Below are 55938 nucleotides of genomic sequence, written 5' to 3'. Positions count from 1 at the left end.
AGGATGACGCTGCCGTTCTGAAGGTTGTTCGCGGCCGCGACGATCTGGGCGGTGCTGGCTCCGTTCCAGTCCTGCGAGTCGACGCTCCACAGGACCTCGGTGAGGCCGTGCTGCGCCGCGACGGACTTGAGGGTGGCGTTGGTGGCGCCGTAGGGCGGGCGGAAGAGGACCGGGGTGCCGCCGCCGGCCCGCTGGATCGCCTGCTGGGTGCTGGAGAGCTCCTGGGCCATCTGGGAGGAGGACATCCGGGTCATGTCGGCGTGGGTGTAGGAGTGGTTGGCGACCCACATGCCGGCGCTGACCTGGGCGGCGACGAGCGAGGGGTTGGCGGCGGCGCGCTGGCCGGTGTTGAACATGGTGGCGCGCAGGCCGTTCGCGGTGAGCGCGTTGAGCAGGCTCGTGGTGGTGCCGGGGTTGGGGCCGTCGTCGAAGGTGAGGCCGACGTAGCCGTTGCAGGTCTGCGCCTGCGCGGGGCTCGCGGTGGCGAGGAGCGCGACGGCGGTCGCGGCGGCGACGGCGAGTGCGGACAGGGTGGCGATGAGCGGTCGGATGCGGCGGCGGATGCCGGGCATGCTGCCCTCCTTGGGATGCGTTGCGGCGCATCAGTCTGCGTCGACGGGTCCCGGGGTGAGGGCCGCGGTCGTCATGAGGGGGACGATCGAGCGATGCAATAGACATTGAGAATTATCGATTTAAGAGTGGTCGGGGGCAAGACGCCTGCGCCGGACGGCGGACCCGGTGCGCCGAACGTGCGGCGAGCGGTCGCCCTGCGGTCAGTCCGCGAGCGCGGCGGCCTTGCGGTGGAGGTAGCGCTGCTCGGGGGTGCTGGTGGCGAGGCGCGCGGCCTCGCGGAACGCCGCGCGCGCCTCGGTGGCGCGGCCGGCCTGCTCCAGCAGGTGCGCCCGCACGGCCTGGAGCCGGTGGCCGCGCACCGGCTCGCGCAGGAGCGGGTCGAGCATGGCGAGCGCGGCCTCGGGGCCGTCGGTCATCGCGACGGCGACGGCGCGGTTCATGGTGACCACGCGGCTCGGGGCGATCGCGTCGAGCATCCGGTACAGCTCGGCGATCTGGGGCCAGTCGGTGTCGGCGTACGCGGCGGCCTCGCCGTGGACGGCGGCGATCGCGGCCTGGAGTTGGAAGGGCCCCACCGGACCCGCGGGGAGCGCGGCCTCGACCAGGCGTACGCCTTCGGCGATGAGCGGGCGGTCCCAGCGGCCGCGGTCCTGGTCGGCGAGCGGCACGAGGTCGCCGCGGTCGTCGGCGCGGGCGGCGCGGCGGGCCTCGGTCAGGAGCATGAGCGCGAGGAGGCCCGCGGTCTCGGTGTCGCTGGGGAGGCGCCGGTGCAGCTCGCGGGTCAGGCGGATGGCTTCGGCGGTGAGCGGGACGTCGAGGAGGTCGGAGCCGCCGGTGGCCGCGTAGCCCTCGTTGAAGACGAGGTAGAGCACCTGCCGCGCCGACTCGACGCGGGCGGGCAGGTCGGCGCGGGTGACGTCGCCGAGGCGGGCGCCGGCGGCCTGGAGCCGGGCCTTGGCGCGGCTGATGCGCTGGCCCATGGTGGCGACGGGGACGAGGAACGCGGCGGCGATCTGCTCGGTGGTGAGGCCGCCGACGGCCCGGAGGGTCAGGGCCACTTGGGAGGCGGGGGTCAGGGACGGGTGGCAGCACAGGAGGAGGACGTGCAGGGAGTCGTCACTGTCGGTGGCTGGTGCTTCACTTGGGGCGAGGCGGTTCGCGGTGGTCTCGCGGTCGAGCCGGGCGCGGTCGGAGCGCAGGGCGTCGACGAGCCGGCGGGAGGCGGCGCGCACCAGCCAGCCGCGGGGGTTGGCCGGGAGGCCCTCGCGGGGCCAGTGGAGCGCGGCGGAGAGGAGGGCTTCCTGGACGGCGTCCTCGCAGGCGTCGAAGTGGCCGTAGCGGCGCACGAGCGCCCCGAGGACGTGCGGCGACTCGCGCCGCCACACGTCCTCGAGCCGGGTGTCCATCAGTGCTCCTCGCCGCCGGGCCACATCGCCGGGCGCAGTTCGACGGTCTCGCCGGGGCCGGAGAAGGCGGTCGCGATCTCCTGGGCGCGTTCGGGTCCGGAGACGTCGATGAGGAAGAACCCGGCGAGGTGCTCCTTGGACTCGGAGTACGGGCCGTCGGTCGCGAGCGGCTCGCCGCCGCTCCAGCGGTAGAGCGTCGCGGTGCTGGGGTCGGCGAGGGCCTCGGCGGCGACGAGTTCGCCGTTCGCGCTCATCTCGGTGAGCAGGCGCTCGAACTCGGCGTTCAGGCGCTCGCGCTGCGCGGCGGGCAGCGCCTGGTGCTCCGCGATGTAGTCGCCGGTCGGGTGGCCCCACGGCTGCGGGTTGGAGTGGATGAGGATGACGTACTTCACGGTGACCTCCTGGTCGCGGGTCCGGCTGCTCCGGATCTTCGCCTGGGACGACGGGGCCGGGCCGCCGTTTTCGACATCCGCCGCGAAAGTGGCTCGAAGTTTTTCTACGCCGGGAGGCGGGCCGGTTCGGGGGCCGCCTCGGGGAGGGGGTTGAGCAGGTCGAGGAGGTGCGCGGCGGGCGAGTCGGCCTGGTCCCACGCGGTGGAGACGACCGAGACGGTCCACTGCGGCACGTCCGCGTCGGCGATCGGCAGCACGCGCAGCGCGGCGGCCTGCGGCTTCGCGGCCACGTGCCGGGGGACGACGGCGATGCCGAGGCCGCGGCAGACGAGGTCGAGGAGGGTGTGGACGTCGTTGACGGTGCAGCGCACGCGCCGCCGGGCGCCGCGCGCGGCGAACACCGACTCGTTCAGGGACCGCACGCCCCAGGCCGCGCCGAAGTCGACGAAGTCCTGGTCGTCGAGGGCCGCCCACGGCACGGACGAGAGCGCGGCGAGCGGGTGGTCGGGCGGGGTGACGACCACGAGCGGCTCGCGGCCGAGCTCGCGGTGCGGCAGGCCGCTCAGGTGCCGGTCGGTGGCGACGAACGCGACGTCGAGCTCGCCGGCCCGGAGCATCCCGATGAGGTCGTGCGAGCCGCACTGCGTGAACATGGTCTCGACCTGCGGGTGGCGGCGGTGGAAGCGGTCGAGCAGGGGGCTGACCTCGATGAGCCCGAGGCACTGCTCGGCGCCGATCGACAGCGACCCGGAGACGGCGCGGCTGGCCTTGACGACGGCGTCGCGGGCGCCCGCGGCCTGTTCGAGCATCATGCGCGCGTACGGCAGCAGCGCGAACCCGGCCTCGGTCGGCTCGACCCGGCGCGTGGTCCGCGTGAACAGGGCGGTGCCGAGCTCGTCCTCGAGGCTGCGGATCGCCGCCGACAGCCCGGACTGCGAGATCCCGGTCAGCTCCGCCGCCCGTGTGAAGTGCCTCTCATCGGCGAGGGCGACCAGGTACTCCATCTGGCGCAGGTCCATGAATCATTCCCCCGGGTTCTCAATACCAGAAACGCGAGTTGTTGGACTTCTAGATCGACCAAACCTAGCATCTACCTGGTCATCCGCCAGTCGGCGGGCGCGCGCCGCCGCGTCCCGCCCAGCCGTAGGGAGTGCACGAATGCAGCAGCGCACCATCGGGGACCGGCAGGTCTCGGCGATCGGGCTCGGCGGGATGCCGATGTCGATCGAGGGCCGCCCGGACGAGGCGCGGTCGGTCGCGACGATCCACGCGGCGCTCGACGCCGGTGTGACCCTCATCGACACCGCCGACGCCTACCACCGCGACGCGAACGAGGTCGGCCACAACGAGTCCCTGATCGCCAAGGCGCTCAAGGAGTACGGGCCGGGGGCCGACGAGGTCCTGGTCGCCACCAAGGGCGGGCACCTGCGGCCCGGCGACGGCTCCTGGACCCAGGACGGGCGCCCCGAGTACCTCAAGGCGGCCGCGAAGGCCTCCGCGCAGCGCCTCGGCGTCGAGGCCATCGGCCTCTACCAGTTCCACCGCCCCGACCCGCGGGTCCCGTACGCCGACTCGGTCGGCGCGATCCGCGACCTCCTCGACGAGGGCGTCATCCGGCTCGCGGGCATCTCGAACGCGAGCGTCGCCCAGATCGACGAAGCGAACGACATCCTCGGCGGCCGGCTCGCGTCGGTGCAGAACCAGTTCTCGCCGCGGTTCCGCTCCAGCGAGGGCGAGCTCGAGCACTGCGCGAAGCTCGGCGTCGCGTTCCTGCCGTGGAGCCCGCTCGGCGGCATCGCGAGCGCCCCCGAGCTCGGCACCCGCCACGCCGCGTTCGACGAGGTCGCCGCCGAGGTCGGGGCCAGCGTCTACCAGGTGGTGCTGGCCTGGCAGCTCGCGCTCGCGCCCGTCGTCGTCCCGATCCCGGGCGCCTCGCGCCCCGAGAGCATCCGCGACTCGGCCGGCGCGGCCGGGCTCGAGCTCACCGCCGACCAGATCGCCCGGCTCTCCGCCGCATAGCTCCGAAGAGGACACCGATGAAGACCTTCACCATGCCCGGCACCGACATCACCGCTCCGAACGTGGTGCTCGGCCTCATGCGCATCCAGGAGAAGACCGACGAGGAGGTACGCGCGATCGTCGGCGCGGCCCTCGACGCCGGGATCACCTTCGTGGACCACGCCGACCTGTACGGCAGCGGCCGGCACGGCTGCGAGCGCCGCTTCGCCGAGGCCATGCGCCTCACGCCGTCCGAGCGCGAGCGCCTGGTCATCCAGACCAAGACCGGGATCATGCACCCCGGCCCGTACTTCGACTTCTCGTACGAGCACATCGTCGAGTCCGTGGACGAGTCCCTGGCGGCGCTGGAGAGCGACTACATCGACATCCTGCTGCTCCACCGGCCCGACGCGCTCGTGGAGCCCGAGGAGGTCGCCCGCGCCTTCGACGACCTGTCCGCGGCCGGGAAGGTCCGCGCGTTCGGCGTCTCGAACCACACCGCGGGCCAGATGGAGCTGCTGCGCAAGTACGTGAACCAGCCGATCGTCGCGAACCAGGTGCAGCTGTCGATCACGCACGCGCCGCTCATCGCGCAGGGCATCGCCGCGAACATGCAGGACCTCGACCAGTCGATCGCCCGCGACGACGGCATCGTCGACTACTGCCGCCTCCACGACATCACCGTCCAGGCGTGGTCGCCGTTCCAGGCCGGGTTCTTCACCGGCCCGTTCCTCGGCTCGGACCGCTACCCCGAGCTGAACGCCGTGGTCGACCGGCTCGCGAAGAAGTACGACGTGCCGCCGATCGCGATCGCCGTCGCCTGGATCACCCGCCACCCGGCGCGGATGCAGGTCGTCATCGGCACCACCGACATCGAGCGGATCACCGGCTCCGCGCAGGGCTCGGACGTGCCGCTCACGCGCCCGGAGTGGTACGAGCTGCTCCGCACCGCCGGATACACCGTCCCTTAAGGACGCCTGGTCTCGATTCTGTAGAGGGGGCGGCGGTTTCCCGGGTCGGCGGACCCGGGAAGCCGCCGCTGCGGCGTTTCGCGCCCGGCACGTCCGCGCGCCGCCGAGCCGGCCGCCTCGCGGCGGGTTCGCGGCGCGGAGCGTGATCACCGCGCCGACCGAAGCCGGCCGCCTCGCGGCGCGGAGCGTGATCACTCCAGCCCGGAGGCGGCGAGGACGAGGGCCCGGCCGTCGCCGGTGTGGACGGCGACGAGGTCGCCGCCGACCGCCACGTGGTTCGGGAGTTCGGCGCCGGTGGACTGGACCGGGGTGCGGTGGCCGGTGGCGACGTCGAGGACGAACACCTCCCAGTCGGTGGCGCCGATGCTGACGCCGACCTGCTGGACGACGGCGCGGCCGCTGCGGATCGCGCCGATCGAGTCGTACCGCTCACCGCTGTCCTTCCCTTCGAAGTCCACGACGCGGGCGTCGTCGACGGTGTCGAACGTCTGGCTGCCGTGGACGATGCCGGTGGCGGTGGCGTACCACTGCTCGTCGTCGGACCAGTCGTTCGACGGCAGCGCCCACGCCTGCTGCCCGGTCTGGGTGTCGACGGCGACGGTCTCGTACTTCTCGGCCGTGGTGTTCTCGACCGCGGCGCAGACGAGGTGCTGCCCGCAGGGCTTCACCTGGACGATCGCGTCGCCGGCGGCGAACTCGAGGCGCCAGGCCTCGCCGAGGTCGTCGAGGGAGTACCCGGCGAGCACGGCGCGGCCCGGGGAGGCCTCGTCGCTGACCTTGCCGACGGCCAGGCCGTCGAACGCGGTCCACTGGTAGGAGTCGATGGGCAGGTCGCCGGAGGTGATCGAGCCGCCGTCGGCGGCGTCGCGGACGACGGCGGTGCCCTCGTACGGGTCGAGGTCCACGATGCGGTTCGCGACGGCGAGGTCGTCGTAGAGCGAGTACGCGTTCGGCGGGGCGGTGCCGGGGTGCTCCGCGCCGTCGTTCCAGACGCGCTCGGCGCGGATGCGGTACTCGTCGATGATGAAGAGGTCGTCGGGCCCGCCCTTCTTCCACACCTGCTCGCCGGTGGTGAGGTCGATGCGGATGACGGCGTTGTCGTCGAAGCCGGTGCGCTGCTCGACTACGACGTCGGTCCCGTAGAACGCGACGTCGTTGCGGTCGATCCACGGCTGCTTCCACAGGAGCTCGCCGGTGTCGAGGGCCGCGGCGGCGCGCATGTTCTGGCCTTCGTCGCTGGCCGAGCCGAGGGCGTCGATGACGAGGACGCTCCCGACGACCATGAGGTGGGTCTCGGTGGGCTCCAGGTCGTACTGCTGCGTCCACAGTGTCGTGCCGGCCGCGTCGTAGGCGGTGGCGACGGTCTGACCGTCGACGATGTCGGCGACGACGGCGATCCCGTCGCCGACCGCGACGGCGCCCGCGCCGGCGGCCGTGAGCGCCTGCTCGTGGACCAGTTCGAGGCCGGTGCCCTCGGTGGCGGTGTTCCCGGTGAGCCCGTCGACGAGGTCCCCGCTGGTGAGGTCCTCGAACAGGCCGGTGAGGTTCCCGCGGCTCATCGCGACGACGAGGACGATCACGACGGCGGTGACGATGGTGGAGAACATCGAGGCGGCGACCCAGCGCCGGGTCGACTTCCCGGCCGCGCCCCCGGTCGGCAATGGTCCTGTGTGGACATTCGGCTGGAACGGGGCCTGGTGCGGGGTCTGCGCCGGCGGCGGGTATGGCCCGGCCGGGGTCGGCTGCGAGGGCCCGAGCGGCGGGGCCTGCGGGCTCGGCGGTCCCGTGACCGGTTGCGGCGGCGGGCTTCCCGCGGGGCTCTGGACCGGGTAGGGCGCGTAGGTGACGTGCGCGATCGGGGTGGTGGGGGGCGCAGTGGTCGGGGGCGGGGCGGTTTCGCGTCCGGCCGCGGCGTGCTTCAGGGCGCCGAAGGCGACGGGGAGTTCGGGCTGCTCGGGCACGGACGGGGCGACGCCGAGGCGGGCGTGGAGGCGGGTCGCGACCAGGGGCATGCGGCTGGAGCCGCCGACGAGCAGGAGCGCGCTGAGCGCGGCGGGGTCGACCCCGGCGCGCTCGACGGTGCGGCGGGTCTCGTCCACGGCGCGGGCGACGAGCGGGTCGGCGAGGCTGGTGAGCTCGTCGCGGGTGAGGTGCAGGCCCATCGGGTCGCTGCCGGGCAGGCCGACGGGCGCAGTGGAGGTGCGCGAGAGCATCTCCTTGGCGGCGCGCACCTCGCCCCAGAACGCGAGGCGGTCGCGCAGGTCGGCGGGCGTCTCGGGTTCGCTCAGGCGCTTCCACAGGGCCGGGTCGCGGCCGGCGACGACGCGGCCGAGGTGGGCGGCGAGCGCCATGTCGATGTCGAGGCCGCCGAGGTCGTCGAGGCCGCCGAACGCGAGCGTGCGCAGGCCCTCGGGGTCGCGGCGGACGACGGCGGTGTCGAAGGTGCCGCCGCCGAAGTCGAAGATGGCGACGGTGCCGCCGACCGGGATCTCCTGGCCGAGGACCTCGGCGCAGTAGGCGGCGGCCGCGATCGGCTCGGGCAGGAGCCGCACCGGGCCCATCCCGGCGAGGTCCGCGGCGGCCTCCAGCCGGGCGCGGCGCACCGGGCCCCAGTCGGCGGGGCAGGTGAGGACGGTGTCGGTGGGGCGCATGCCGGAGGCGGCGGCCTCTTCGGCGACGCGGCGCAGGCCGGTGGCGAGGAGCTCCTCGACGGGCGTCTCGCGGTCGCCGAGGAGGACGGTGCCGTCGTCGATGCGGCGCTTGGGATGCGGTTCGAACCGGCCGGGGTCGGCGGCGGCGAGGCGCTGGGCGTCGCGGCCGGTGTGGAGCCCGCCCTCGGCGTCGAGGAACACGCCGGAGGCGAGGAGGGGGGAGCCGTCGAAGAGGAGCGACCGGGGTTCCTGCCCGCCGCGGCCGATGACGGCGACGGTGTGGGTGGTGCCGAGGTCGACGGCGAGCCAGACGGGAGCGTGCACGGGTCCTACTCACTGGAGGGGTGGTGTCCACGATGGGGCGCGGCGGGGGTGCCGGACTCCCGCGAGGATACCCGGGAGCCCTGACAGGGCCCGCCCTGCGGCGGTGCGGTGGCACTGGTCGGGACGCAGGGAACGGGCGTTTCCGCCCGTACCGGACCCGTCTTCGCGGCGGGTCCGGCACGGGCGGGCGGTCAGGGGGCGACCGCGGTCAGGATGACCACTTCGGACTCGTCGTGGGGCAGGTACCGCACCCGCACGACCATGCCGGGCTGGACCTGGGGGACGGCGCTCGCGTCCATCGGCTTGCGCTGCTTGAGGTCGAACACGGAGCCGTCGGCGCGGGTGATGCGCAGGTCGAGGTCCATGACGGCCCGGTCGCCCTGGATCTCGCCGGTCGGGGCGAGCGCGAGGACGACGGCGCGGCCGTCGACGCCCTGCTCGGCGATCTGGAGCTGCCGGGGCGTGACCAGGCCCTTCGCGAGGCGGACCCGGTCGAACGCGGCCTGCATCTCGGCCTGCGGGGCGTCCACGGCGATGACGACGCGGCCGTCGGTGCTGCCGGGCCGGTAGCGGACCGGGAGCATCGCGCCGGGGACGACGGCGGCGAGCTCGGTGAGGTCGACGAGGTTGCGGGCGACGGCCCGGAACGACTGGCCGTCGGGGGTGTCGACGTCGAAGAGGATCTCCAGCTGCGGCTGGTCGTTGACGGTGAGGCCGGTGCGGGAGACCTGGACGACGGTGCCGATCGCGAGCGGCGCGCCCTCGAAGCCCTTGGCGACCATGCCCTTCAGCTCCCGGAGGGGGCCGTCGGCGAGGCGGCTCATCATGCCGAGGAACGGCAGGACGGACACGAGGACGATCGGGCCGGCCATCCAGCCGTTCACCCACGCGGTCGGGTCGTCGCCGGAGAGTCCGGTGAGGACGAACATGGCCGTGGCGGCGAGGCCGGCGACGAGGACGGTGATGTTGATGAGCTTGAACATGGCGGTGTTCCTTTCGGGGGTCGGGTTCTGCTTGAGTCTCGGGGCGGACCGGCGGCTACCGGTCACAGGTTTCGGGCGGCGGCCGCGGTCGCGGTCGCGGGACGGTTGCGGCGCGGTTCGGTCGCGGCCGCGGCGGTGCGGCTCAGTCGAGGTCGGGCTCGCCGAGGAGGTCGAGGCCGCCGAAGACGGCGCGGTCGATCGAGCCGTCGGGGGCGACGATGACGAGGTCGCTGTGGAAGACCCCGTCCTCCGGGGCGGCGATGACGACGGTGTGGCCGCTCGGCGCGGTCATGCTGCGGCCCAAGTGGTCCGCGGTGGTGAGCGACGCGGTGGCCTGCCCCGTGGCGAGGTCGACGACGGTGAGCGCGACGTCCTCGGCGCCGGGCTCGGTGCGGTGCTCGATGAGCGCGTGCCCGGTCGCGGCGCCCGCGGCGGTCCCGCCGGGGAAGGCGAGGTCGACGGCGGCGGTCGGGTCCTCGAGGACGCCTTCGATGAGCTCCTCGACGTCGATCTCCCAGGTCGTGGCGCCCGCGCTCTGGTCGAGGACGATCCCGGCCCCGTAGTAGACGCGGGTGCCGAGCGCGCGCCGGTCGCCGCCGGCTTCGAGGACGAGGCTCCCGCCGAGCGCGTCCTCGGCGGTCGGCTCGATCCGCAGGGTGCCTTCCTCGCCGATCGCCGCCTCGGTCGAGGTGGTGCCGCCGAGCTGAGGGGACGCGCCTTCGGCGACGAGGCGGCCCGTCCACGCCTCGGCGACGGCCGGATCGGCGGGGGCCGCGGTGAGCGCGTCGAGGGCGATCGTGTGGAGGCCGCCGTCGGCGTCGAGCGCGACGACGCCCGCGGCGGGATCGAATCCGTATGCGGCCGTGCCGGTTCCGGCTCCTTCGAGGCCCGGCACGGCGCCGCTCGCGGTGACGAGCGAGCCGTCGTCGAGGTCGCGGATCTGGAGCCCGTCCTCGGTGGCGACATAGGAGTACTCCTCGCCCGCGGCGACGGCGGCCGCGTCCCATTCGAGCTCGCCGGCGAGCTGCACGTCCCAGCGCGTCTCGCCCGAGGCGAGGTCGACGGCGGCGAGGCGGGCGGCGTGCGCGTCGCCCACGGCCTCGGCGATGAGGCCGCCGGGGCCGTTGCGGTCGTAGGGAACGAGCACGAGCCCGTCCGCGGAGAACGCGATGCCGGTGCGGAGCATGACGTCCGGCGCGGGCGCGGTGAGGTGCTCGCCGATGATCGCGGTGGCGCCGATGCCCACGGACATGAGGAGCATGCCGGGGAGGAGGCCGAGGCCGCCGCGGCGCGGCTTCGGCGTGAGCGGGCGGTCCGGCGTGCCGTACGGGGACCGGACCGGCGCGGTGTGCGCCGGGAGCGGGCCCGCCGGGCGGAAGTCGTGGAACACCGGGGCCTCCTTCCTGGGGTGGTCGACGCCCTCAGCGTCGCCCCGCGCGGGCCCCTACCGATCACAGGTTTCCCCGCGGTTCGACCGGCCCGACTAGAATTCGCGGCATGGTCCATGGCCTCGCGGCCTCGGCGGCCGTCCCGCGGGGCCTGCTCGTCGCCGACGCCTGGTCCCAGCTCGGCGACGCCGTGGCGCCCTTGAGCAACGCTTCCGGGCGGCCGCTCGCGCGCACCGTGAAGCTCCTGCTCGACCCGCTCGTGCTGCGCCCGGCCCAGAACCCGCGCTTCTCCGGCGGCGTCGTCGCGATCGAGCACGTCGACGCGCTGCGCCGGGCGATCCTCGACGCCGGCCCGGCCCTCGCCGCGACGGCCGCGTGGTTCCAGCTCGTCAAGCGGGCCCGCCGCCGCGCCGGGATCACCGAGGGCCACCCGCAGGACCTGTACTTCCAGCGCTGCTTCGAACTCGCGCACCTGCACGGCGACCCGGGCGCGCTCCCCGACGCGGCCGCGATCGCGGCCGCGACCGTGGCCGACGTCCACGCCGAACGCGGCGAGGTCTCCGTGGAAGGCCTGCGGCGCTTCCTGACCGATCCCGAGCGGACCGCCGAACTCGCCGGGCTGCTGCGCGAGGCGTGGGCGGACCGGCCCGAGGCGCCCGCCGCCGGACCGGACCCCGGGCTCGCCGCGTTCCTCGCCGACTGCGCGGCCGCCCCCGACCCGCGCCTGTGGAAGGCGCTGGCGGACACGGCGGTCGGGACCGCCGAGGCCGCCGAACTCGACCGCGTCGGCGTCGCCGCCGGCTACGGCCTCACCGCCCGCGACCGGCCCGCGGCTCCCGAACTCGGCGACCGCGCCTCGAAGCGCGACCTGCCCAGGCCCTTCGACCGGTCCATCATGGAGCGACTGTTCGCGGCGTTCACCACCTGGTTCCAGCGCGAGGCGATGGCCGACATCCCGTCGCTGGTGACCGGCGAGATCCGCCGCTCGGCCGCGCCCTGGCAGCTCGCCGAGGAGCCGAGCCGCGTCGCGATGGCCCTGGGCCGCGACGCCAGCGCCGGGCTCGGCGCCGACGCGGCCGAGCCCGCCTCGGACGCCAACGCCCGCCTGCTCAGCCGCTGGCGACGCGAGTCCTATGTGCACCGCGTCATGCGCCTCCCGCGCGAGGACGGCGACGAGGTGCGCGGCACCCGCCGCGCCTACCTGCGGCGCCTGTGGGCGCGCCTCCACGGCCGCGAGCTGCGCGGCGAGCCGACCGCGGCCGACGAGGTGTGGGACCTCCTCGACGGGTCGCTGCGCTCGGTCGTCATGGACCAGCGCGACCGCCTCCGGCGCCGCCTCGAACGCGCGGGAGCCCCCGAATGACCGAGCTCCCCGTCACCCGCGAACCCGGCCGCATCCTGGTGGGCGCCTTGCCGTCCGCCCCGGAGCAGACGGCCCTGGTGGAGGCCCGCGGGGCGCTGCTCGCCTGGGACCAGCTCGACCGCCGCGCCCACCCGGCCGCGGACGTGTGGGACCCGGCGCTCGCCGCCGACTGGCTGTGGGAGGTGTACGGCCCCGACGCCGCAGCCGCGATCCTCGACGGCGCCGACACCGCCGCGGCCGAATGGGACTCGCCCGTCCTCGCGGCGGCCCGCGACCTCGCCCACCTCCACTGGGCCGCCGCCTGGTGGCCCGCGTCCCACGCGGCGGCCGTCCCGGCCCTCCCGCAGGGGCTCCTGCGGGCCGAGACCGCTTGGCGCACCGCCGCACTCGACCATCTCCTGGACGACGAGGAGGCCGTCGAGCGCGCGCTCGCGGGCGTCGACCTCGGCGCGCTGCCGACCGGCGGGGACCTCGCCGCGCCGGTGGCCGCGCTCCGGGAGCGGCTCGCCGACCTCGCCGAGACCTACGGCGTCGCACTCCGGAACGCCTTCTCCCCCAAGCGGGAGGACTGGGCCCTCGCCGCGGGCGGCACCGCGGCGGAGCCGCCGCTCGCGAGCGGCGCCGGCCCGATCGACTGGGCCGCGGTGCCGCCCGGCCTCCTCGACGCCGCGGGTGAGGCGACCTGGCGGCTCACGCAGCGCGAGGGCGCCTGGATCGTCACGGTGACCGCCCCGGCCGCGCCCGAGGCCAGGCCCGCCGACCTGACCGCCCGCTTCGGCGCCGTCGAGATCCCGCTGCGCCTCGACGCGGGCTCGGGCGCGTTCACCGGTGAGGCGACCGCCGGACCCGACGTCGCGCTGCACCTCGACGGCGGCGTCCAGGTGTCCGCGCCGTGGTTCGCGCTCCCGACCGCGGACGCCGGCGAGGCCGAGCGGCGTGCCGCGCTCATCGCGTTCGCCCGCGGCCGCCTCACCGCCGAGGACGCGACGCTCACCGAACGGGCGGCGGCATGAACCGCGACACGCTCGGCGTCTACGGCAAGGAGTCCAGCGGCCCCCGGTGGGCCGCGATGCGGGAGCTGAACAACGCCGCCGCGAAACTCGTCCTCCAGGGCCGCAGCGGTGAAGCCGCCGCGAAGCTCCACGAGGCGATCGCGCTGACCCGCGTCGCGGACGTGGACGCCGCGGGCCTCGACGGCCGCGCCAGGGCCCTCGGCAACCTCGCGGCCCTCGCCGAGAGCCAGGGCGAGCCCGGCCGCGTCCTGGAGCTCACCGAGGAGGCGCTCGCCGCCTGCGACGCCGCCCAGGCGGAGGCCGGCGACCGGTACGGCACGGTCGCGGTCCGGGCCTCGCTGCTGGTGAACCGGTCGCAGACGTTCCAGCTCCTCGGCCGCCACGACGAGGCCCTCGCCGACCTCGACGCCGCCGCGGCGATCACCGGCGGCGACAGCGCCGACGAGGCGTACCTGCGGGTCTCGATCGCCAACTCCCGCAGCGTCGTCCTCATCGACCTCGAACGCTGGGAGGAGGCCGAGGCCGCCGTCCACCGCGCCCTCGAACTCGCCGCCGCCCACGACCCGCGCCTGACCGGGCACCCGCACTCCAACCTCGCGCTGATCTACCAGGTGCGCAACGAACTCGACGCCGCGATGGCCCACCTGCGCCTGGCTGAGCAGATCCACACCGCGGCCGGCGACGCGCCCGCGGCCGCACTCGCGATCGCGAACCAGGGGCGCGTCGCCATGCGCGCGGGCGACCTCGAGGAGGGCGGCCGCCTCCTCGCCGCCGCCGAACGGGCCCTCGACGGGATCGAGCAGCCGCTGCGCGCCGCCGAACTGCGCTTCGCCCGCGCCACCGCCGCGCACGAGGCCGGCGACACCGCGCTCGCGCGCGAGCTCCTCCCCCGGGCCGTCGCCGCCCTGCGCGAGGCGGGCCACGCCGCGATGCTCGCCGAAGCCCTGGCGCTGCAAGGCGACATGCTCGCCGGCGACGGCGACTTCGACGCCGCCGAGGAGGCGCACCTGGAGGCGTGGCGCGTGTACGAGGCGGCCGGGGCGGTCTACCACCTCACCCGCATCGACCAGCGCCGCGCCTTCGCCGCCACGCACCGCGCCCAGCTCGCCACCGACCCCGACGAGCAGGCCCGGTACCTCGGCTTCGCCTTCGACCTCGCCGTCCCGGCCGCCCTCGCCGCCGACGCGATCCGCCACGGCTTCGCCCCCGGCCGCGCCCGCGAGCAGTGGGCGGCCACGGTCGCGGTCCCGGCCATGGCGCACGCGCTGAGCCTCGCCACGGCCCTCGGCATCGGCGCGCTCGTGTCGGAGCTCCTCGAGCACATGAGCGCCACCGTCGCCCTGCACGCCGCGGCCCCGGTCGACGTCGCGGCGGTCCCGGAGCCGCCGGAGCCGCCCCCGCCGGCGCCGAGCGAGGGCGAGGTCCTGTCGTTCACGGCCTCGGCACTGGTCACCGGCGCCTCGGGCGACTTCCCGGCGGTGCGCTTCGCGCTGCCGCCGCGGCTGCGCGTGAACCCCTGGCGCGCATCGCAACTGGAGCCGTGGATCCAGGAGACCGAGCGGCGCTACGGGTTCCGCATCCGCTCCGACGAGGTGATCGACACGTGGTAGACCGGCCGACCGTGCAGCTCAAGCTCGTCGACGCCGACGGGCTCTACTACTCGTGGCGCTGGGAGCACGACCTCGGCGCGATCCAGAACATCATGGTCGAGGCCGGCCGCGTGCTGCCCGCCCTCGAAGCGCTCGCCCAGGCCCTGCCGACGCCGCTGCCGGGCGAGACCGTCGAGCAGGCCCTGGAACGCGCCCTGCGCGGGCCCCTGGTCGACCGCGAACGCGAAGCGGGGCTCGCGACGGCGCTCGCGAGCGCGCTCATCCCCCACCGGCTCGCGCAGGAGCTGAACGCGCACCTGGAGGCGGGCCGCCACCCGCACGTCCGCATCCAGCCGTCCCTCTCGACCGCCCAAGTGCCTTGGGAGGCATTGCGGGTGGACGAGGGCGAGCGCTTCGTGACGAGCGCCGACCTCTCGGTCCTGCCCCCGGCGACGGTCCGCAACGCGCCCGAGCGGCGCCGGTCCGCGTGGCGCCCGGACGGCCCGGTGGTCGCGGTCCTGGACCCGCGGGTCCCGGGCGCGGGCCGGGACCTCGGCTCGGTCCTCGGCGAGGTCCCGGCCGACTCTCCACTGCGGACGATGGTCGACGGGCTCGGCCCCCGCCTCGCTCCTCCCGGGCCGCCGTTCCGCCGCGCCGACATCGACCGCGACCGGCTCGAACCGCTCCTCGCGGACGCCTCGCGCCTCCTGTACGTCGGCCACGTGACGACCGCGAAGCACGGCCTGGACGCCCGCCTCCACCTGAGCTGCGGACCCGGGACGACCGGCCGGGCCGCCGTGGTGCACGGCCACCGGCCGCTCACGGCCGCCGACGTCCTCCTCGGCCACCGCCCGGACGCGCCGGCCGCGTGGACGATGCCGAACCGGGTGGCGCTCATCGCCTGCGAGAGCGGCGGCGAGGTGCGCTTCGCCGAACCGGTCGGCCTGGTCGCGGCCGCCCTCCACACCGGCGCCCGCTACGTCACCGCCACCCGCTGGACCCTGCCCACCGACGAGGGCCTGCGCCGCTTCGCCGCCGCGCCGACGCCCCCGCTCCTGCCCGAGGCGGTCGCCGCGGTGAACGCCGCCCACGACGCCCCCGACCCCGTCGCCGCCCTGAACGCCTGGCAGCGGGCCAAGGCCGCGGCCTGGGAGGCCGAGGGCCGCCCCGAGGACGGCCCCGTGATCTGGGCCGCCTTCGCGACCGCCTTCGGCTGAGCCTCTAGGCGAGGTCGCCCAGGAGCGCCTTCCGGTCCTCGGAGAGCGCGAGGGTGTCGAGGACGGTGAGGAGCTGGCGCTCCTCGTAGCCGAAGTGGGTCTCCATGACCGCGCCGATGCCGTCGAGGTGGCGGTGGAGGGCGTCGGCGTCGGCGCCGGCGTCGATGGCGGCGGCGAAGTCGCCGAGGAGGTGCTCGAGCATGTTGTGGTCGCGCACGAGGTTGGCGATGACGGGCGCGAGCTGGGGATGGGCGGCGGTGATCTCGGGGAAGAGGCCCCGGTCCTCGCTGCGGTGGTGGCCGCTCAGGGCGGCGCAGAAGCCGCGGCAGTAGACGAGGAGGTCGCGCCCCGCCTCCTCGAACTCGCCGTCGACGGAGCGGCGGGCGAGGTCGAGGGCTTGTCGGAGGCGCTGGTGGACGGTGCGGAGCTGGGTGCTGAACGCGACCAGGCGGTCGGTCTCGGAACTGATGTCTGACTCCTTCGGGGACACGGCGTCCCGCCCGCGGGGGCGGGGGCGGGGGCGCCGACCGGCATCCTACCGGCCCCGGCGCGGGGGTCCTATGATCCCGATCATGACCGAACTCCTCGCGTTTCACCGCACGGCCATGGCGACCGCCGTGGACCTCGTCGACCGGGTCGAGCGCTTCGACCTCGCCACCCCGTGCGCGGGGTGGGACCTCGGGCGGCTGCTCGCCCACATGACCGCGCAGAACCTCGGGTTCGCCGCGGCCGCGCGCGGGGAGGCGTTCGACCCGGGCCGGTGGGCCGAGGTGCCGTCGACCCCGCGGGCGTTCGCGGACTCGGCCGCGGAGGTCGTGGCGGCGTTCGCCGCCGAGGGCGCCGCCGAGCGGGAGTGGCCGCTCCTGGCCGGGGCCGACCAGGAGGTGCGGGTGCCCGGCGGGACCGCGATCGGGTTCCACTTCATCGACTACGTCGTCCACTCGTGGGACGTCGGCGTGTCCATCGGGCGGCCGCCCGTCTTCGAGGACGCGCTGCTGCAAGCCGTGCTGCCCTTGGCGTTCGAGGTGCCGCTGACGGGCCCGGCCCGCACCGGGCCGTACGCGCCGTTCGCCCCCGCCGTCATGCAGGTCCCTGACTCCGGGCCCATGGAGCAGGTGCTGGCGGTGCTCGGCCGCGACCCGAACTGGAAGGCCCCCTCGCCCGAGGGCGACGGGGCCTAGCGGAGCGGAGCGGGCCGGACCCCGGCGGGGACCCGGCCCGGGCGGCTAGCCCTTCGCCGCCTCGGCGTCCTCCGCGTGCTCCACGTGCGGGTGGCGCCGTTCGAGCGCCGCGCCCTCCACGTCGACGTCGGGGAGGACGCGGTCGAGCCACTTCGGCAGCCACCACGCCTTGTCGCCCACGAGGTGCATGAGCGCCGGGATGATGAGCATCCGCACCAGGAACGCGTCCACGAGCACGCCGAACGCGAGCGCGAACCCGATGGGCCGGATCATCGTCGAGTGGGAGAACACGAACCCGCCGAAGACCGCCGTCATGATGATCGCGGCGGCGGTGACCACCGAGCGGCCGGCGCGCACGCCGAGGACGACCGACTGTCGGGCCGGCGCGCCGTGCGCGTACGCCTCGCGCATCCCCGAGCCGATGAACAGCATGTAGTCCATGGCGAGCCCGAACAGGATGCCGACCAGGAGCGTCGGCAGGAAGTTCAGGATCGGGCCGGGCGTGTCGACGCCGAAGACGTCGGCGAGCCAGCCCCACTGGTAGATCGCGACGACGCCGCCGAGGGCCGCGAAGTAGCTGAGGATGAAGCCCAGTGTCGCGAGGACCGGCACGAGGATCGAGCGGAACACCAGGATCAGGATGATCAGCGACAGGCCCACGACGACCGCGAGGTAGACCGGGAGCGCGTCGGCGAGGATCTCGGAGATGTCGATGTTGCCGCTGGCGGAGCCGGCGACGCCGATGTCCGCGACGCCGTCGACGGTGAGGCCGCGCAGGTCGTGCACGAGCTCCTGCGTGGACTCGCTGGTGGGCCCTTCGGCCGGGATCACCTGGAACGCCATGGTCGTGCCGTCCTCGGAGGCGCCGATGGGCGCGACGGCGACCACGTCGTCCTCGCCCGCGACGGCCTCCGCGACGGCGACCTGCGCGGCGAGCGAGGCGGCCTCGTCGGGGGCCTCGTCGAGGTCGGCGACCACGAGCAGGGACCCGTTCTGGCCCTCGCCGAAGCGCTCGGCGATCGTCGCGTACGCCTGGTACTGCGTGGTGTCGTGCTGCTCGGAGGAGCCGTCGGGAAGGTTGAGCCGCAGGTCCATCGCGGGGAGCGCGACGGCCACGAGCGCGCCGAGGCCCACGAGGACGCGCAGGACGGCGCGGCCGGTGTGCATCGGCCGCGGGTCGGGCCGGCGCTCGCGGGACTCGTGCGACTCGCGGGCGGCGCGCTCGCGCCGGCTGAGGATCCTGAGCCCGGTGAGGCGCAGCAGGGCCGGGATGAGCGTGATGGCGACGAGGACGGCGACCGCGATGCAGAACGCGCCGATCGAGCCCATGAGGCCGAGGAACGGGATGCCGGTGATGTTCAAGGCCACCAGGGCGATCAGCACGGTCGCGCCGGCGAAGACGACGGCGTTGCCGGAGGTGCCGGTGGCGAGCGCGATGGACTCGTCGACGTCGTAGCCGTCCTTGAGCTGGCGGCGGTGGCGGTTGACGATGAACAGCGAGTAGTCGATGCCGACCGCGAGGCCGAGCATGAGCCCGAGGATCGGGGTCACGGAGGTCATCTCGACCGCGCCGGACAGGGACATGCTGGCGAGGGCGCCGATGCCGACGGCGACCAGGGCGGTCACGAGCGGCAGGACGGCGCCGACGACGGTGCCGAGCATGAGGACGAGGACGACGCCGGCGACGACGAGGCCGATGACCTCGCTGACGCCCGCGATCTGCGGCACGGAGTCCTGCATCTCGGAGGAGTAGTCGACCTCCACGCCGTCCACGGGGGCGTCCTCGAAGACCTCGCGCACGTCGGCCTTGGTCTCGGGCGTGACCTCCATCTGGGTCTCCTCGAAGGAGACGGTGACGATGGCGGCGGAGCCGTCGGCGGAGACGACGCCGGCGTCGGCGGCGAGCTCCAGGAGGGTCGCGCCCTGCTCCAAGGCGAGGGCCTGGGCGTCGAGCTCGGCGGCGCCGGCGTCGAGTGCGGCCTGCTGCGCGTCGAGTTCGGCGAGGCCGGCGTCGATCTGCGCCTGCTGGGCGTCGAGCTCGGCGGAGTCGCCGAACTGCTCGCGGGCGGCGTCGAGCTCGGCCCGGGACGCCTCCAGGTCGGCGCGGGCGGCCTCGATCTGGGCGCGGCCCTCCTCGGCCTGGGCGATCCCGGCCTCGATCTCGCTGCGGCCCTGGTCGATCTGGGCCTGCTGCTCGTCGCGCTGCGCCTCGGTGGCGAAGGGGTCGACCACGGCGGCGACGCCGTCGACGTCGCCCGCGTCGGCGATGAGGGCCGAGATCGCGGCCTGCTGCTCGGCGGTGAACGGCTCGCCGTCCTCGGTGGCGAGGACGATGCTGCCGGTGCCGCCGGAGGCTTCGGGGAGCGCCTCGGCGAGGTGGTCGGTGACCTCCTCGGTCGGGGTGCCGGGGATCGAGAGCGTGGTGGCGAACGCGCCTCCGAAGAGGACGAACGCGGCCGCGGCGGCCGCGAGGACGAGCGCCCAGGCGGCGATGACGGTCGTGGCGCAGCGGGCGCACCAGCGCCCGACGCGGTAGAGGAACTCGGCCAAGGTGGTCTCCTGATCAGACGGTGTGCGGGTGTTCGGTGCTCAGGCGCCGCCGGGCTCGCGCAGGACGGCGGCGACGCGGCCGACGAAGCCGTCCCAGGCGCGCCGGGACGCGGGGGTGTCGGCGGCGGCGGTCTCCTCGATCCACAGGTGGACGAAGCCGAGGAGGCCGCCGCAGAAGGCGGCGACGAGGAGGCGCACCGCGAGGGCGTCGGCGTCGGGGTGGCGGCCGGCCATGGCCGCGGTCATGCGCTCGGTGAAGAGGTTGAAGGCGCGCTGCATGAGGAACGCCTCGCGGTCGCCGGACTCGGCGTCGCGGCCGCCGAGGATCTCGAAGAGCTCGACGACGACGGGGACGAGGCGGTCGCCGGAGGCGGTGGCGACGAGGTCGGCGAGGACGCCGCCGGGCACGCGCGCGGCGCTGGCGGCCTCGGCGGACATGCGGTCGACGACGTCCACGAGCATGTGGCCGGCGACCTCGGTGACGACGTCCTCGAGGGAGGCGAAGTGGTTGAAGACGGTGCGCCGGGAGACGTCGGCGGCCGCGGCGAGCTCGTCCACGGAGAACCCGGTGCCGCGGCGCTCGTGCATGAGGGCCGCGGCGGCGTCGAGGATCGCGCGGCGGCTCTTGGCCTTGAGGGCGGCGCGGCGGTCGACGGGTGCGGTGGCTTCGGCCATGCCGCCTACACTAGATGCAACGATGCACTGAGTGCATCCTTCTGTGGAGACCGCCACAGGGCTGGGGGACCGCCGCTCGGTGGGCGGGGCCGGCATCGGTGCGCGGAAGGCATCCATGGCGGCCACGGTGCGACGCGGAGGGCGTCGGTTGACGAAGGGCCTGACCGGGCCCGCGCTGCGGACGACGTGCCCGAGCGCCGCCGGGCCGGACGACGGCGAGGCCTTCCAGGCGGACGAGGGACCGGACTAGCACTACAAACCGTCCAGTCGGTATGCTGAGCGCACGGTCCGCCGCGCGCCTCGGCGACGGCGGCCGGACCTGCAACGACGAGGAGGTCGGCCGTGGAGATCACCGGAGCGGTGCTGGAGCGCTGCGGCGCGCCCGCGCCCTATGCCGAGTCCGCGCCGATCACCTTGGGCCCCTTGGAACTCGATGATCCCGGGCCGGGCGAGCTGCTGGTCCGGATCGAGGCCGCGGGCCTGTGCCACTCCGACCTGTCGGTGGTCGACGGCAGCCGGGCGCGCCCGGTGCCGATGCTCCTGGGCCACGAGGCCGCCGGGATCGTGGAGGCCGCCGGGCCCGGCGCCGCGACCGCGATCGGGCGCCGGGTCGTCATGACGTTCCTGCCCCGCTGCGGGCGCTGCGCGGGATGCGGCACGGGCGGGCGGCTGCCGTGCGCGGTCGGCGGCGCCGCGAACGCCGCCGGGACCCTCGTCGGCGGCGCGGTCCGCCTCAGCCGCAGCGGGGAGCCCGTCGCCCACCACCTCGGCGTCAGCGCCTTCGCCACGCACGCGGTGGTCGCCGAGGCGTCGGTGGTGCCCGTGGAGGACGACGTGCCGCCCGGCATCGCCGCGCTCCTCGGCTGCGCGGTGCTCACCGGCGGCGGCGCGGTCGTCAACGCGGGCCGGCCCCGCGAGGGCGAGCCGGTCGCGATCGTCGGCCTCGGCGGCGTCGGCATGGCCGCGCTCCTCGTCGCGACCGCCTTGGGCCACCCCGTGATCGGCGTCGACACCGTGCCCGCGAAGCTCGACCTCGCGCGCTCGCTCGGCGCCGAGGCCCGCACCCCCGGGGACGCCGCGGACCTGCGCGCCCCGGTCGTGGTCGAGGCCGCCGGATCGGCCCGGGCCTTCGAGACCGCGTTCGCGCTCACCGCGCCCGGCGGCACCACCGTCACCGTCGGCCTCCCGCACCCGGACGCGCGCGCGTCGATCGCGCCGCTGCGCCTGACCGCCGAGGCCCGCACCGTCGTCGGCTCCTACCTCGGCTCGGCCGTCCCGGGCCACGACGTCCCCCGCTACGCCGACCTGTGGCGCGCCGGGCGGCTCCCGCTCGACCGGCTCGTCTCCGACCGCATCGCCCTCGACGGCCTCCCGCAGGCCCTGGACCGCCTCGCCGCCGGCGAGGCCCTGCGCCAGCTCATCGTGTTCTGAACCGAAGGGACCCAACCAATGACCGCAAGGACCGCCATCGTCACCGGCGCCGCGCGCGGCATCGGGGCCGCCACGGCCCGCCGCCTCGCCGCCGACGGGCACGCCGTCGCCGTCCTCGACCTCGTCGAGGAGCAGGCCCGCGCGACCGCCGACGCGATCACCGCCGCGGGCGGCCGGGCCGTGGCCGTCGCCGCCGACGTCGCCGACGAGGACGCCGCCGCGGCCGCGGTCGAACGCGTCGCCGCCGAGCTCGGCCCGCCGCAGATCCTCGTCAACAACGCCGGCATCCTCCGCGACAACCTGCTGTTCAAGATGACCGCCGCCGACTGGGACGCCGTCCTCGGCGTCCACCTGCGCGGCGCGTTCCTCATGAGCCGCGCCGTCCAGGCGTCCATGGTGGAGTCCGGTTGGGGCCGGATCGTCAACCTCTCCAGCACCTCCGCGCTCGGCAACCGCGGCCAGGCGAACTACGCCGCCGCCAAGGCCGGCATGCAGGGCCTCACCAAGACCCTCGCGATCGAGCTGGGCCGCTTCGGGATCACCGCGAACGCCGTCGCGCCCGGGTTCATCGAGACCGAGATGACCCGGGCCACCGCCGAGCGCATCGGCGTCCCCTTCGAGGACTTCCTCGCCCACGCCGCCGCGGAGGCCCCGGTCGGGCGCGTCGGCCGGCCCGAGGACGTCGCCGCCGCCGTCGCGTTCTTCTGCTCCGAGGACGCCGGGTTCATCTCGGGCCAGGTCCTGTACGTGGCGGGAGGGCCGAAGGCGTGAGCGACCGCATCGAGGCCGCCTCCCCGCAGGCCCTGGCCGACCTCGTCGGCGCCGAGGCGACCGGCGACTGGCTCCTGATCGACCAGGCCCGCGTCGACGCGTTCGCCGACGCCACCGGCGACCACCAGTGGATCCACACCGACCCCGAGCGCGCCGCCGCCGGGCCCTTCGGCGCCCCGATCGCCCACGGCTACCTCACCCTGTCGCTCCTGCCCGGACTCCTCAAGGACCTCATCGCGATCGGCGGCCTCGCGATGTCCGTCAACTACGGCCTGGACCGGCTGCGGTTCCTCCAGCCCGTGCCCGTCGGCTCCCGCGTCCGCGCGGCCGTCCGCCTCGCCTCCGCCGACGCGACCCCGCGCGGCGTGCGCGCCGGCTACGCCGTGACCGTCGAGATCGAGGGCGCCGCGAAGCCCGCGCTCGTCGCGGAGACGATCACGCTCTACGTGCCCGCCTAGCCGAAGCGGCGCGGGCCTCGTGGGCCCGCGCCGCTTTCCGGTGCGGTGGAGCTTCAGACGAACGCCTGGCGGCCGGTGATCGCGCGCCCGACGATCAGGGTGTTCATGTCGTAGGTGCCCTCGTAGGAGTAGACGGCCTCGGCGTCGGCGAAGAACCGGGCCACGCCGTGGTCGAGCTGGATGCCGTTGCCGCCCAGCACCGCCCGGGCCCGCGCCACGACGTCCCTCATGCGGGCGGTGCAGAACGCCTTCGCCATCGCCGCGTGCTCGTCGCGGCGCGTCCCGGCGTCCTCCAGCTGCGAGACGCGCACGCACACCGCGAGGCCGGCCGTGACGTCGGCGAGGTTCTCGGCGAGCTTCTGCTGCACCAGCTGGAACGAGCCGATCGGCCGCCCGAACTGCTCGCGCTCCCGGGCGTACCGCACGGCCGCCTCGTGCGCGCCGAGCGCGATCCCCACGGCCTCCCAGGCGACCCCGATCCGGGTCGGGCCGAGGACGCCCGCGAGGTCCTTGAACGAGTCGACCCGCTGGAGCCGGTCCCGTTCGGGCACTTCGACGCCGGTGAGCGTGATGTCGGCGTTCTGGACGCCGCGCAGCGACTGCTTCCGCTCGATCTTCACCGCCGCGAACCCGGGCGCGCCCTGCGGCACGATGAAGCCCTTGACGCGCCCGTCGTCGACGTCCTTGGCCCAGATCAGGGTGATGTCGGCGAACGTGGCGTTCCCGATCCAGCGCTTCGCGCCGTCGAGGACCCACGTGCCCCCGCGGCGGGTCGCGGTGGTGCGCAGGCCGCGCGCGGTGTCGGAGCCGGCGAGCGGCTCGGTGAGCCCGAACGCGCCGATCACCTCGCCGCGGCCCATCGGCGGCAGCCAGCGCTCGCGCTGCTCAGCCGAGCCGCCGACCGCGATGGCGCCCATGGCGAGTCCGGAGGTGACGCCGACGAACGTGGCGAAGGAGGCGTCGACGCGGGCGATCTCGAGCGCGGCCCAGCCGCGGAACAGGGCGCGGTTGGGGAAGCGGCGCGACTCGGGCCAGGCGGCGCCGAGGACGCCGGTGGCGGCGATCCCGGGGACGAGCCGGTGCGGGAACTCGGCGCGCTCCCAGCAGTCGTCGGCGATGGGGCGGACCTCGCGCTCCATGAAGTCGCGCAGGCGCAGGGCCGCGTCGCGCTCGACCGGGGTGAGGAGGTCTTGGAAGGAGTAGAAGTCGGCGTCGAGTCCGGTGGACGCGGTGGCGGGCATCGTGCCTCCTGTAGGGTCGGACCGGGCCGTTGAAACCGACCGGTCGTTATGTTGCAGAGTCCGCGGTCCCGTGGACCGCCCGAAGGAGCCGCCGTGACCTACCGCCACCCGTTCCCGCTGCGCTGGAACGACGACGACCAGTACGGCCATATGAACAACGCCGTGTACTACGAGGCGATGGACACGGCCGTGAACGCGTGGATGATGCGCCGCGCGGGCCGCGACCCGCGCGGGGACGTGCTGGCGTTCGCGCGGGCCTCCTCCTGCGAGTTCCTGGAGTCGGCGGCGTTCCCGCAGGTCCTGGAGGTCGACGTCGCGGTGGCCCGCCTCGGGACCACCTCGATCACGTGGGACCTCGCGATCCTGCGCGAGGGCGCCCCGGACCGGGGCGCCCCGCTCGCGCTGGGGCGGTTCACGCACGTGTTCGTCGACCGCGCCTCGCGCCGCCCGGTGCCGGTGCCCGCGGCGGTCCGCGCCGCGGTCGAGGCCGAGCTGCCGGTCGGCGGCTAGACCGCGAACCGCCGCACGAGTTCGCGTTTGATGACCTTCCCGCTCGGTCCGAGCGGGAGCTCCTCGACCACGTGCACCACCCGCGGGTACTTGAAGGCCGCGACCTTCTCCTTCATGTAGGCCACGACCTCCGCGGCGTCGACCGCGGCGCCCTCGACGGGGACGACGGCGGCGTGGACCTCCTGCCCGTGCGTCTCGTGCGGGACGCCGAAGACGGCCCCGATCGAGACGTGCGGGTGGCGGGCGAGCACGGCCTCGACCTCGGTCGGGTACACGTTGTAGCCGTTGCGGATGATCATGTCCTTCTTGCGGTCCACGATGCGCACGACGCCGTCGGCGTCGACGGTGCCGAGGTCGCCGGTGCGGAACCAGCCGTCCTGGACGGCGGCGGCGGTCGCGTCGGGCCGGTTGAGGTAGCCCTTCATGAGGTTGTGGCCGCGGACCACGATCTCCCCCATGGCGTCCGGGCCGAGGAGGGCGATCCGGTCCTCGGTCTCGGCGTCGGCGACGGCGACGTCCACGCCCCACAGGCTGGTGCCGACCGTCCCGGGCCGGATCGGGGCGCCGACGTTGTTGAAGGTCGCGGTCGGGGAGGTCTCGGTGAGGCCGTAGCCCTCGTGGACGGGGGCGCCGAAGACGCGCTCGAACTCCTCCAGGAGCGCGGTCGGCAGGGCGGCGCCGCCGGAGACCGCGTACCGCAGCGGCGGCCGGCGGGGCGAGCGGTGCGCGGCGGCGACGAGCTGCGCGAAGTTCGTCGGCACGGCGGTGAACACGGTCGCGCGGTGGCGCACCAGGAGTTCGAGGGCTTCGTCGGGGTCGAACTTGGGGAGCAGGATGATCGCGGCGCCGCGCCGGAAGCCGATGTTCATGACGGCCATCTGCCCGAAGGAGTGGAAGAACGGGAGCCCGCCGTAGAGGACGTCGTCGGGGCGGACGTCGAAGGAGTCGATGAGCGCGCAGTGGACCTGCTCGATCATCGCCAGGTGGGAGCCGACCGCGCCCTTCGGGGTGCCGGTGGTGCCGGAGGTGTACAGGACGGTGGCGGCGTCGAGCGGGTTCACGGACCGGTACCGCTCGATCGGTTCGGCTCGGGCCGCTTCGGCTTCGAGCCGCGGCACGGCCTGGCCGCCGATCTCCAGGCCCTCGGGGGCGAGCACGGTGGTGAGCGGCACGCCGGCGCGGGCGGCGGCCGGGGCGGCCTCGGCGAGGAGCGGGGCGGCGGCCACGAGCAGGTCGGCCTCGGCGTCCTGGAGGACGAACGCGATCTCGTCGGCCTTGAACAGCAGGTGGATCGGGACGGTGACCGCGCCGAGGGCGAGGGCCGCGTAGTAGACGCGCGGGAAGTCGGGGACGTTCGGGACGATCATCGCGACGCGCGATCCGGGTCCGATGCCGCGGGCGGCGAGCGCCCCGGCGTAGGCGCGGGTCTGGTCCCACAGGTCGCGGTAGGTGACGGTGGCGCCCGCGAAGTGGAGGGCGGGGGCGTCGGGTCGGCGGCGGGCGGTCTCGGCGAGGATCGCCGCGATCGAGAGGGTCCCCTGGCCGGGGCCGTCGACGGCGGGGTCGGGTCGGTGCGTCATTGCACAACTCCTTCCATTGTGGATGAGGGTAGCGCCAGTTCGGCCCTGCCCAGGGCGGCGACATGGACTTCGTCGGGGCCGTCGGCGAGGCGCAGGGCGCGGGCGGCGGCGAACATCTCGGCGAGCGGGTGGTCGTCGGTGAGTCCCGCGGCGCCGAAGAGCTGGATCGCGCGGTCGAGGATTCGCTGGACGGCGCGGGGGACGGCGACCTTGATGGCCTGGATCTCCTTCATGGCGGCGCGGTTCCCGGCGGTGTCCATGAGCCAGGCGGTCTTGAGGACGAGGAGGCGCAGGGCCTCGATCTCGACGCGGGCGTCGGCGGCCCAGGAGCGGACGACGCCCTGCCGGGCGAGCGGGCCGCCGAAGGCGGTGCGCGCGTTCGCCCTGGCGCGCACCAGGTCGAGGGCGCGCTCGGCCATGCCGAGGGCGCGCATGCAGTGGTGGACGCGGCCGGGCCCGAGGCGGGCCTGGGCGATCGCGAAGCCCTCGCCGACGCCGCCGAGGAGGTTCGCGGCGGGGACGCGGACGTCGTCGAAGCGGATCTCGGCGTGGCCGCCGTGGTCGCGGTCGTCGTAGCCGAGCACGGTGAGGGGCCGCACGATCGTGACGCCGGGGGTGTCGCGCGGGACGAGGACCATGGACTGCTGCCGGTGGCGGGGCCCGCTGGGGTCCGTCTTCCCCATGACGACGAGGAGGGCGCAGTCGGGGTTCATCGCGCCGGTGGCGAACCACTTGCGGCCGTTGACGACCCATTCGCTCCCGTCCCGGTGGACCCGGGTGGCGATCTGGGAGGCGTCGGAGGAGGCGGTGGCGGGCTCGGTCATGCAGAACGCGGAGCGGATGCGGGCCTCCAGGAGCGGTTCGAGCCAGGTCTCCTGCTGCTCGGGCGTGCCGAAGTGGGTGAGGAGCTCCATGTTGCCGGTGTCGGGGGCGGCGCAGTTCATGGCCGCGGGCGCGAGGCGGGGGCTGTGCCCGGTGAGTTCGGCGACGGGCGCGTAGCGGAGGTTGGAGAGCCCGCCGCCGAGGCCGTGCGGGCCGGGCGGCAGGAACAGGTTCCACAGGCCGCGGTCGCGAGCGGTCTCCTGGAGGTCGCGCACGACGGGCCGCACGGTCCAGTCGCCGGGCGTGTCGGCGATCTGCTTGGCGAGCACGGGTTCGGCGGGGAGCACGTGCTCGTCCAGGAAGGCGCGGGCCTCGTCGGCGAAGGCGCGGGTCATCTCGTCGGGTCGGAAATCCACAGGCCCTCCTCGGCCAGGGGCGCGACGAGCGCGCCGATCGCTTCGAATCCCTCGCCGACGGTCTGCCCCCTGGTGTACCGGTAGTGGACGCCTTCGAGGATGACGGCGAGCTTGTAGCAGGCGAAGGCCCGGTACCAGCGCAGGTCCGGGACCGGGGTGCGGGCGCGGGCGGCGTACGCGTCGGCGACCTCGTCGAAGCGGGGGTAGCCGGCGCCGGGGACGATCGGCCCGGCGGCGTGCTCGCCGCCGGGCAGCTCCCTGATGTGCCAGTACATGGCGAGCATGCCGAGATCCACGAGCGGGTCGCCGAGGGTGGCCATCTCCCAGTCGAGGACGGCGGCGATGCGGGGCGACGCGGGCGGGCCGGCGACGAGCATGTTGTCGAGGCGGTAGTCGCCGTGGACGATGCCCGCCCGGCCGGAGGCGGGGACGGCGGCGGCGAGCCGGTCGCCGAGCGCGTCGAGGGCGGGGGTCCCGCGCGACCGCGAGGCGTCCAGCTGCCTTCGCCACGTGCGCATCTGGCGGTCCAGGTACCCCTCGGGCCGGCCGAAGCCGCCGAGCCCGAGCGCCTCGGGCTCGGCGGCGTGGAGGTCGGCGAGGGTCTCGGCGGCCTCGATGCCGAGGCGGTGGAGCCCGGCCGGGGTCCATTCGGCGTTGCGGTCGGGGTGGTCGAGGACGTGCCCGTCGACGTGCTCCATGACGAAGAAGACGGTCCCGGTGACCTCGCCGCGCCCCGTGTCGTCCACGACGTCCACTGTGGCCGGAACGGGGACGGTGCCGCGGAGCGCGGTGATCACCCGGTGCTCGCGGCGCATGTCGTGCGCGGTCGGCAGGGCGTGGCCCAGCGGCGGGCGGCGGAGCACGAGCGGCGTCTTCGCGCCGTCGACCCGGTAGGTCAGGTTCGAGCGGCCGCCGCCGATGAGCGCGGCCCGCAGCGGACCGTCCCCGGCCAGCCCGGGGTGCTCGCGGGCGAGCCAGCGGGCGAGCCCGGCGGTGTCCAGTCCCGGCACGTCCTCGACGTCGGTCATCGGTCTCCTTCTCTCCGTGGGCTACTCGCCCGGGATGCCCTCGTTCTCGAGCGGGACGGGGCTGGGTTCGATCGCGGTCACCCGGCCGGCGGACACCTCGTAGGTGGCGCCGACGTAGTCCTGGACGCCCTCGTTCACGACCGTGACGCCGACGGCCCGGTAGGCGGCGTGGTCATCGCCGCTGTAGGAGAGCGGCACGATGCCGTTGCCGACGAGGTCGCCCGATTCGACTGCGGCCACGAGGGACTCGCGGGTGGGGTCGTCCCCGGCGGCGGCGAGCGCCTCGCAGAACAGGTAGCCGACGCTCATGCCGAACACGGTGTTCCCGGTGAACGGCGCGCCGTCGTTGTACTCGGCGTTGATCTCCTCGAACAGGGACACCCATTCGCCGCCGGGGCTGAACGGCAGGTAGTTGACGCTGACCATGCCCTGGAGCAGGACCGGGGCCAGGTCCTCGCCGAGGTAGCCGGCGAGGGTCGGGTAGTCGGCGCCGGAGGACGAGACGTACCAGCGCGGGAACCACTCCATCTGGGCGGCGGTGCCCACGGCCATCGCGGTGAAGCCGTTGATGGTGCCGAGGACGTTGACCTCGCACCCGGCCGCCATCATCGCGCCGAGCTGCGCGGTGAGGTCCTCGCTGGAGACCGAGTACGTCTGGACCTCGGCGATCTCGTTGGAGCCCACGACGGTCTCGACGCCCTCGATGACGCCCTCCCCGTAGTCGTCGTCCTGGCCGAGCACGCAGACGACGGCGCCGGGGTCCTGCTCGACGGCGTACTGGGCGAGGGCCGCACCCTCGGTCACGTAGTCGGCGTTGAACGCGAACGTGTTGTCGTAGACGTCGGGCTGGTTCCAGGTGAGCGACCCGGAGGAGACGAACAGGTCGGGGACGCCCTGCTGGTCGAGGTAGTCGAGGACGGCGGAGTGCGTGGGGGTGCCGAGGCCGTTCACGATCGCGAAGACCTCCTCCTCGGTGACGAGCTCGCGCACCGCGGTCTGGGTGGCGGCCGGGTCGTAGGCGTCGTCCTTGACGAGGTACTCGATCTCGCGGCCGTTGATGCCGCCGTTGGCGTTCACGTACGCGAAGTACGCGGCGGTCGCGGCCGAGATCGTGGAGTACCCGGCCGCGGCCGGGCCGGTGAGGGGCTGGTGGGTGCCGATGGTGACGGTGTCGTCGGTGACGCCGGGGACGGACTCGTCTCCGCCGGGGGTGCTGCACGCGGCCAGCGCGAGCGCCGCCGCGGCGAGTGCGGCCGCGGCCTTGGATGTGGGGGTTCGCATTCCGATCACCTCTCTGTGGTCGTGGAAGGGGTTGCGAGGCGGAGGGGCCGGGCGGCGCGGAGCCGGTCGAGCAGTCGGGCGGCGCCGCCCGGCCAGGCGGTGGTGAGGGCGATGAGGCCGGCGCCGAACAGGAGCACGGCGAGGTTGCCGTCGAGGCGCCGCCCGAGTCCGTCCGGGGCGAGGGCCGCGAGTTCGTCCAGGCCCCAGGGGAGGACGGTGACGAGGACGGCGCCGATCGCGGCCCCGCCGATGGATCCGAGGCCGCCGGCGACGGCCGCGACGACGAGGAGGAGCGAGAAGCCGAGGCCGTAGCCGCCGGGGGTGACCTGCTGGGTGGCGATGGCGAGGGCGGCGCCGCCGAGGCCAGCGGGGACGGCGCTGGCGGCGAACGCGCCGGCCTTCACCGGTCCCGGGTCCACTCCGGACAGTCTGGAGGCGGTTTCGTCGTCGAGGACAGCGCGCATCCGCAGGCCGGCGCGGCCGTTGCGGAGCATCACGAGCGGGGTCACGGCGACGGCGGCGGTGGCGATCGCGAGCCAGGCGTGCCACTGCTCGACGGCGATGAGCGCGGCGAGCGGTTCGGGCACGGGCAGGAAGGGGGCGCGGACGCCCTGGTCGCCGCCGAGCGGGAGCGTGTTCGCGGCGGCGGGGAGGGCGATGACGAGCGCGAGGGTGAGCCCGGCAAGGTAGGGGCCGCGCAGGCGCGCGGCGGCGGCGCCGAGGAGGAGGCCGAGGGCCCCGGAGGCGGCCGCGGCGGCGACGAGGCCGGCCAGGAGCGCCACCGGCCAGGGGCCGTCCACCGCCGATGCCGCGGAGGCGAATCCGTAGCCGCCGGCGGCCATGAGGACGGCGTGGCCGAGGGAGAGCTGCCCGGTGAGGCCGACGAGGACGGTGAGGCCGGCGACGGCCGCGAAGCACGCGGCGGCGGTGGCGAGCTGGTAGTTGCGGAACGGGTCGAGGCCGAAGGTCCCGCCGATCGCGAGGACGGTGAGGAGCAGGGCGCGCAGCGGGGTGCTCATGCGGTGCGGGCCTCCTTCGGGGCGAGCAGGCCGCCGGGGCGGACGAGCAGGACGAGGGTCATGAGGGCGAGGACGGCGAGCGGCGCGGCGGACGCGGAGACGTACCCGGTGACGAGGCTGACGAGCAGGCCGGTGCCGATGCCGGCGAGGAGCGCCCCGGCGGGCGAGTCGAGGCCGCCGATGACGGCGACGGCGAACGCGTTCACGAACAGCAGGTCGACCGCGTGCGGGTTGAGGCCGAGTTCGGTGGGCACCAGCAGGAGTGCGGCGAGGGAGGCGGCGGCGACCGAGAGCGCCCAGCCGAGCGTGGCCATGCGCGGCACCCGGACGCCGAGGAGGCGGGCCGTCTCGGGCGCGAACGCGGCGGCCCGCAGCTGGAGGCCGAGCGGGGTGCGGTTGAACAGGAGCGCGAGCGCGGCCATGACCGCGGCGGCGGCCGCGAGCGTGAACAGGTCGTAGGGGGACAGGACCGGGACGCCGCCGATGAGGAAGGGCCGCTGGGAGAACGGCGGGTGCATGGGCCGGTGCTCGGGGCCGAACGCGATGGCGAGGCCGGCCTGGAGGACCATGACGAGGCCGATCGCGACGATGATGCCGGGCAGGGGCGCGTGCGCGGGGAGGCGGCGCATGAGGCCGCGCTCGGCGCCGGCGCCGAGGAGCGCTCCGGCGGCGAGGCCGGTGGCGAGCCCGGCCCAGTAGGAGCCGGTGGCGGCGGTGACCGCGAACGCGGCGTACACGGCGGCCGCGGCCATGGCGGCCTGGGCGAAGTTCACGGCCCTGGCGGTGCGCCAGACGATGACGAGGGAGAGCGCGAAGAGCGCGAGGACGGCGCCGCGGGCGAGCCCGGCGGCGGCGAGGAACACGAAGCGGTCCATCAGAACCCCAGGTAGGCGTGGCGGAGGGCGGGGTCGGCGGCGAGGTCGGCCGCGGGCCGGTCAGCGGCGACCGCGCCGAGCGACAGGACGACGCCGCGGTCGGCGACCGAGAGCGCGCCGGTGACGTTCTGCTCGGCGAGGAGGACGGTCAGGCCGGTGCGGGCCGCGGTCGCGCGCAGGACGCCGAGGAGCTGGGCGGTCGCCTTGGGCGCCAGGCCGAGCGACGGCTCGTCGAGGAGGAGCACCCGGGGGCGGGCGAGGAGCGCGCGGGCCAGCGCGAGCATCTGGCGCTCCCCGCCCGAGAGGGTGTGGCCCGGAGCGCGGCGGCGCCGGTCGAGCGCCGGGAACAGGGCGTACATGTCCTCGGCGGCGGCGTCGAGGGCCTTGCGGCGGTGGCGCCACAGGCCGCCGAGGCGGAGGTTCTCGTCGACGGTGAGTTCGACGACGACGCTGCGGCCTTCGGGCACGAGGGCGAGCCCGCTCCTGACGCGGTCCTCGGTGGACTCGGCGGTGAGGTCGCGGCCGTGGAGGGCGATGCGGCCGGTACGGAGCGGGACGAGGCCGGTGAGGGCGCGCAGGAGCGTGGTCTTGCCGGCGCCGTTGGCGCCGAGGAGGGCCACGACGGCGCCTTCGGCGATGTCGAGGTCGAGGGCGTCGATGACGGGCGCGCCGCCGTAGCCGACGGTCAGGCCTTCGCAGGCGAGGGCGCTCATGCGGCGGCCTCCAGCCCGAGGTAGGCGGCCTCGACGGCCGGATCGCCCTGCACCGCTTCGGGGGCGCCCGCGGCGATGACGCGGCCGAAGTCGAGGACGACGACGCGGTCGGCGACGCGCATGACGAAGTCGACGTGGTGCTCGACGACGAGGACGGCGCAGTCGAGGCGCTCGATCGTCTCGGCGAGGGCGTCGATGTCGGCGGGGCCGAGGCCGCCGGCGGGCTCGTCGAGGAGGAGGAGCCGGGGGCCGGTGGCGAGGGCGCGGGCGAGGGCGGTGCGCTTGCGCTCGGGGTAGGGCAGGGTCCCGGCGGGGCGGTCGGCGTGCGCGGTGAGGCCGAGGTCGTCGAGTGCGGTGCGGGCCTTGGCATCCGCGTCGGGGTCGCGGAGGCTCGTGAGCGGGACGAGGACGTTCTCGAGGACGGTGAGGTGCTCGAAGAGGCCGAGTCCCTGGAGGGTGCGGGCGACGCCGGCCTTGAGGAGGCCGGTGGGCCTGGCGGGGGCGGGGCGCCCGGCGATGCGCACGGTTCCGTTGCGGGGCTTGACGAGTCCGCAGACGGCGTTGAAGGCGGTGGTCTTGCCGGCGCCGTTGGGGCCGATGAGGGCGACGGTCTCGCCGTCGTGCACGTCGAAGTCGACGCCGTCGAGCGCGGTGAGGCCGCCGAAGGCGACGCGGAGTCCGCGGACGGAGAGCCGGGGAGGGGTGGTCATGCTCGCTCCTCTTCGGGTCGGGACGGTTTCACGCTACCGCAGATACCGACCGGACGGTATGTGCTGTGGACAGTGAATCCATTTCGATATGTTCCAGGTCTCGGCGCGGGTCGCGCGGCCGGTCAGGAGTGGGGGATGGCGGTGGTCATGCCGCCGTCGACGACGATCTCGGTGCCGGTGAGGTACGCGGAGGCGTCCCCGGCGAGGAAGACCACGGCCCCGGCGGGGTCGGCGGGCGCGCCGGGCCGCCCGAGCGGGATCCGGAGTCGGTCGGGGTCGATGCGGGCGGTCATGCCGGTCCGCACGAACCCGGGGTGGACGGAGTTGACGCGGACGCCGTCGGGCCCGAGCTCGACGGCGAGGGACTTCGTGAGGCCCCGGACGCCGAACTTCGAGGCGGTGTAGCCGTGGAGGCGCGCGCTGCCGCGCATTCCCTCCACAGAGGACATGTTGACGATGGAGCCGCGCCCGGCGGCCTTCATGGCCGGGACGACGGCGCGGCAGCCGAGGAAGGTCCCGGTGAGGTTCACCGCGATGACGGCGTTCCACTTCGCGAGCGTGAAGTGCTCGATCGGGGCGGCGTTCGCGATCCCGGCGTTGTTGACGAGCACGTCGACCGCCCCGTGCGCGTCGAGCACCTCGGCGACCGCGCGGTCCCACGCGGCCTCGTCGGTGACGTCGAGTCGGCAGAACCGCGCCCCGAGTTCGCCGGCGAGCGCCTTCCCCTCGGCCTCGAGCACGTCGGCGACGACGACGCGGGCGCCCTCGGCGTGGAGGGCGCGCACGCAGGACTCGCCGATCCCGCGGGCGCCGCCGGTCACGATCGCGACCCGTCCGTCGAGGCCGTTCACTCCCCCACCACCACGACGATGCGGCCGGTGGTCTCGCCGTCGGCGAGCCGCTGCACCGCGTCCGCGGCGTCCTCGAACGGCACGGTCTCGGCGACGGCGGGGCGGATCACGCCCTCGTCGGCGAGGCGGGTGAGCGCGGTGTGCGCCTCCGCCACGAGCTCGGGCCGCTTGCGCTGGTACAGGGCCCAGTGCAGGCCGAGCACGCTGTAGTTCTTGACGAGGGCGTGGTCGGCGCGCACCGGCGGGACCTCGCCGGAGGCGAAGCCGACCACCACGATCCGGCCCTCGAAGTTGACCGCCTTCGCGGCCCCGGCGAACGAGGGGCCGCCGACCGGGTCGAAGACGACGTCGGCGCCCCCGGCGGCCTTGACGGCCGCGACCCAGTCCTCACCGCGCAGCAGCACCCGGTCGGCGCCGGCCGCCTCGGCCGCGGGCGCCTTGGCCGAGGAGCCGACGATCCCGATCACGGTGGCGCCGGCGGCGGCCCCGAGCTGGCACGCGGCCGTGCCGACCCCGCCCGCGGCGGCGTTCACGAGGAGCGTCTCGCCGCTTTGCAGCGCGGCCCGCTGGTGGAGGCCGAACCAGGCGGTCTGGTACGCGATGAGGAACGCCGAGGCGGCCGCGTCGTCCAGCGAGTCGGGAGCACTGTGGACGGACCAGGCGGGCACGGCGGCGTACTCGGCCATGACCCCGATCGCGGTGGCGACCACCCGCTGCCCCACGGCGACCGAGTCGACGCCGTCGCCGAGCGCGGCCACCTCGCCGCACAGCTCGATGCCGGGCGTGAACGGGATCGGCGGGCGCTCCTGGTACATGCCGCGCGCGAGCAGCACGTCCGGGAAGTTCACGGCCACGGCGCGGGTCCGGATGAGGACCTCCCCCGGGGCCGGCTCCGGGACCGGGACGGGGGCGAGCGCCATCACGACCGAGGGCTCCCCGTGCGAGAAGACCCGCCACGCGCGCATCGACTCAGCCATCGGTCCTCCGCAGGCTCCGCAGGAACAGTTCGGTGATCTGGGCGGCGAGCTCGGCCTCGTTCTCGGGGCCCTCGTGCGAGTACCAGTGCGGCAGGTAGTGGATGTCGGAGAAGAAGTGCGCGATGAGCACCGGCACGGGCACGTCGTCGCGGAACCGCTTCTCCTCCTGGCCTCGCACGATGAGCTCGGCGAATTTGTCGTGGTACTCGCGGCGGCGGCGCTTGACCTCGGCCTGCCGCTCGGGGGTGAGCATGTGCTGGCTGCGGAAGAACACCGTGCCCTCGGGCAGGAAGTCGATCGAGGTGACGACGACGTCCTCGCACACGGCCCGCAGGACCGCCTCGGTCTCCCCGCCCGCGGCGGTGATCTCGTCGAGGCGGCGCTTCTGGAGCGAGAGCATCCGCTCGTAGATCGCGAAGAGCAGGTCGTCCTTCGAGGTGAAGTAGTGGTACATGGCGCCCTTGGTGACGCCGGCGGCCTGCACGATCTGCTGGACGCTGGTGTTGGCGTACCCCTGCTCGGCGAAGAGCGCCAGGGCCGCGCGGAGCACCTCGTCGGCGACGTTCTTGGTCTTCATGGCTCCATCCTTCACCAGGACAGGCGCGCGCTCGCGCCGCCGTCGACCAGGAGCGTCTGCCCGGTGACCCAGGCGGCGTCCTGCGAGAGCAGGAACGCGGCCGGGCCGGCCACGTCCTCGGGCGCCCCCAGCCGCGCCAGCGGGTACGCGGCGGCGGCCTCCGCCTCGCGGCCCGCGTAGAGCGCCTTCGAGAAGCGGGACTTGACGACCGCGGGCGCGAGCGCGTTCACGCGGACCCGCGGCGCGAGCTCCTCGGCGAGCTGCGAGGTGAGGTTGATCAAGGCGGCCTTGGAGATCCCGTAGAAGCCGATGCCGGGGCTGGCGGCGGTCCCGGCGATCGAGGCCATGTTCACGACCGACCGCAGGCCGCCCGCGGCGGCGGCCTCGCGCGTCCACGCGAGGGCGGCGATCACGTTGACCTCCAGGATCTTGCGGGCCGCGTCGGGGTCGATGCCGGTGAGGGGCCCATAGGCGGGGTTGATCCCGGCGTTGTTGACGAGGTGGTTGAGCCCGCCGAAGCGCTCGACGGCGTGCGCGACGGCCGCGGCCTGGTGGCCGGCGTCGTCGGCCCTCCCGGCGACGCCGGAGGCCCGCTCCCCGAGCTCGCCCACGGCGCGCTCCAGCGCCGCCTCGTCGCGGCCGGTGACGACGACCGACCCGCCCTCGGCGGTGATCCGCCGGGCGATCGCGAAGCCGATGCCCCTGCTCGCCCCGGTGATCAGGGCGACGCTGCCCTCGAACCTCTGCATCCACAGCTCCAAACCGTCTGGTCGGTATGTAACGCAGACTACCATGCGCGAACGGCCCGCGCATCGCTCCGCCCGAAACCATCAGCAGAGGCGCATGCTCGTATACATGCAAACGACGATTCGCATCGATGCCGCGGTCCGCGACCGCCTGGAGACCCTGAAGCAGGAGGGCGAGTCGCTCGGCGACGTCGTCGAACGCCTCGCGGAGGCGTACAACCCGTTCGCCGGCCTCGGCGATTTCCTGTCCCGGCCCGATGTCGCCGCGGCGATGGACGCCGACTACCGGGCCTCCCTCAAGACCATTCCCGGAGAGCTGCCTCAGTGAAGCCGACCCGCGGCGCCGTCGTACGACGCGGCGACACCGGCAGCTACGGCCTGGTCATCGCGAACGACATGCTGCACCAGGTCTCCGACATCGTCATCCTCTGCACCGTCCTCCGCTCGGAGACCATGGCCGGGCACTCCCCGCATGCCATCCCGATCGAGGCCGCCGACCAGCACCTGTACGCCATTCCGGTCCTGGTCCACACCGCGCCCGCCTCAGCTGTGGCCGAAGTCGTCGGCACCGCCGACGCCGACCAGCTCCGCTCGGTGACCCGCACCCTCAACGCCGCCACCAGCCCGTGAGCCAGCGCGCTCACCGGCGGGCGCCGCCGAGGAGGGCGAGGACATCGCGGTCGTGGAACTGCCGTTCGCCGAGGCGCTTGCGATGGTCTGCACCGGGGAGATCGCCGACGCCGAGCCCGTGACGCCGGTGCAGTGGGCGGCCCTGGACGGCCCGTTCGGCGGGGAGCGCCGCCCGCAGCGGGATCGGGCTTCGGGCCGCCGGGCGGTTCGCGGCGGGCCGGGGAGCGGGGCCGGCATTCGACGCGCGTCCGCTGCGCGCGCCGGCTCGGACCTGAGCGGTGGCGGGCGGCGGTCCTGGGGCCGCCGCCCGGCGCGTTCAGGACCGCACGCCGCGGCAGGGCGCGTCCTCCCGGCGCAGGAACGCCAGCTGCGCCCGCTTCTCCTCCAGCTGGATCTCCGGACCCAGCGTGAACCCGGTGCGCCGCAAGCGGGCCGCGGCCTGCGCGTTCCGCGCGTCCGGCTCGACCACGATCCGCTGGTGCGCCGGGTCCGAGAACAGGTACCGCGCGAGCACGCCCATGAGCTCCCCGGTGAAGCCCGGCCGGACCTCCCGCGCGCCCGCGACCAGGAGGTGCGCGCCGATGTCGCCGGGCTCGACCTCGTAGCACTCCCCCACCGGGTCGGCCGCCGGCTCGTACGTCTGGAACAGCGCGATCGGCTCGCCGTCCCGCGTCACCAGGAACGCGTGGTGCGTCTCGAGGGAGTCGAGGTACTCGTAGATCTCCAGCACATGGTCCTTCGAGTGCCCGGTCATGCCCCAGAACCGGGCCCGCTCCTCGGTGACCCATCCGTAGACGAGGTCGAGGTCCTCGGCGGGCCTGACGGGGACGATCGCGACGCGGCCGAAGCCGCCGACCTCGTCCTCGAACACGGCGGGACGGTCGATCATGCGGTACTCCTCTTGCAGCTCTTGCCAATCGGTGACGACCGGGGCGAGGTCGCCCCGCTTCCAGAGGGGGAACTGGTCGCGCTGGTGCGGACCCGGCTCCCCCGACGCTCCGAAGGGGACGATCCAGCGGCTGCGCTCCCGGTCCCCGAGGTCCCACACCCACCGGGCGGCCGGCCCGCGCAGGAAGTCCTCGCTCAGGCCGGGCGCGCCGGAGGTGGAGAGCACGCACTCGGCGTCCCCGGCCATGCCGTCGAGCGGGCCGACCGGGTCCTGCCCGGGGGCCGGGTCGTGCCAGGCGGTGAGCCGGTGGACCTCGCCCCAGGCGACCGGTTCCCGCTGGGCCGCTTCCTCGACGGCGGCGGCCAGCGCGGCGTCGCGCTCCGCCTCGGTCACCAGGCCGCTGTCGAGGACGTGCCGGAGCGCGAAGCCGATGCGGGTCGTGAGCGCGAACCAGGGAGCGAAGAACGGCGGGTGCCCCGTCGGCTCGGCGAGCGGCGCGAACACCGGGAGCGCGGCGAGGGCGCGCGTGAACGCGCTCCTGACGGCGGCGAAGGCGGCGGCCTCGGCGCTGCCGGCGTCCATGTGCCGGTCCCAGTCGAGGAGGCGCTTGCGGAGCGCGGCGGCGTCGGGGCCGAGGTCGAGGGCGGGGAGCAGGTCGAGGAGGACGTCGGCCGTGGGGAGCCGGGTGTCGGTGTGGATGCGGCGCATCTCGTCGGCGTTCCAGTCGGCGCGCGCTTCGAGGAGGTCGCGGATGCGGTCGGCGCGGTCGGGCGGGCAGAACTCGACGCCGAGGCCGGCGGCGATCCCGCGGTCGTTGGCCATGGTCGCGATCTGCTCGACCGGCTTGCGGGGCATGGGCTTCCAGCCGCGCCAGGCGTACCGCTCGTCCCAGGCGAACACCGGGTAGCGCGAGTTCTCGGCGTCCCGGTCGGGGACCCTGCCCGCGGCGCGGTGGAGGAGCCCGCCCTGCGTGTCGGCGGCCATCACGATGTTGACCGGGAGGACCCAGTCGTCGAGGGCGGCGTCCACGTCGGCGACGGTGCGGGCCCGCAGGAGCTTCGGCAGGGCGGTGAAGCCGAGGTCGGGGGCGGCGTCGACGGGGCCGCGGAGGCTGAGCGCGCCGCCGGGGCCGTCGGCGACGACCGGGCCGCGGGCGGTCTCGAGGACCTCGACGGCCTGCGTCCCGCCTCCGGCGACCGCGAACGTCTCGGTGCGGGCCGCGACGGGCTCCCAGCCGCCGGGGCCGAACGCCTCGACCGTCCCGTCCGGGTGGCGGCGCAGCTGCTCCCGGAACAGGTCCTGGGTGTCGGCCATGGCGTTGGTGATGCCCCACGCCACGCCGCCGGTGTGTCCGAAGTGGGCGATGCCGGGGATGCCGGGCATGGCGAGCCCGACGACGTCGAACTCGTCGCAGGCGAGCCGGATCTGCTGGTAGGAGCCGGGCAGCTGGATGAACCGGTGCGGGTCGCCGGCGACGATCGGCGCCCCGGAGGCGGTGCGCTCGCCGGAGACGAGCCAGCCGTTGGAACCGACCGGCTCGGGGCCGTCCATGGCGAACCGGGCGACCGCGTCCTCCCCGAGGACGTCGCGGACGCGCTGGCGCCACAGCTTCGCGGGGAAGCCGGAGCCGAACGTCAGGTGCTCGGCGAACCAGACCGCGAGGGGCGTCCAGGGTTCCCAAAGGGCGACAGGCGATCCGGCGTTGACGCCGTCGACGTACGCCCCGACCCACGCGCGGGTCCCGGCGTCGAGCGCAGCGTGGACCTCCTGCGCCTTGTGCGCGACCCGGACCTGCCGCACCAGCCGGTCCCAGCCGATCCAGTCGGCGCCGAGCAGTTCGGAGGCGGTCCCGGCGCCGCGGCGCCGCAGGTGCTCGAGCTGCCAGGCCCGGTCGGCGGCGGCGTTCCAGCCCTGGGCGAACGCGAGCGAACGCGCGTCAGAGGCCCGCAGATGGGGGATCCCCCAGGAATCCCGGTAGCATTCGAAACCCATAATTAGGTTAGTCTAACCTAATGTCGTCACGTCGATCCTGACCCGAGGAGAGGGACCGCCCATGGGCCACGGCTGGGAAGGCGCAGTGTTGAAGCTGCTGCGCGCCAAGGACTTCAAGCTCACCGTCACCGGAGCCGAGCAGGTCGCGCCCCGCTACCGCCGCCTCTCGTTCGCCGACGGCGGCCTCCTCGCCGAGGTCGGCGTCCACCCCGCGATGTGGGTGCGCCTCTGGTTCGAGCACGACGGCAAGCCCCACCAGCGCGCGTACACGCTCGTCGACCCCGACCCGGCCGCCGGCGCCTTCGACATCGAGTTCGCCCTCCACGACGGCACCGCCAGCGACTGGTCCGAGCGCGCTCAGCCGGGCGACGTCATCGCCGCCACCGTCTACGGCACCGCGTTCACCGCCCCCGACCCCGCGCCCGACCGCCTCCTCCTCGTCGGCGACGCCGCCTCGCTCCCCGCGATCAACTCCCTCCTCGACGCCTTCGCGGACACGCCCGCCACGATCTGGTTCGAGACCACCGCCGACGACGCCCTGCCGTTCCGCACCCGCGAGGCGCACGACCTCCGCCTGGTCCCCCGCGGCGACGGCACCGCCCTCGAGGCCGAGGTCCGCGCCGCGCTCCCCGCGCTCCTCAGCCCGTCCACATACCTGTGGATAACCTGCGACGCGCGCACTACCCGCGCGCTGACCGCCTTCGCCCGCAAGGACCTCGGCGTCCCCAAGGACCGCCTCCACGCCATGGCCTACTGGCGCCCTTGACAAAGCGATTGACCGGCTCCCGCGGCCGCGGCTACGGTCGCGGCATGCAGACCGGCCCCTCCCCCGCCGTCCTCGACGCCTTCGGCGCGACCGCGCCGCCCGTCCTCCTCGACGGCGGCCGGGGCCGCACCTGGCGCAGCGGCGAGATCGTGCTCAAACCGGTCGACCACCCCGCGGAAACCGCATGGCGCGCCGACGTCCTCGCCGCCCTCCCCGAGACCGACGCGATCCGCGTGCCCCGCCCGCTCCCGACCCGCACCGGCACGTGGACCGCCGACGGCTGGGAGGCCGCCGCGCTGATCCCCGGCCGCACCGACCCGAAGCGCTGGAACGACGCCATCGAGGCCGGCGAGGCGTTCCACGAGGCCATCGGCGGCCTCGCCCGCCCCGCGTTCCTGGACACCCGCGACGACTGGTGGTCCCGCGCCGACCACGACTCCTGGAACCCCGGCCTCGCCCCGGCCGACCCGACACTGCGCACCCTCGCCGAGGCCCGCACCCCCGTCGCCCTCGACCACCAGCTCGTGCACGGCGACCTGCTCGGCAACGTCCTCTACGAACCCGGCCTCCCGCCGGCGATCATCGACTGGCCGCCCTACTGGCGCCCCCGCTCCTGGGCCGCGGCGGTCGCCGCCGTCGACGCCATGTGCTGGAACGGCGCCGACGAATCGGTCCTCGACCACTGGTCCCACCTGGAGGCCTGGCCCCAGATGGCGCTACGCGCCCTCCTCTACCGCATGATCACCGACCAGCACGCCACCCCCGGCCCCTGGCGCCCCCACCCCGCCTACCACCCGGTCACCGCCGCCGTCCTCCGCCGCCTCTGACCCACCATGCACCTGGCGGCACACGACATGCGGCCGCCGCCACCAAAGCGTCATGGCCGCGATCGGCCTGCGGGGACCTCAGGCGTAGCACTCCACAAGGGACTGCCGGTGCAGGCGGGCCTGCTTCGGCATGTTCCAGCCGACGATGCCGGTCACCTAGTCGCCGGAGCGGTAGGCGGCCACGAAGCGGCGAGCAGCCGGATCGCCTTCGAGGACCTCGAGTTCGGCGTCCTCCGACGGCAGGCCGTAGACCTGGATCTTCGCGTCGAGCTGGTCGGTTCAGAAGGAGGGCACCGGCCGGTACGGCACGCCGGACGCCCGCGGCGCCGCGGTCACGCGGTCTCGTCCACGTCGATGGCCAGGGCCGGGCACACGCTCGCGGCCTCGCGCACCGACTCGCGGTGCTCGGGCGCGGGCGCCGGGGCGAGGAGGACGACGATGCCGTCCTCGTCGCGCTGGTCGAACACGTCGGGCGCGACGACCACGCACGATCCGGCGCCGCAGCATCTGTCTTCGTCGACGGTGACCTTCATGGCGGTGTAACCCCCTGAGTTCGGTGTATTCGGCCTCGTACAGGCCGACGATGGCGTCGACCAGGCCGAGGCCGGCTTCATGCCAGGTGTCCCTGGCGGTGGCCTGCCCGGTCGCGAGCGCGGCTTCGCGCACGGCCGGGACGAGGACGGCGAGCTGGCGGACCATGCCGTTGCGCTCCTCGCGGACTTCGGGCGGGAGGTGGGAGAGGCACGCGTCGAGGCCGTCGCCGACGCGCCGGAGCGAGGGCGCCTGCATGGCCTCGTCGGCGATCTCGTCGCGCATGACCGGGTCGATGAGGACCTGCGCGGCGAACCGCGCGAACCAGGTCGGGCCGCTGAGCGAGCCGAGGTGGTCGACGGTCGGCATGACGAAGCACTCGACCCAGTCGCGGAGCACCGGTTCGGGTCCGATGTGCGCGAGCCGTTCGACGCGTGCCTCCTCGATGCGCGTCAGGTGCTTGCGGATGATGGCGCGCACGAGGTCGTTCTTGGTCCCGAAGTGGTAGCCGACGGCGGTGTTGTTGCCCTGCCCGGCCGCTTCGGAGATCTGGCGGTTGGAGACGGCGGCGATGCCCTGCTCGGCGAAGAGGCGCTCGGCGGCGGTGAGGATGGCCTCGCGGGTCGCGGCGACCCGCGTGGCCCTGGTGCTGGTGCTCATGTCCGCCACCGTACGGGGACGGCGGCCATGCCGCCGACCAGGAGTCCTTCCACGCGCTGGAGGTCGTCGGGGGCGACGGTGAGTTCGAGGGTGGGGAGGCGGCGCAGGAGGACTTCGAGTGCGACCTGGAGTTCGGTGCGGGCGAGGGCCTGCCCGAGGCAGGAGTGGGCGCCGGCGCCGAACGCGAGGTGGGGGTTGGGGGTGCGGGCGAGGTCCATCGCGGCGGCGTCCGCGAACGCGGCCTCGTCGCGGTTGGCGGCGGCCATGGAGCAGACGACGGTGGTGCCCGGTTCGATGACGGCGCCGCCGACCTCGAACGGCTCGTCGATGTAGCGGACCATGCCGAACCCGGCGTTGACGTCCAGGCGCAGCGACTCCTCGACGGCGGTGCGCACGAGCCTCGGGTCGGCGAGGAGCGCCTCCCAGCGGGTGCGGTCGGCCAGGAGCATCACGGCCATCTTGCCGATCATGTTCGCGGTGGTCTCGTGGCCGGCGACGAGGAGGCCCTGGCCGGTGGCGATGATCTCGGCGTCGGACATGTCGGAGCCGGTGGCGAGCTCGGAGAGGAGGTCGTCGCCGGGCTCGGCGCGCTTGGCGGCGAGGTGGCCGGCCATGTAGGCGTGGAACTCGGTCTGGGCGGCGACGATCTCGGCCCGGGTGTACCTGGTCATGCTCAGGAGCGTGTCGGACCAGTACGAGAAGCGGTCGCGGTCGGCCTCGGGGACGCCGAGGATCTCGCAGATGACCCACACCGGCAGCGGGAACCCGAAGGCGGCCTTGAGGTCCGCGCTGTCGCCGGCCGCGGTCATCTCGTCGACGAGCCGCTCAGCCTTGGCGGTGACGCCGGGCCGGAGCGCGGCCATGCGCTTGGCGGTGAACCACTTGTTGAGGGTGCGGCGCCACACGAGGTGGGCCTCGCCGTGCTGCGGGAGGACGGAGGCCATCTGGGAGTCGAGGACGCCGCCGGACTCGGCGCTCACGCGGGCGCCGCCGCCGTCGGCGGCGGTGCGAGTGAAGCGCGGGTCGGCGAGGGTGGCCCTGACGTCCTCGTAGCGGGTGAGGAGGACCGCGTCGTCGCCGGAGGCGAACTGCACGTGGGCGACGGGGCACGTCCCCCTGAGCTCGGCCCACTCCGCGGGCGGCTCCAGCGCGGCGTCGCCGGCGATGGGGTACTGGAGGGCGATGTGCTCGGCCATGTGGTCCTCCTGGCGGATCGACAGCAGTGCGATTTGTCCACTATTCAACCGCTCGAACCGTAGTAAGTCAAGCAGTTGACTTAATATATTTCGGCACGCCCGTCCCCTACTCCCGATCTGGCCGCGTCCGCGCCGCAGCCGGAATCGGGCCCCTCCGGGTTCTACGGTGGACGGCGACAGTGCAGTCGTCGAGAGGAGAGCCATGTCGAGCCCGGCTGAGATCAAGGCCCAGATCCAAGGCGCGATCGAGCAGGTCAAGGAGGCCATGGGCGCCGTCGGCGGCGCCCAGGACCAGGCCGAAGGCGCCATCGGGGCCGGCACCGCCGCCACCCAGGACACCGCCAGCGCCCTCCCCGGCGAGGCGCTCGCCCAGTGGCACCAGGCGAAGGACCGGCTCGACGAGGCCCTGACGCTCTTCCAGAGCGGATCGGACGCGCTGGAGCAGTACGCGAACACGATCTGATCGGAGCGGGCCCGGTGGAAGCCGGGCCCGACCCGCGCGGTGGACGCCGGGCCCGACCCGCGCGCAAGCCGCGGGTTTCAGCGGCGACAAGTCCAGCCGTGCGATGGCGGCGGACGCCGAACCCCAAGGCGGCCAAGCCGAAGCCAACGCTCCTTGCGGGCCGAGACCTAGGTCAGGACGGCGGTGACGATCCGGCCGGGCCGGTCGTCGGCCTGCGCCACGAGCGAACCGTCAGGGGCCCAGACGGCCGAGCCGCCGGAGGCGTCCGGGTAGTCGCTGCCGGGGCCCGCGAAGCAGCACATCGCGACCCAGAGGCCGTGTGCGGCGGCGAGCTTCGGCATGCGGGCGTCGCGGCGGGCCGCGCCCTCGGGGTCGTGCAGGTTCCCGCCCACGTAGGCGTCGACGCCGAGCGCGGCGGTCGCCTCGATGTGCGCGTCCAGCCCGGAGTCCCGGCAGACGGCCAGGCCGAGCCGCCAGCCGTCGACCTCCACCGCCGCCGCGCCGCCGCCGGGCGCGAAGCGCTCGAGCTCCGCCTCGCCCGGAAACATCTTGCGGTACACCGGGACCGGGCCGTCGGCGTCGAACCGCACGGTCGCGATGTACTCGCGCCCGCCCTCCAGGAGCGGCGCGCCCGCGAGCGCGACCGTGCCGGTCTCCTCGCACGCCTCCACGATCGCCTCCAGCGCCGGGTCCTCAAGGGACACGGTCGGCGCGGCCATCGCATACGAGGACAGGGACAGCTCGGGGAAGACCACGACCCGGGCCCCGGCGGCGCGCACGGCCGCCGCGTGTGCGGCGGCGTTCCCGGCCACGTCACCCGGCCGAAGGTCGGGCTGCGCGAGCGCGATCGTCAAGGGCGGTTTCGGGGAGGGCGCGTCCATGCAGCCGACTATAGCCAGGAGCCGAAGTACGGCCCGTCCCTCGATTCCTCCGCGGCGGTGAAGAACGCGAACTCCTCCCTGGCCCGCCGCCGCAGCTCGCGGCACCCGCCGAGGGCGAGCCGGGCCCGCGCGAGGCGCGCCCGGAATCGCTTGGCGCCCTTCACGGCCGCACCCCGGCGAGCGCCCGTGTGGCGTCGGGAACCGGCCCGGCGGCGGCGTGCGCCAGCGGTCCGGCCGGGACGCCCGCAGGCACCGGCACGCTCTCGCCCGCAACTGCGGCAACCGGAACGGCGTCGGCGACCGCCGCATCGGTCGCGGCCGCGGCCGCGACCTCCGCACCGGCGGCCGCAGAGCCCCCGACCAGCGCGCCCCCACCGGCAGCCGCCTCGGCCGGCACCAGCGCACGGATCGAGTTCGCGACCAGGAACCACAGCAGCGTCGAGAGCACGACCAGCAGCACCCGCTGCGGAACGCCCCGCCAGTCGCCGCCGTCGAGGAAGCCCGGCAGGAACGTGTTCACCGTCGTGGTCGCGAACGTCAGCCCCGCCAGCGCCGCCGCCCACCACGTCCCGTGCCGCACCCAGGCGGGCGCGCCCGCCTGCCGCATCCGCACCGCGCACACCACCGCGACCACCGAGAGCAGCACGAACGCCGCCCCGGCCGTGTAGCGGTGGATCTGCGCCCACCATGTCAGCCCCGACTCGGGCGTCCCGGTGCGGAACACCGCCGCACATACGAGCATCGCCGCGGTCGCGCCGAGCAGGAACCGGACGAAGCCCTCGCGGGCCAGGCCCACCCCGCGCCCGGCGAGGACCGCGCACGCGGCGGCCAGTGCGAGCACCGACGCGGGGAACAGGACGACCCCCGGCCAGGTCACGGCATAGGCGGAGACCGGGATCGCGACCGGGTCCACCACGTCCGATTGCGTCACGTGCATCGCCGCGAAGCCGGCCTGCGAGGCGGCGACGCCCGCCATCGCGGCCACTCCGGCTGCGCGGCTTCGGAAGAAGTCTTGGAACATGCGCCGAACGGTAGGTTCCGGGAAGTCCTCTTCCCTCAAGCCGAGGCGTGGAATCGGCCCTCATACCCAGGGGTGAGCGGGCCCCGCGAATGCCGTACCCCGGAGTGAGGGCGCGCAGGTCCCGCCCGGCATACGGTGGTCACGTGACCGCGAAGACCGACCCGCACGCCCGACCGGACGCCCCGCCCCGCGCGGCCCCGCGCGGGCGCGCCGTCCGCTCCGCGATCAGCTACCTCGTCCCCCTTGCGCCCCTCGGCGACGGCGCCTGGCGGTTCCGGTTCCGGTCGGTCCTGGCGCTGTTCGGCCCCGGCTCGGTGCCGTTCGCGCTCCTGCTCTTCAGCACCCAGAACCAGATCCTGCGCACGAACTACGACATCGCGTGGGGCCCGCTCCTGGCGATCGCCACCGGCGCGGCCGTCGTCCTGGCCCGCTACCGGCCGGTCGAGGCGTGGCTGCTGGTCATGGGCACGCTCTTCGGGACGGCGCTCGACACCGAGGCGCACAAGTGGGAGCCGTGGCCGCTGACGACCCCGGGCATCTTCGCGCTGCTCGTCGTCCTGTTCGCACTCGGCCGCGACCGCCGGATCGGCGTGAGCGTCCTCTGCTGGCTCGGCTACGGCCTCGCCGGCTCCTGGGCGACGTGGGCGGTCGCAGCCGAGCGGCTCCAGCCGATGCCGGAGACGATCGCGAACCAGAACCCGAACCCGGGCGCCGACAACCTGCTGCTGGGCCTGCTGCTCAGCGCGCTGGCGCTGCTGATGGGCCTGACGGTCCGGATCTGGCGGCAGGGCCGCTCCCGCGTCGCCGAGGAGGAGCGGGTCGCCGAGGAGGAGCGCCAGCGCCGCCGCCTCCTGGAGGAGCGCACCCGGATCGCGCGGGAGCTGCACGACATCGTCGCGCACCACATGTCGGTGATCGCGGTCCAGTCCTCGACCGCGGAGTACCGCCTCGACGGGCTCGGCGAGGACGCGAAGGCCGAGTTCCGCTCGATCAGCGACCAGGCCCGCGAGTCGCTCGCCGAGATGCGCCGGCTGCTCGGCGTGCTGCGGTCGGAGAACGAGGCGGGCACCCGCGAACCGCAGCCGGGACCCGAGGCCCTGCACGGCCTGGCGGAGTCGGTGAACCGGGCCGGCACACCGGTGCACCTGGAGGTGGGCGAGCTCCCGGAGCTGCCGGAGACGTTGGCGCTCACCGTGTTCCGCGTCGTCCAGGAGGCCTTGAGCAACGTGGTCCGCCACGCCCCCGGCGCGCGCGTCGACGCGACCGTGGCCGCCGCGGACGGGACGGTGGTCATTACCGTGGTGAACGGCCCCCCGCCCGGCCCGGTCCCGTCGGGCCCGGAGGGTTCGGGCCTGGGCCTGGTCGGCATGCGCGAGCGGGTCGCCCTCGACGGCGGCACGGTCGAGACCGGCCCGACCGCCGAGGGCGGCTTCCGCGTCCGCGCGGTGCTGCCGATCCGTTCGACCGCAGAGGAGTCCGCGTGACGATCAAGGTGCTCATCGCCGACGACCAGGCCATGGTCCGCGCCGGTTTCGCGGCGCTCCTGAACGCCCAGGAGGACATCGAGGTCGTCGGCGACGCCCCGGACGGCGTCGTCGCGGTCACCGAGACGTCCCGCCTGCGGCCGGACGTGGTGCTCATGGACGTGCGCATGCCGACGATGGACGGCCTGGAGGCGTCGAAGCGCATCCTGTCCGCGCCGGAGGAGCGCCGCCCGCGGGTCCTCATGCTCACCACCTTCGACGTCGACGACTACGTCTACGAGGCGCTCCGCATGGGCGCCAGCGGCTTCCTCCTCAAGGACGCCCCGCCCGGCGACCTCATCGCGGCGGTGCGCGTCGTCGCGGCCGGCGACGCGCTCCTCGCGCCCTCGGTGACGCGCCGCCTCATCGAGGAGTGCTTCAAGGCCCGCCCGGCCCTGCGCCGCTCCTCCCGCCTCGACGTGCTCACCCCTCGCGAGGAGGAGGTCCTCCGCCTCATCGCCCGCGGCCTCTCCAACCCCGAGATCGCCGCCGCCCTGTTCGTGTCCGAGCAGACCGTCAAGACCCACGTCGGCAAGGTCTTCGCCAAGCTCGAACTTCGCGACCGCGCCCAAGCCGTCGTCTGCGCCTACGAGACCGGCCTCGTCACCGCCGGCGACCCCCGCGAGCAGTAGCCCGGGCCCGGCCGTGCGGCTGTGGTCCGGGACCGCCGCCCGCCCCGGCCGCCGCGAACCACCGGCTCGCTCGCCTCGCGTTGCGCCTCCTAGAAAAACCTCCGCCCCCTACTGGAATAGATCATTCCGCTCTGCTAAACTTGGAACAACTGATTCCGTTCCACAGATTCACGAGGAGAACCCCATGCGCATCCTGATCACCGGCGCCACCGGAACCGTCGGCCGCAACGTCGTCGAGCAGGTGCTCGCCTTCGACCCCGCCGCCGAGGTCCGCGCCCTCACCCGCAACCCCGAGGCCGACCTGCCCGCCGGCGTCGAGATCGCGGTCGGCGACCTGGCCGCGCCCGAGACCCTCGCCGAGGCGTTCAAGGACGTCGACGCCGTCCACTTCATCAACTTCGCCGGGGAGCAGTACGGCGCGCTCCCCAACCCGGACGCGGTCGTCGCCCTCGCCGAGCAGGCCGGCGTCCGCCGCGCCACCGTCCTCGGCGGCATGGCGACCGGCCCGCTCGAGCAGCGCCTCTCCGAGAGCGCGATCGAGACGACCTTCCTCCGGCCGGTCGAGTTCATGTCGAACGCCGTCATGTGGTGGGCCGCGCCCATCAAGGCCGAGAGCCGCATCCGCGAGCCCTTCGGCGACCGCCTCAGCGCGATGGTGCACCCGGCCGACATCGGCGCGGTCGCCGCGCGCGTCCTCCTCGACGGCGGCTACGACGGCGAGACCCTCGTCATCACCGGCCCCGAGGTCCTGACCATGCAGGACAAGGTCCGCCTCATCGGCGACGCGATCGGCCGCGAGGTCGAGTACGTCGAGCTGACCGTGGACGAGGCCCGCGACAAGTGGCGCGGCGAGGGCTTCCACGAGGGCATGATCGCGTTCCTCCTTGAGGCCCTTGGCAACACGCCGGTCGAGGGCAAGACCGTCGCCGACACGGTCGAGCGCGTCACCGGCCGCCCGGCCCTGACGTTCGCGCAGTGGGCGCAGGAGAACGCCGACGCGTTCAAGTAAGGCCCCGGGCGAGGGGGCGGCGTTCCGATCGGAACGCCGCCCCTTTTGGCGTGAATCTGTGAAATCACAAGTTGATTAGCATTCCTGAAACCTCACACCACTTAGTCCGATATTCACTGAATTACTCGCATCTTTAAATTTGCGCGGTTTACCTTTAATCTCCATGTATGGCATGGCTCACCCATCACCGAGGGTGAGACCGCAACCAGCGGTCCACCCCGCCCTGCCATGGCGGCCGCCAACCCCGTCGGCCGTCGACAGCCTCACCCGAAAGGCACCCATCACATGAATCGCCAACGCGCGCTTGCAGTCACCGCTGCGGGCGCCATCGCCACCGCGCTCTCCCTCGCCGCCGGCGCGGCGCCCGCCTCGGCCGAGATCCTCTCCGCCAAGGCCGCCGACGCCCGCGCGGACCTGCTCGGCAACGTCTCCCCCACCCTCATCGACGAGCTCGCGGACACCTTCGACCTCACCGAGGCCGAGGCGTACGACCGCCTCGCCGTCGAGGCCGTCGCCGCCGACCTCCTCGAAGAGGTCCCCGACTCCCTCGACGCCTCCTACGGCGGCCTGTGGGTCGGCGAGAGCGCCGACGAGATCCTCGTGGCCACCACCGACCGCGGCGAGTTCACCGAGCTGCGCGCCGAAGGCGCCACCCCGGTCCTCGTCGAGCACGGCCTCGCCGAGCTCGAAGCGGCCGGCGCGGCCCTCGACGCCCTCGCGATCGACGGCCTCCACGGCCACTACGTCGACCTCGAGAGCAACACGCTCGTGGTCGAAGCGGCCGACGAAGCCGTTGCGGCCGAAGCGATCGAGGCCGCCGGCATCGACCCGGACCTCGCCACCGCGGCCGCCTCCGAGACCCCCGAGCTGTTCTTCGTGCGCGGCGGCGACGCCTACATCGTCGAGAACTCGTGGCGCTGCTCCGTCGGCTTCTCGGTCCGCCAGGGCTCGACCCCCGGCTTCGTGACCGCGGGCCACTGCGGCTCGGTCGGCGACCAGGTGACCAGCGGCGAGGCCGCCCCCGGCACCTTCCGCAACTCGGTCTTCCCGTCCGCCGACCGCGCCTGGGTCGCGGTGGGCACCGGTGAGGCCCTCTACGACGACGTGAACATGTACTCCGGCGTCCGCGACGTCGCCAACGCCAACCAGGCCGCCGTCGGCTCCTCCATCTGCCGCTCCGGTTCGACCACCGGCTGGCACTGCGGCACCGTCCAGGCGTTCAACCAGACCGTCCGCTACGCCGAAGGCGCCGTCTACGGCATGACCCGCACCAACGTCTGCGCCGAGCCGGGCGACTCGGGCGGCTCGTTCATCGCCGGCAACAGCGCCCAGGGCATGACCTCGGGCGGCTCCGGCAACTGCTCCTCCGGCGGCACGACCTACTTCCAGCCGATCGGACCGGCCCTCTCCGCGTGGGGCCTGACGCTCGTCACGAGCTAACTCCACACCCTTGGAACAGGGCCCGGCCGGATCGACACCGGCCGGGCCCTCGCTTTGCGCCCCAACCGGACCGAACCGTGCCCGCGGCGAGCGCGGACGGGAGGTCAGACGTCCCCGGCCACGAGGTCGAACCCCTTGACCTCGGCCTTCCAGCGGACCTCGGCGTCCACCCACGACGCGACGCGGTCGACCGCGGCGTGCAGGTGCTCCCGGTCGGCCCGCGCGTCGTCCCACTGGGCCGCCTCGACCACGAGCTCGCCGTTGCTGCGGCGCAGCGCGACCCGCCCCGGCAGGTCGCTGCCGACGAACACCGGCAGGCAGTAGTACCCGAAGGTGCGCTGCGGCTCGGGCACGTAGATCTCGATCTTCCAGGCGTGGCCCCACAGGCGCTCCATGCGCTCGCGCAGCCACACCAGCTGGTCGAACATCGACACCGCGACCGGCCGCTCGGCGCCGGTGAGCCGGGTGCGCCTCACCTGCGGGTCGATCCAGGCGCGGGCCTTCCAGCCCTCGACGGCGACCTGCTCGACCTCGAGTTCGCGGAGCACGCGCTCGGTGTCGGCGTTCTTGAGCCGGAAGTAGTCGGCGACGTCCTTGGTGGTGCCCACGCCGAGGTTCCGCAGCGCGGTGGTCACCATGTAGCGCAGGCATTCCTCGTCGTCGGCGTCCCACAAGTGCTCGGCGGGGATGCCGCGCTCGGCGAGCTGGTAGACGCGCTTGAACCCGATCCGGTGCGTGCAGGCGACGTCGCCGAACCACAGCAGCCGCTCGACCGCGTGCTTGTGGTCGGTGCGGAAGTTCCAGCTGTCGCCCATGTTCCCGACACCCTGGCCGCGGTGCATCGCGCCGGAGGGGAAGTCGGAGACGGTGATCGCGCCGCGGTCGCGCAGCAGCGCGAGGACCTCGGCCTCGGCGGCGACCAGCGAGTCGTCCTGGTACCGCTCGCGCCAGGCGCGCCGGCGGCGCGCGAGGTACGGCCAAGCCGACACCGGGAGCAGCGACATCGCGTGCGCCCAGTACTCGAACGCGACCGGGGACTTGCGGCGCTCAAGGCTCCGCACCGCCTCGTCCACGTCGAGGCCGCGGGCGAGCAGCGTCAGCTCGTGGGCGCGCCGAACCGCCGAGATCGTGTCGAGCTGGATGCACCCGAGCCGCTCCAGGACGGTCTTGAAACGCGCGGCCTTCGGCCGCAGCTGCGCGGCGATGGCGATCCGCCGCGCGTCGGCCAACCGCAACGACTCTGGCACTGCACCGGTTCCTCTCAGACGGCGATGACGATCGCTCCGAACGGTACAACCGGGGTCCGACATCCCGACCGGCCCTCGGCCTCACTCGTTCGGATGACTTCCCGGCCGCGACCCCGGATCGGCCCCGATTCCTGTCGGACCCACCCGGGAGGATCGCACCTTATTCCAGCAACGGCGCCGCCACTGGGCAGCGCGCAGCGGCGGGCCTCCGTTCGGCGCGCGTCATCCCCCGTTCGGCGCCACCGCGACCGTGCCCGTCTCGGCGCGCGGGTCGGCCGCGCCCTCGGCGTGCCCGGCCTCGTCGATCTCGATCAGGTGCGCGTGCCCGAAGCCGCTTCCGGCCGCGGCCGGGGCCACCGCGAACCCGCGGTCGCGCAGCCCCGCACCCCACGCCTCCGGGCTCCCGTCCTCGAACTCCACGTCCGTCTCGTAGACGCCGGTCCAGGTCCCGAACCCGGTCTCGCCCGGGTGGAGCCGCCACCGCGGCGCGCCCACCGCGGCCCCGACCGGCTCGCCGCCGTGCAGCACGCGCGCGATCAATTGCGACACGATCTGCGGCTGCGAGTCGCCGCCCATCGACCCGGCCACCAGCCGCAGCGACCCGTCGGCCCGCGTCACCAGCGCCGGCACCAGCGTGTGCGGCGGCCGCTTCCCGGGCCCGTACTCGGCCGGGTGGCCCGGCTCCAAGTTGAACCCGGTCCCTCGGTTCTGGAGCCCGATCCCGGTGCGCGGCTCGAAGATCCACGTCCCGAACCCGGCCGCGTTCGACTGGATGTACGAGACGCCCATGCCGTTCCCGTCGAGCACCGCCATGTACGTGGTGCCGCCCGCGGCCTGGTGCACCGGCACGTCGGCCTTCGCGTCCGGGCTGATCCGCGCGGCCCGCTCACCGGCGGCGGCCAGCAGGTCGCTGACGTCGGCACCGTCGAACAGCCGCTCCGGCCGGTCGTGCCCGGCCTGCCGCGCGGCCTCGACCAGGTAGTGCGCCCACAGCGGGTCGTCCGCGTCGACCGGCAGGTCGAGCCGGTCGGCGATCGCCAGCGCGAGCAGCAGCAGGTACCCCTGCGAGTTCGGCGCGGCCGACCAGATCCGGTGCCCGAACGCGTCGACGCTGATCGGCTCCTCCCATGCGGCCTGCACGGCGGCGAGGTCGGCCTCGGTGAACAGGCCCTCGCCGATCTCGACCAGGCCCCGCCCGAAGTCGCCGAGGTAGAACCCGTCGCGGCCGCCCTCGGCGGTGGCGCGCAGCGCCGCCGCGGTCCGCTCGCGCGTCACCGTCGCCCCGACCTCGAGCCCCACCAGGTCCTCGGCGCCCGCGACGCCGTCGAGGGTCTTCCCGGCGTTCGCGAGCATCGCGGTCGCCGGCCATCCCTTGGAGGCCAGCTCGATCGCGGGCGCGAGCAGCTCCGCCATCGGCCGCGTCCCGTAGCGTTCGTGGAGCTTGAACCAGCCGTCGACGACGCCGGGCACGGTCGCCGAGCGCAGGTCGTTGCGGAACGGCATCGCGCGGTGCCCCTCGGCGCGCAGGCCCGCGGCGTCGGCGCCCGAGCCGGCGCGGCCCGAGGCGTTCAGGTACGCCGGGACGGTCTCGCCGGGGACGTGCACCAGGGCGAACAGGTCGCCGCCGAGCCCGCACAGGTGCGGGGCGACGACGGTCAGCGCCGCGCCGGCGGCGATCGCGGCGTCGACGGCGTTGCCGCCGTTCGCGAGCACGTCGGCGCCGATGCGGCTGACGTGCGGATCGACGGAACAGACGACACCCTGGTCGACCACGGGGACTCCTTTGCGCAACCGCCGGCCTCGACCGGGCGGGGGACGGGGACCGCGCCGAACCGCAGGTCCGGCACGGCTCGAAGCCTACCTTGCCGCGCGGCTAGTGGCGAGCGTCTGCGCCCCCGCAGCACGGCCCCGCGAGATCAGGTACGTCCCCGGAATACGGCCGCCGCGCATCGATCTTGTTCGATAAGATCGTGCGCGCGGCCCGCGACGGCGCCGGTCACGAAGCCCGGCCGGGTCTTGGCCACCGCCTACAGGACCCGGCCCCGGGGCCCGCGGCGGCGCCGCACCGGTCTGATCGGCGGCATCACGCTCCGACTCCAGATCATTCGGGGCCAAGGGTTCCGGGAGAGGCGCACACGACACGGTTCCCAGCATTCGGACCGCGTGCCGGTGCTCACGACGGGTGCTTTTGTCCGCTGACGGACCTAGCATAGAGGTGGACCGCGTCCACCTGTACGTCCAAGTCTCTTGTACGGTGGAGTTTCGCGGTGGGGACGAGAGGAAGAATCGGAACTGGTCATGGAAGAGCCGACACAATCCGCTGACGCAGCCGGCCCGATCTCCTCGACGGTGCACCGGTGGCGGCGACTCGCGGTACGCCACGACCTCGAGTGGAGCGAGCTCCTGCTCATCGCGCTCAACCTCTACGGTCTGCGCGGCAACAACACCGAGGGCATGCGACTGCGCCTGAACTCGGAGGACGAGGAGTTCATGCTCGTCCTCCCGGCCGACCGCGCGACCTCGCCGTTCAGCCTTCGCGCCCACGTCGACCCGTCCTCGCCGCAGCATGGCTTGAGCGAGCTCTGCGTCGACGGCACCCCGGTCGCCGAGATCATCGAAGCCGAACCGGGAGAAGAGGTCCGCGGCTACCTTCGCGCCGAAGGCAAGGCCGCCACGCTCCTCCTCCAGGCCGACGTCGACTCCGCCGATCTGGTCAAGTGCTACCGCGACCTCCTTGAGGCGCTCGCCTCCGACCTGGCCGACGACGGCGAGCGGCACCTCTTCGACGAGGTCACCCTCTCCGCCGGCCACGCCCTGGACGAGCAGCTCGTCGTCCAGCACCTCCTCGCGGTCCGCGAGGCCATGACCGCCGAAGGACTCCCCGAGTCCACCACCCTCGGCGTCCTGACCCCGGCCCTGCGCAGCAAGGCCGCGTTCAACGAGCTCGCCGAGAAGGTCGGCCCGGTCCTGCTGTTCCTCACGACCGAGACGTACAAGGACGACTCCGCCGAACTCGCGGCCGAGCCGGTCGTCCCCCAGGACGCCGCAGCCGCCGACCCGTCGGTCGCCCCGGTCGCCGCCCACCAGTCCGAGCGCCTGTCCGAGATCCTCTCGGCCGCACGCGAAGCCGGCCACCGCACCTCGTTCACCTACACCGTGGGCAGCGAGCCCCTCGACGAGATGCGCGCCTGGCTCCTTCCGCTGGCCGAGCAGACCACGATGTGGCCGTCGCTGACGATCCTTCCCGCGGAGACGCCGGTCGACGACTCCCAGCACATCGCGGCCCCCGACGAGCGCCTCGACTTCTTCCTCGAAGCCCGGCGCCTCCTCGAACAGATCTTCGCGCCCACCCAGCTGCGCCCGCAGCCGTGGCGCTGCTACCGCGGCCTCTGGTACCGCCAGCACGCCGGCGAACACCTCGACGGCCCGTACGTCTAGACCCGCATACGCGAAAAGGCCCTCACCGTGAGGTGGGGGCCTTCTATTGTCCGTGCATGGCGCCGTCGCATTCGCCGGTGCGGTGTGGATCGGGTCTGGGTTCCTTGTTCTGGATACGGTGAAAGGCCCGACACTGGGTGTCGGGCCTTTCGCTTCATGTTCATGTTTGGCGGTGTCCTGCTCTCCCACACCCCCTCGGGTGCAGTACCATCGGCGCTGGAAGCCGTAACGACCGGGTTCGGAATGGGACCGGGTGTGTCACTTCCGCTCTCACCACCAAACAAACCTGTGGCGGCCACTATCGTGGCCGGGTCTGCTCGGCGAACACCCCCTCATGCCGGCCTGGACCAGTGGCCTGGGCCGGTGGCGGGGGGTTCGAGCCTGAGCGTGTTGTCTCAGAATCGCATAGCGTGCGTGAATGTCGTTTCTACCTGACCGTGCCCGATCGCTCGGGCGGGCCGTCGTTGTTGTGTTAAGTTCTCGGCGGTTAGTACCCGTCCACTCCACACATTG

52 protein-coding genes, 1 rRNA gene and 1 pseudogene (1 of these 54 only partly in view) are annotated in these 55938 nt (G+C 74.2%); 21 read left to right on the top strand and 33 right to left on the bottom strand.

Annotated elements, in window-relative coordinates; genetic code table 11:
- The 4 genes from EIW28_RS23345 to EIW28_RS23330 form a co-directional block, all read right to left on the bottom strand.
- On the bottom strand, nucleotides 1-572 hold the 5' portion of the coding sequence (locus EIW28_RS23345) for a polysaccharide deacetylase family protein (protein WP_125250122.1). It extends 526 nt beyond the left edge of the window; the window shows 572 of its 1098 coding nt (coding positions 1-572); the start codon lies at nucleotides 570-572; the stop codon falls past the left edge of the window.
- A gap of 201 nt (nucleotides 573-773) precedes the next feature.
- A complete protein-coding gene (locus EIW28_RS23340) occupies nucleotides 774-1979 on the bottom strand; it encodes an RNA polymerase sigma factor (RefSeq protein ID WP_125250121.1) in 1206 nt (401 codons plus the stop codon).
- Entirely contained in the window at nucleotides 1979-2371 is a 393-nt protein-coding gene (locus EIW28_RS23335; RefSeq protein WP_125250120.1) for a YciI family protein, read from the bottom strand. Before EIW28_RS23335 ends, EIW28_RS23340 begins: the two co-directional genes overlap by 1 nt.
- Nucleotides 2372-2475: 104 nt before the next feature.
- The gene (locus tag EIW28_RS23330) at nucleotides 2476-3390 is read right to left on the bottom strand and encodes a LysR family transcriptional regulator (protein WP_197717440.1); all 915 of its coding nucleotides are present in this window, start codon (nucleotides 3388-3390) and stop codon (nucleotides 2476-2478) included.
- A gap of 139 nt (nucleotides 3391-3529) precedes the next feature.
- On the opposite strand from EIW28_RS23330, the gene EIW28_RS23325 reads away from it, so the two are divergent.
- Both EIW28_RS23325 and EIW28_RS23320 read left to right on the top strand, forming a co-directional pair.
- On the top strand, nucleotides 3530-4390 hold the full coding sequence (locus EIW28_RS23325; protein ID WP_125250119.1) for an aldo/keto reductase: 861 nt from the start codon (nucleotides 3530-3532) through the stop codon (nucleotides 4388-4390).
- Nucleotides 4391-4407: 17 nt separating this feature from the next.
- The gene (locus EIW28_RS23320; protein ID WP_125250118.1) at nucleotides 4408-5340 is read left to right on the top strand and encodes an aldo/keto reductase; all 933 of its coding nucleotides are present in this window, start codon (nucleotides 4408-4410) and stop codon (nucleotides 5338-5340) included.
- A gap of 191 nt (nucleotides 5341-5531) precedes the next feature.
- On the opposite strand, the gene EIW28_RS23315 is transcribed toward EIW28_RS23320, so the two are convergent.
- The 3 genes from EIW28_RS23315 to EIW28_RS23305 all read right to left on the bottom strand — a co-directional run bounded on the left by EIW28_RS23315 (nucleotide 5532) and on the right by EIW28_RS23305 (nucleotide 10688).
- Entirely contained in the window at nucleotides 5532-8315 is a 2784-nt protein-coding gene (locus EIW28_RS23315; protein ID WP_125250117.1) for an Hsp70 family protein, read from the bottom strand.
- 191 nt (nucleotides 8316-8506) lie between these two features.
- Complete coding sequence (locus EIW28_RS23310; protein ID WP_125250116.1) at nucleotides 8507-9298, bottom strand: hypothetical protein; 792 nt, start codon at nucleotides 9296-9298, stop codon at nucleotides 8507-8509.
- Nucleotides 9299-9440: 142 nt separating this feature from the next.
- On the bottom strand, nucleotides 9441-10688 hold the full coding sequence (locus EIW28_RS23305; RefSeq protein WP_125250115.1) for a PA2928 family protein: 1248 nt from the start codon (nucleotides 10686-10688) through the stop codon (nucleotides 9441-9443).
- Nucleotides 10689-10795: 107 nt separating this feature from the next.
- On the opposite strand from EIW28_RS23305, the gene EIW28_RS23300 reads away from it, so the two are divergent.
- Genes EIW28_RS23300 through EIW28_RS23285 form a run of 4 tightly spaced genes read left to right on the top strand, consistent with a single transcriptional unit; the run spans nucleotide 10796 to nucleotide 15868 of the window.
- Complete coding sequence (locus tag EIW28_RS23300; RefSeq protein ID WP_125250114.1) at nucleotides 10796-12049, top strand: hypothetical protein; 1254 nt, start codon at nucleotides 10796-10798, stop codon at nucleotides 12047-12049.
- Entirely contained in the window at nucleotides 12046-13062 is a 1017-nt protein-coding gene (locus EIW28_RS23295; protein ID WP_125250113.1) for a hypothetical protein, read from the top strand. Before EIW28_RS23300 ends, EIW28_RS23295 begins: the two co-directional genes overlap by 4 nt.
- On the top strand, nucleotides 13059-14672 hold the full coding sequence (locus tag EIW28_RS23290; protein ID WP_125250112.1) for a hypothetical protein: 1614 nt from the start codon (nucleotides 13059-13061) through the stop codon (nucleotides 14670-14672). The genes EIW28_RS23295 and EIW28_RS23290 overlap by 4 nt, the downstream gene beginning before the upstream one ends.
- Entirely contained in the window at nucleotides 14666-15868 is a 1203-nt protein-coding gene (locus EIW28_RS23285) for a CHAT domain-containing protein (RefSeq protein WP_232014180.1), read from the top strand. The genes EIW28_RS23290 and EIW28_RS23285 overlap by 7 nt, the downstream gene beginning before the upstream one ends.
- 4 nt (nucleotides 15869-15872) lie before the next feature.
- Here the strand turns inward: EIW28_RS23285 and EIW28_RS23280 are convergent, their stop codons facing one another.
- Nucleotides 15873-16358, bottom strand: coding sequence for a hemerythrin domain-containing protein (locus EIW28_RS23280; RefSeq protein ID WP_197717439.1), 486 nt, complete (start codon nucleotides 16356-16358; stop codon nucleotides 15873-15875).
- Between the two features lie 82 nt (nucleotides 16359-16440).
- Here EIW28_RS23280 and EIW28_RS23275 point away from each other — a divergent pair, with 82 nt between their 5' ends.
- Complete coding sequence (locus EIW28_RS23275; RefSeq protein ID WP_158630517.1) at nucleotides 16441-17049, top strand: TIGR03086 family metal-binding protein; 609 nt, start codon at nucleotides 16441-16443, stop codon at nucleotides 17047-17049.
- 45 nt (nucleotides 17050-17094) lie between these two features.
- Here EIW28_RS23275 and EIW28_RS23270 read toward each other — a convergent pair whose 3' ends face one another.
- Together EIW28_RS23270 and EIW28_RS23265 are read right to left on the bottom strand one after the other, a co-directional pair.
- Complete coding sequence (locus EIW28_RS23270; protein WP_125250110.1) at nucleotides 17095-19599, bottom strand: MMPL family transporter; 2505 nt, start codon at nucleotides 19597-19599, stop codon at nucleotides 17095-17097.
- Between the two features lie 39 nt (nucleotides 19600-19638).
- Nucleotides 19639-20274 (bottom strand): TetR/AcrR family transcriptional regulator, encoded by a 636-nt coding sequence (locus EIW28_RS23265; protein ID WP_125250109.1) that lies wholly within the window; start codon nucleotides 20272-20274, stop codon nucleotides 19639-19641.
- Nucleotides 20275-20616: 342 nt separating this feature from the next.
- On the opposite strand from EIW28_RS23265, the gene EIW28_RS23260 reads away from it, so the two are divergent.
- Genes EIW28_RS23260 through EIW28_RS23250 form a run of 3 tightly spaced genes read left to right on the top strand, consistent with a single transcriptional unit; the run spans nucleotide 20617 to nucleotide 22934 of the window.
- A complete protein-coding gene (locus tag EIW28_RS23260) occupies nucleotides 20617-21705 on the top strand; it encodes an alcohol dehydrogenase catalytic domain-containing protein (protein WP_125250108.1) in 1089 nt (362 codons plus the stop codon).
- An 18-nt stretch (nucleotides 21706-21723) separates the two neighbouring features.
- Nucleotides 21724-22476, top strand: coding sequence for a 3-oxoacyl-ACP reductase FabG (fabG, locus tag EIW28_RS23255; RefSeq protein WP_125250107.1), 753 nt, complete (start codon nucleotides 21724-21726; stop codon nucleotides 22474-22476).
- Nucleotides 22473-22934, top strand: a complete 462-nt coding sequence (locus tag EIW28_RS23250; protein WP_232014179.1) for a MaoC family dehydratase — start codon at nucleotides 22473-22475, stop codon at nucleotides 22932-22934. The genes fabG and EIW28_RS23250 overlap by 4 nt, the downstream gene beginning before the upstream one ends.
- 53 nt (nucleotides 22935-22987) lie before the next feature.
- On the opposite strand, the gene EIW28_RS23245 is transcribed toward EIW28_RS23250, so the two are convergent.
- Complete coding sequence (locus tag EIW28_RS23245) at nucleotides 22988-24175, bottom strand: acyl-CoA dehydrogenase family protein (protein ID WP_125250106.1); 1188 nt, start codon at nucleotides 24173-24175, stop codon at nucleotides 22988-22990.
- 93 nt (nucleotides 24176-24268) lie between these two features.
- Between EIW28_RS23245 and EIW28_RS23240 the strand changes: the two genes are divergently transcribed.
- Nucleotides 24269-24685: an acyl-CoA thioesterase gene (locus EIW28_RS23240; protein WP_232014178.1), complete on the top strand. Its 417-nt coding sequence runs from the start codon at nucleotides 24269-24271 to the stop codon at nucleotides 24683-24685.
- Here the strand turns inward: EIW28_RS23240 and EIW28_RS23235 are convergent.
- From EIW28_RS23235 to EIW28_RS23180, 12 genes are all read right to left on the bottom strand, one after another.
- The gene (locus EIW28_RS23235; RefSeq protein WP_125250104.1) at nucleotides 24682-26265 is read right to left on the bottom strand and encodes an AMP-binding protein; all 1584 of its coding nucleotides are present in this window, start codon (nucleotides 26263-26265) and stop codon (nucleotides 24682-24684) included. The two genes, EIW28_RS23240 and EIW28_RS23235, sit on opposite strands and share 4 nt — an antisense overlap.
- Entirely contained in the window at nucleotides 26262-27503 is a 1242-nt protein-coding gene (locus EIW28_RS23230) for an acyl-CoA dehydrogenase family protein (protein ID WP_232014177.1), read from the bottom strand. The genes EIW28_RS23235 and EIW28_RS23230 overlap by 4 nt, the downstream gene beginning before the upstream one ends.
- The gene (locus EIW28_RS23225; protein WP_125250103.1) at nucleotides 27479-28531 is read right to left on the bottom strand and encodes a phosphotransferase family protein; all 1053 of its coding nucleotides are present in this window, start codon (nucleotides 28529-28531) and stop codon (nucleotides 27479-27481) included. The genes EIW28_RS23230 and EIW28_RS23225 overlap by 25 nt, the downstream gene beginning before the upstream one ends.
- Before the next feature lie 21 nt (nucleotides 28532-28552).
- Nucleotides 28553-29812 (bottom strand): ABC transporter substrate-binding protein, encoded by a 1260-nt coding sequence (locus EIW28_RS23220; protein ID WP_125250102.1) that lies wholly within the window; start codon nucleotides 29810-29812, stop codon nucleotides 28553-28555.
- Nucleotides 29813-29817: 5 nt separating this feature from the next.
- Complete coding sequence (locus tag EIW28_RS23215; RefSeq protein ID WP_125250101.1) at nucleotides 29818-30831, bottom strand: branched-chain amino acid ABC transporter permease; 1014 nt, start codon at nucleotides 30829-30831, stop codon at nucleotides 29818-29820.
- Nucleotides 30828-31706 (bottom strand): branched-chain amino acid ABC transporter permease, encoded by an 879-nt coding sequence (locus EIW28_RS23210; RefSeq protein WP_125250100.1) that lies wholly within the window; start codon nucleotides 31704-31706, stop codon nucleotides 30828-30830. The genes EIW28_RS23215 and EIW28_RS23210 overlap by 4 nt, the downstream gene beginning before the upstream one ends.
- Nucleotides 31706-32419 carry an ABC transporter ATP-binding protein gene (locus tag EIW28_RS23205; RefSeq protein ID WP_125250099.1) on the bottom strand — a complete coding sequence of 238 codons (714 nt, stop codon included), beginning with the start codon at nucleotides 32417-32419 and terminating at the stop codon, nucleotides 31706-31708. The genes EIW28_RS23210 and EIW28_RS23205 overlap by 1 nt, the downstream gene beginning before the upstream one ends.
- On the bottom strand, nucleotides 32416-33129 hold the full coding sequence (locus EIW28_RS23200; protein WP_125250098.1) for an ABC transporter ATP-binding protein: 714 nt from the start codon (nucleotides 33127-33129) through the stop codon (nucleotides 32416-32418). The genes EIW28_RS23205 and EIW28_RS23200 overlap by 4 nt, the downstream gene beginning before the upstream one ends.
- A 122-nt stretch (nucleotides 33130-33251) precedes the next feature.
- The gene (locus EIW28_RS23195) at nucleotides 33252-33980 is read right to left on the bottom strand and encodes a glucose 1-dehydrogenase (protein ID WP_125250097.1); all 729 of its coding nucleotides are present in this window, start codon (nucleotides 33978-33980) and stop codon (nucleotides 33252-33254) included.
- Entirely contained in the window at nucleotides 33977-34957 is a 981-nt protein-coding gene (locus tag EIW28_RS23190) for an NADPH:quinone oxidoreductase family protein (RefSeq protein ID WP_232014176.1), read from the bottom strand. Before EIW28_RS23190 ends, EIW28_RS23195 begins: the two co-directional genes overlap by 4 nt.
- Entirely contained in the window at nucleotides 34950-35534 is a 585-nt protein-coding gene (locus EIW28_RS23185; RefSeq protein WP_125250096.1) for a TetR/AcrR family transcriptional regulator, read from the bottom strand. The genes EIW28_RS23190 and EIW28_RS23185 overlap by 8 nt, the downstream gene beginning before the upstream one ends.
- 11 nt (nucleotides 35535-35545) lie before the next feature.
- Nucleotides 35546-36283, bottom strand: coding sequence for an SDR family oxidoreductase (locus EIW28_RS23180; protein WP_125250095.1), 738 nt, complete (start codon nucleotides 36281-36283; stop codon nucleotides 35546-35548).
- A 106-nt stretch (nucleotides 36284-36389) separates the two neighbouring features.
- Between EIW28_RS23180 and EIW28_RS23175 the strand changes: the two genes are divergently transcribed.
- Both EIW28_RS23175 and EIW28_RS23170 read left to right on the top strand, forming a co-directional pair.
- The gene (locus EIW28_RS23175; protein ID WP_125250094.1) at nucleotides 36390-36608 is read left to right on the top strand and encodes a DUF7557 family protein; all 219 of its coding nucleotides are present in this window, start codon (nucleotides 36390-36392) and stop codon (nucleotides 36606-36608) included.
- Nucleotides 36605-36910 (top strand): hypothetical protein, encoded by a 306-nt coding sequence (locus EIW28_RS23170; protein ID WP_125250093.1) that lies wholly within the window; start codon nucleotides 36605-36607, stop codon nucleotides 36908-36910. Before EIW28_RS23175 ends, EIW28_RS23170 begins: the two co-directional genes overlap by 4 nt.
- A gap of 316 nt (nucleotides 36911-37226) precedes the next feature.
- Here the strand turns inward: EIW28_RS23170 and EIW28_RS23160 are convergent, their stop codons facing one another.
- Nucleotides 37227-39791, bottom strand: coding sequence for a GNAT family N-acetyltransferase (locus EIW28_RS23160; protein WP_125250092.1), 2565 nt, complete (start codon nucleotides 39789-39791; stop codon nucleotides 37227-37229).
- A gap of 61 nt (nucleotides 39792-39852) precedes the next feature.
- Between EIW28_RS23160 and EIW28_RS23155 the strand changes: the two genes are divergently transcribed.
- Both EIW28_RS23155 and EIW28_RS23150 read left to right on the top strand, forming a co-directional pair.
- Nucleotides 39853-40557: a siderophore-interacting protein gene (locus EIW28_RS23155; RefSeq protein WP_125250091.1), complete on the top strand. Its 705-nt coding sequence runs from the start codon at nucleotides 39853-39855 to the stop codon at nucleotides 40555-40557.
- 44 nt (nucleotides 40558-40601) lie between these two features.
- A complete protein-coding gene (locus tag EIW28_RS23150; protein ID WP_125250090.1) occupies nucleotides 40602-41384 on the top strand; it encodes a TIGR02569 family protein in 783 nt (260 codons plus the stop codon).
- A 332-nt stretch (nucleotides 41385-41716) separates the two neighbouring features.
- Here the strand turns inward: EIW28_RS23150 and EIW28_RS23145 are convergent, their stop codons facing one another.
- The 3 genes and pseudogenes from EIW28_RS23145 to EIW28_RS23135 all read right to left on the bottom strand — a co-directional run bounded on the left by EIW28_RS23145 (nucleotide 41717) and on the right by EIW28_RS23135 (nucleotide 43771).
- Nucleotides 41717-41917 carry a ferredoxin gene (locus EIW28_RS23145; RefSeq protein WP_125250164.1) on the bottom strand — a complete coding sequence of 67 codons (201 nt, stop codon included), beginning with the start codon at nucleotides 41915-41917 and terminating at the stop codon, nucleotides 41717-41719.
- A gap of 478 nt (nucleotides 41918-42395) precedes the next feature.
- Nucleotides 42396-42575 (bottom strand): annotated as a pseudogene (locus EIW28_RS25300) (TetR/AcrR family transcriptional regulator); the annotation flags it as partial.
- The gene (locus tag EIW28_RS23135; RefSeq protein ID WP_125250163.1) at nucleotides 42572-43771 is read right to left on the bottom strand and encodes a cytochrome P450; all 1200 of its coding nucleotides are present in this window, start codon (nucleotides 43769-43771) and stop codon (nucleotides 42572-42574) included. The gene EIW28_RS23135 and the pseudogene EIW28_RS25300, both read right to left, overlap by 4 nt.
- 202 nt (nucleotides 43772-43973) lie before the next feature.
- Here EIW28_RS23135 and EIW28_RS23130 point away from each other — a divergent pair, with 202 nt between their 5' ends.
- A complete protein-coding gene (locus EIW28_RS23130; RefSeq protein WP_125250089.1) occupies nucleotides 43974-44234 on the top strand; it encodes a hypothetical protein in 261 nt (86 codons plus the stop codon).
- A gap of 167 nt (nucleotides 44235-44401) precedes the next feature.
- On the opposite strand, the gene EIW28_RS23125 is transcribed toward EIW28_RS23130, so the two are convergent.
- Genes EIW28_RS23125 through EIW28_RS23120 form a run of 3 tightly spaced genes read right to left on the bottom strand, consistent with a single transcriptional unit; the run spans nucleotide 44402 to nucleotide 46136 of the window.
- Nucleotides 44402-45115: a carbon-nitrogen hydrolase family protein gene (locus EIW28_RS23125; RefSeq protein ID WP_125250088.1), complete on the bottom strand. Its 714-nt coding sequence runs from the start codon at nucleotides 45113-45115 to the stop codon at nucleotides 44402-44404.
- Nucleotides 45116-45123: 8 nt separating this feature from the next.
- Nucleotides 45124-45279, bottom strand: a complete 156-nt coding sequence (locus EIW28_RS24430; RefSeq protein ID WP_158630516.1) for a hypothetical protein — start codon at nucleotides 45277-45279, stop codon at nucleotides 45124-45126.
- Nucleotides 45276-46136, bottom strand: coding sequence for a DUF998 domain-containing protein (locus EIW28_RS23120; RefSeq protein WP_125250087.1), 861 nt, complete (start codon nucleotides 46134-46136; stop codon nucleotides 45276-45278). The genes EIW28_RS24430 and EIW28_RS23120 overlap by 4 nt, the downstream gene beginning before the upstream one ends.
- 143 nt (nucleotides 46137-46279) lie before the next feature.
- Here EIW28_RS23120 and EIW28_RS23115 point away from each other — a divergent pair, with 143 nt between their 5' ends.
- From EIW28_RS23115 to EIW28_RS23100, 4 genes are all read left to right on the top strand, one after another.
- Nucleotides 46280-47620 (top strand): sensor histidine kinase, encoded by a 1341-nt coding sequence (locus EIW28_RS23115; RefSeq protein ID WP_125250086.1) that lies wholly within the window; start codon nucleotides 46280-46282, stop codon nucleotides 47618-47620.
- Complete coding sequence (locus tag EIW28_RS23110; protein ID WP_125250085.1) at nucleotides 47617-48291, top strand: response regulator; 675 nt, start codon at nucleotides 47617-47619, stop codon at nucleotides 48289-48291. Before EIW28_RS23115 ends, EIW28_RS23110 begins: the two co-directional genes overlap by 4 nt.
- A 184-nt stretch (nucleotides 48292-48475) precedes the next feature.
- Entirely contained in the window at nucleotides 48476-49300 is an 825-nt protein-coding gene (locus EIW28_RS23105; RefSeq protein ID WP_125250084.1) for an NmrA family NAD(P)-binding protein, read from the top strand.
- Between the two features lie 285 nt (nucleotides 49301-49585).
- Nucleotides 49586-50740 (top strand): S1 family peptidase, encoded by a 1155-nt coding sequence (locus tag EIW28_RS23100; RefSeq protein WP_125250083.1) that lies wholly within the window; start codon nucleotides 49586-49588, stop codon nucleotides 50738-50740.
- A 104-nt stretch (nucleotides 50741-50844) separates the two neighbouring features.
- Here EIW28_RS23100 and EIW28_RS23095 read toward each other — a convergent pair whose 3' ends face one another.
- Together EIW28_RS23095 and EIW28_RS23090 are read right to left on the bottom strand one after the other, a co-directional pair.
- Nucleotides 50845-51987 (bottom strand): DNA glycosylase AlkZ-like family protein, encoded by a 1143-nt coding sequence (locus EIW28_RS23095; protein WP_158630515.1) that lies wholly within the window; start codon nucleotides 51985-51987, stop codon nucleotides 50845-50847.
- Nucleotides 51988-52209: 222 nt separating this feature from the next.
- Nucleotides 52210-53760, bottom strand: coding sequence for a gamma-glutamyltransferase family protein (locus EIW28_RS23090; protein WP_125250081.1), 1551 nt, complete (start codon nucleotides 53758-53760; stop codon nucleotides 52210-52212).
- 525 nt (nucleotides 53761-54285) lie between these two features.
- Here EIW28_RS23090 and EIW28_RS23085 point away from each other — a divergent pair.
- The gene (locus tag EIW28_RS23085; RefSeq protein WP_125250080.1) at nucleotides 54286-55425 is read left to right on the top strand and encodes a hypothetical protein; all 1140 of its coding nucleotides are present in this window, start codon (nucleotides 54286-54288) and stop codon (nucleotides 55423-55425) included.
- A 164-nt stretch (nucleotides 55426-55589) separates the two neighbouring features.
- Here EIW28_RS23085 and rrf read toward each other — a convergent pair.
- Nucleotides 55590-55706 (bottom strand): 5S ribosomal RNA (gene rrf / locus EIW28_RS23080).
- Nucleotides 55707-55938 lie beyond the last annotated feature (232 nt).

The sequence above is a fragment of the Glycomyces terrestris genome (genome assembly GCF_003933745.1).
Classification (GTDB): domain Bacteria; phylum Actinomycetota; class Actinomycetes; order Mycobacteriales; family Micromonosporaceae; genus Glycomyces; species Glycomyces terrestris.
Note: the sequence above shows the minus strand (reverse complement) of the source record. Positions and strands in the feature narration are given on the sequence as shown.

Coding starts and splice junctions, on each gene's coding strand:
- EIW28_RS23275 (WP_158630517.1), top strand. CDS start 16,441: ATGACCGAACTCCTCGCGTTTCACCGCACGGCCATGGCGACCGCCGTG.
- EIW28_RS23200 (WP_125250098.1), bottom strand. CDS start 33,129: ATGACCACCCCTCCCCGGCTCTCCGTCCGCGGACTCCGCGTCGCCTTC.
- EIW28_RS23125 (WP_125250088.1), bottom strand. CDS start 45,115: ATGGACGCGCCCTCCCCGAAACCGCCCTTGACGATCGCGCTCGCGCAG.
- EIW28_RS23160 (WP_125250092.1), bottom strand. CDS start 39,791: ATGGGTTTCGAATGCTACCGGGATTCCTGGGGGATCCCCCATCTGCGG.
- EIW28_RS23290 (WP_125250112.1), top strand. CDS start 13,059: ATGAACCGCGACACGCTCGGCGTCTACGGCAAGGAGTCCAGCGGCCCC.
- EIW28_RS23235 (WP_125250104.1), bottom strand. CDS start 26,265: ATGACGCACCGACCCGACCCCGCCGTCGACGGCCCCGGCCAGGGGACC.
- EIW28_RS23220 (WP_125250102.1), bottom strand. CDS start 29,812: ATGCGAACCCCCACATCCAAGGCCGCGGCCGCACTCGCCGCGGCGGCG.
- fabG (WP_125250107.1), top strand. CDS start 21,724: ATGACCGCAAGGACCGCCATCGTCACCGGCGCCGCGCGCGGCATCGGG.
- EIW28_RS23330 (WP_197717440.1), bottom strand. CDS start 3,390: ATGGACCTGCGCCAGATGGAGTACCTGGTCGCCCTCGCCGATGAGAGG.
- EIW28_RS23155 (WP_125250091.1), top strand. CDS start 39,853: ATGGGCCACGGCTGGGAAGGCGCAGTGTTGAAGCTGCTGCGCGCCAAG.
- EIW28_RS23340 (WP_125250121.1), bottom strand. CDS start 1,979: ATGGACACCCGGCTCGAGGACGTGTGGCGGCGCGAGTCGCCGCACGTC.
- EIW28_RS23100 (WP_125250083.1), top strand. CDS start 49,586: ATGAATCGCCAACGCGCGCTTGCAGTCACCGCTGCGGGCGCCATCGCC.
- EIW28_RS23120 (WP_125250087.1), bottom strand. CDS start 46,136: ATGTTCCAAGACTTCTTCCGAAGCCGCGCAGCCGGAGTGGCCGCGATG.
- EIW28_RS23190 (WP_232014176.1), bottom strand. CDS start 34,957: ATGGCTGAGTCGATGCGCGCGTGGCGGGTCTTCTCGCACGGGGAGCCC.
- EIW28_RS23085 (WP_125250080.1), top strand. CDS start 54,286: ATGGAAGAGCCGACACAATCCGCTGACGCAGCCGGCCCGATCTCCTCG.
- EIW28_RS23265 (WP_125250109.1), bottom strand. CDS start 20,274: ATGGCCGAAGCCACCGCACCCGTCGACCGCCGCGCCGCCCTCAAGGCC.
- EIW28_RS23215 (WP_125250101.1), bottom strand. CDS start 30,831: ATGAGCACCCCGCTGCGCGCCCTGCTCCTCACCGTCCTCGCGATCGGC.
- EIW28_RS23210 (WP_125250100.1), bottom strand. CDS start 31,706: ATGGACCGCTTCGTGTTCCTCGCCGCCGCCGGGCTCGCCCGCGGCGCC.
- EIW28_RS23245 (WP_125250106.1), bottom strand. CDS start 24,175: ATGCCCGCCACCGCGTCCACCGGACTCGACGCCGACTTCTACTCCTTC.
- EIW28_RS23145 (WP_125250164.1), bottom strand. CDS start 41,917: ATGAAGGTCACCGTCGACGAAGACAGATGCTGCGGCGCCGGATCGTGC.
- EIW28_RS23205 (WP_125250099.1), bottom strand. CDS start 32,419: ATGAGCGCCCTCGCCTGCGAAGGCCTGACCGTCGGCTACGGCGGCGCG.
- EIW28_RS23135 (WP_125250163.1), bottom strand. CDS start 43,771: ATGGCCGAGCACATCGCCCTCCAGTACCCCATCGCCGGCGACGCCGCG.
- EIW28_RS23310 (WP_125250116.1), bottom strand. CDS start 9,298: ATGTTCAAGCTCATCAACATCACCGTCCTCGTCGCCGGCCTCGCCGCC.
- EIW28_RS23105 (WP_125250084.1), top strand. CDS start 48,476: ATGCGCATCCTGATCACCGGCGCCACCGGAACCGTCGGCCGCAACGTC.
- EIW28_RS23325 (WP_125250119.1), top strand. CDS start 3,530: ATGCAGCAGCGCACCATCGGGGACCGGCAGGTCTCGGCGATCGGGCTC.
- EIW28_RS23300 (WP_125250114.1), top strand. CDS start 10,796: ATGGTCCATGGCCTCGCGGCCTCGGCGGCCGTCCCGCGGGGCCTGCTC.
- EIW28_RS23185 (WP_125250096.1), bottom strand. CDS start 35,534: ATGAAGACCAAGAACGTCGCCGACGAGGTGCTCCGCGCGGCCCTGGCG.
- EIW28_RS23320 (WP_125250118.1), top strand. CDS start 4,408: ATGAAGACCTTCACCATGCCCGGCACCGACATCACCGCTCCGAACGTG.
- EIW28_RS23295 (WP_125250113.1), top strand. CDS start 12,046: ATGACCGAGCTCCCCGTCACCCGCGAACCCGGCCGCATCCTGGTGGGC.
- EIW28_RS23175 (WP_125250094.1), top strand. CDS start 36,390: ATGCAAACGACGATTCGCATCGATGCCGCGGTCCGCGACCGCCTGGAG.
- EIW28_RS23150 (WP_125250090.1), top strand. CDS start 40,602: ATGCAGACCGGCCCCTCCCCCGCCGTCCTCGACGCCTTCGGCGCGACC.
- EIW28_RS23180 (WP_125250095.1), bottom strand. CDS start 36,283: ATGCAGAGGTTCGAGGGCAGCGTCGCCCTGATCACCGGGGCGAGCAGG.
- EIW28_RS23225 (WP_125250103.1), bottom strand. CDS start 28,531: ATGACCGACGTCGAGGACGTGCCGGGACTGGACACCGCCGGGCTCGCC.
- EIW28_RS23130 (WP_125250089.1), top strand. CDS start 43,974: ATGTCGAGCCCGGCTGAGATCAAGGCCCAGATCCAAGGCGCGATCGAG.